Source organism: Mammaliicoccus sciuri (assembly GCF_002901825.1).
GTDB classification, from domain to species: Bacteria; Bacillota; Bacilli; order Staphylococcales; family Staphylococcaceae; genus Mammaliicoccus; species Mammaliicoccus sciuri.
In genome coordinates this window covers 175,355-233,025 of record NZ_PPQD01000030.1, presented here as the reverse complement: position 1 = coordinate 233,025, position 57,671 = coordinate 175,355, and the positions used below count along the sequence as shown (strand labels likewise).

The 57,671-nt window shown below is 31.4% G+C and carries 52 protein-coding genes and 2 pseudogenes (2 of these 54 running past the window's edge); 44 read left to right on the top strand and 10 right to left on the bottom strand.

Annotation, left to right across the window (positions count from 1 at the left end; all coding sequences use genetic code 11):
* The 10 genes from CD035_RS10945 to arsB all read left to right on the top strand — a co-directional run.
* Positions 1–701 carry the 3' portion of a 1-deoxy-D-xylulose-5-phosphate reductoisomerase gene (locus tag CD035_RS10945; protein WP_048542572.1) on the top strand. 430 nt of this gene lie to the left of the window's left edge, so the window shows 701 of its 1,131 coding nt (coding positions 431–1,131); the start codon falls outside the window, past its left edge; the stop codon is at positions 699–701.
* A gap of 2 nt (positions 702–703) precedes the next feature.
* Positions 704–1,990, top strand: coding sequence for an RIP metalloprotease RseP (rseP, locus tag CD035_RS10940; RefSeq protein ID WP_048542575.1), 1,287 nt, complete (start codon positions 704–706; stop codon positions 1,988–1,990).
* Positions 1,991–2,007: 17 nt separating this feature from the next.
* Positions 2,008–3,711, top strand: coding sequence for a proline--tRNA ligase (locus tag CD035_RS10935; RefSeq protein ID WP_048542577.1), 1,704 nt, complete (start codon positions 2,008–2,010; stop codon positions 3,709–3,711).
* A 103-nt stretch (positions 3,712–3,814) separates the two neighbouring features.
* Entirely contained in the window at positions 3,815–8,128 is a 4,314-nt protein-coding gene (locus CD035_RS10930) for a PolC-type DNA polymerase III (protein ID WP_174435715.1), read from the top strand.
* A 121-nt stretch (positions 8,129–8,249) separates the two neighbouring features.
* Entirely contained in the window at positions 8,250–8,717 is a 468-nt protein-coding gene (gene rimP, locus CD035_RS10925; protein WP_048542580.1) for a ribosome maturation factor RimP, read from the top strand.
* Positions 8,718–8,735: 18 nt separating this feature from the next.
* A complete protein-coding gene (gene nusA / locus CD035_RS10920) occupies positions 8,736–9,803 on the top strand; it encodes a transcription termination factor NusA (RefSeq protein WP_037587793.1) in 1,068 nt (355 codons plus the stop codon).
* Between the two features lie 17 nt (positions 9,804–9,820).
* Positions 9,821–10,105 carry an RNase P modulator RnpM gene (gene rnpM / locus CD035_RS10915; protein ID WP_048542581.1) on the top strand — a complete coding sequence of 95 codons (285 nt, stop codon included), beginning with the start codon at positions 9,821–9,823 and terminating at the stop codon, positions 10,103–10,105.
* On the top strand, positions 10,102–10,428 hold the full coding sequence (locus CD035_RS10910; protein ID WP_025905336.1) for a ribosomal L7Ae/L30e/S12e/Gadd45 family protein: 327 nt from the start codon (positions 10,102–10,104) through the stop codon (positions 10,426–10,428). Before rnpM ends, CD035_RS10910 begins: the two co-directional genes overlap by 4 nt.
* 4 nt (positions 10,429–10,432) lie before the next feature.
* The gene (infB, locus tag CD035_RS10905; RefSeq protein WP_048542584.1) at positions 10,433–12,541 is read left to right on the top strand and encodes a translation initiation factor IF-2; all 2,109 of its coding nucleotides are present in this window, start codon (positions 10,433–10,435) and stop codon (positions 12,539–12,541) included.
* Positions 12,542–12,652: 111 nt separating this feature from the next.
* Complete coding sequence (arsB, locus tag CD035_RS10900) at positions 12,653–13,942, top strand: arsenite efflux transporter membrane subunit ArsB (protein ID WP_048542782.1); 1,290 nt, start codon at positions 12,653–12,655, stop codon at positions 13,940–13,942.
* A gap of 25 nt (positions 13,943–13,967) precedes the next feature.
* Here the strand turns inward: arsB and CD035_RS10895 are convergent, their stop codons facing one another.
* Complete coding sequence (locus CD035_RS10895) at positions 13,968–14,516, bottom strand: Ada metal-binding domain-containing protein (protein WP_048542586.1); 549 nt, start codon at positions 14,514–14,516, stop codon at positions 13,968–13,970.
* Positions 14,517–14,648: 132 nt separating this feature from the next.
* Between CD035_RS10895 and CD035_RS10890 the strand changes: the two genes are divergently transcribed.
* From CD035_RS10890 to CD035_RS10760, 27 genes are all read left to right on the top strand, one after another.
* Positions 14,649–15,149: a methylated-DNA--[protein]-cysteine S-methyltransferase gene (locus tag CD035_RS10890; protein ID WP_048542589.1), complete on the top strand. Its 501-nt coding sequence runs from the start codon at positions 14,649–14,651 to the stop codon at positions 15,147–15,149.
* Positions 15,150–15,217: 68 nt separating this feature from the next.
* Entirely contained in the window at positions 15,218–15,781 is a 564-nt protein-coding gene (locus CD035_RS10885; protein WP_048542593.1) for a dihydrofolate reductase family protein, read from the top strand.
* A gap of 12 nt (positions 15,782–15,793) precedes the next feature.
* On the top strand, positions 15,794–16,210 hold the full coding sequence (locus CD035_RS10880; RefSeq protein ID WP_048542595.1) for a GNAT family N-acetyltransferase: 417 nt from the start codon (positions 15,794–15,796) through the stop codon (positions 16,208–16,210).
* 11 nt (positions 16,211–16,221) lie between these two features.
* Positions 16,222–17,073 carry an aminoglycoside 6-adenylyltransferase gene (locus tag CD035_RS10875; protein WP_048542597.1) on the top strand — a complete coding sequence of 284 codons (852 nt, stop codon included), beginning with the start codon at positions 16,222–16,224 and terminating at the stop codon, positions 17,071–17,073.
* A gap of 314 nt (positions 17,074–17,387) precedes the next feature.
* Positions 17,388–17,831 (top strand): hypothetical protein, encoded by a 444-nt coding sequence (locus CD035_RS10870; protein WP_048542598.1) that lies wholly within the window; start codon positions 17,388–17,390, stop codon positions 17,829–17,831.
* Between the two features lie 68 nt (positions 17,832–17,899).
* The gene (locus tag CD035_RS10865) at positions 17,900–18,673 is read left to right on the top strand and encodes a MurR/RpiR family transcriptional regulator (protein ID WP_048542600.1); all 774 of its coding nucleotides are present in this window, start codon (positions 17,900–17,902) and stop codon (positions 18,671–18,673) included.
* Positions 18,674–18,788: 115 nt separating this feature from the next.
* On the top strand, positions 18,789–20,354 hold the full coding sequence (malX, locus tag CD035_RS10860) for a maltose/glucose-specific PTS transporter subunit IIBC (protein WP_048542602.1): 1,566 nt from the start codon (positions 18,789–18,791) through the stop codon (positions 20,352–20,354).
* 20 nt (positions 20,355–20,374) lie between these two features.
* On the top strand, positions 20,375–21,541 hold the full coding sequence (locus CD035_RS10855) for a MalY/PatB family protein (RefSeq protein ID WP_048542604.1): 1,167 nt from the start codon (positions 20,375–20,377) through the stop codon (positions 21,539–21,541).
* A 97-nt stretch (positions 21,542–21,638) separates the two neighbouring features.
* On the top strand, positions 21,639–21,983 hold the full coding sequence (gene rbfA / locus CD035_RS10850) for a 30S ribosome-binding factor RbfA (protein ID WP_048542606.1): 345 nt from the start codon (positions 21,639–21,641) through the stop codon (positions 21,981–21,983).
* Between the two features lie 216 nt (positions 21,984–22,199).
* Positions 22,200–23,111 carry a tRNA pseudouridine(55) synthase TruB gene (truB, locus tag CD035_RS10845; RefSeq protein WP_103354265.1) on the top strand — a complete coding sequence of 304 codons (912 nt, stop codon included), beginning with the start codon at positions 22,200–22,202 and terminating at the stop codon, positions 23,109–23,111.
* 12 nt (positions 23,112–23,123) lie between these two features.
* On the top strand, positions 23,124–24,080 hold the full coding sequence (ribF, locus tag CD035_RS10840; protein WP_025905353.1) for a riboflavin biosynthesis protein RibF: 957 nt from the start codon (positions 23,124–23,126) through the stop codon (positions 24,078–24,080).
* A gap of 102 nt (positions 24,081–24,182) precedes the next feature.
* Positions 24,183–24,452, top strand: coding sequence for a 30S ribosomal protein S15 (gene rpsO, locus CD035_RS10835; protein ID WP_025905354.1), 270 nt, complete (start codon positions 24,183–24,185; stop codon positions 24,450–24,452).
* A 120-nt stretch (positions 24,453–24,572) separates the two neighbouring features.
* Positions 24,573–26,687 (top strand): polyribonucleotide nucleotidyltransferase, encoded by a 2,115-nt coding sequence (gene pnp / locus CD035_RS10830; protein WP_048542610.1) that lies wholly within the window; start codon positions 24,573–24,575, stop codon positions 26,685–26,687.
* A 572-nt stretch (positions 26,688–27,259) separates the two neighbouring features.
* Positions 27,260–28,480, top strand: a complete 1,221-nt coding sequence (locus tag CD035_RS10825) for a M16 family metallopeptidase (protein ID WP_048542612.1) — start codon at positions 27,260–27,262, stop codon at positions 28,478–28,480.
* 143 nt (positions 28,481–28,623) lie between these two features.
* Positions 28,624–30,297 carry a ribonuclease J2 gene (rnjB, locus tag CD035_RS10820; RefSeq protein WP_048542615.1) on the top strand — a complete coding sequence of 558 codons (1,674 nt, stop codon included), beginning with the start codon at positions 28,624–28,626 and terminating at the stop codon, positions 30,295–30,297.
* Between the two features lie 209 nt (positions 30,298–30,506).
* On the top strand, positions 30,507–32,798 hold the full coding sequence (locus CD035_RS10815) for a DNA translocase FtsK (protein ID WP_048542618.1): 2,292 nt from the start codon (positions 30,507–30,509) through the stop codon (positions 32,796–32,798).
* 9 nt (positions 32,799–32,807) lie between these two features.
* Positions 32,808–33,521 carry a GntR family transcriptional regulator gene (locus tag CD035_RS10810; protein ID WP_048542619.1) on the top strand — a complete coding sequence of 238 codons (714 nt, stop codon included), beginning with the start codon at positions 32,808–32,810 and terminating at the stop codon, positions 33,519–33,521.
* Between the two features lie 77 nt (positions 33,522–33,598).
* The gene (gene yfmF, locus CD035_RS10805; RefSeq protein ID WP_048542620.1) at positions 33,599–34,873 is read left to right on the top strand and encodes an EF-P 5-aminopentanol modification-associated protein YfmF; all 1,275 of its coding nucleotides are present in this window, start codon (positions 33,599–33,601) and stop codon (positions 34,871–34,873) included.
* Positions 34,866–36,155 carry an EF-P 5-aminopentanol modification-associated protein YfmH gene (gene yfmH, locus CD035_RS10800; RefSeq protein ID WP_048542622.1) on the top strand — a complete coding sequence of 430 codons (1,290 nt, stop codon included), beginning with the start codon at positions 34,866–34,868 and terminating at the stop codon, positions 36,153–36,155. Before yfmF ends, yfmH begins: the two co-directional genes overlap by 8 nt.
* The gene (ymfI, locus tag CD035_RS10795; protein ID WP_048542624.1) at positions 36,148–36,852 is read left to right on the top strand and encodes an elongation factor P 5-aminopentanone reductase; all 705 of its coding nucleotides are present in this window, start codon (positions 36,148–36,150) and stop codon (positions 36,850–36,852) included. Before yfmH ends, ymfI begins: the two co-directional genes overlap by 8 nt.
* Before the next feature lie 16 nt (positions 36,853–36,868).
* Positions 36,869–37,684: a YmfK family protein gene (locus CD035_RS10790; RefSeq protein ID WP_025905363.1), complete on the top strand. Its 816-nt coding sequence runs from the start codon at positions 36,869–36,871 to the stop codon at positions 37,682–37,684.
* Positions 37,685–37,704: 20 nt separating this feature from the next.
* Entirely contained in the window at positions 37,705–38,100 is a 396-nt protein-coding gene (locus CD035_RS10785) for a helix-turn-helix domain-containing protein (protein WP_048542627.1), read from the top strand.
* Between the two features lie 64 nt (positions 38,101–38,164).
* Positions 38,165–38,746, top strand: coding sequence for a CDP-diacylglycerol--glycerol-3-phosphate 3-phosphatidyltransferase (gene pgsA / locus CD035_RS10780; RefSeq protein WP_037587820.1), 582 nt, complete (start codon positions 38,165–38,167; stop codon positions 38,744–38,746).
* Positions 38,747–38,803: 57 nt separating this feature from the next.
* Positions 38,804–39,952 (top strand): CinA family nicotinamide mononucleotide deamidase-related protein, encoded by a 1,149-nt coding sequence (locus CD035_RS10775; protein ID WP_048542630.1) that lies wholly within the window; start codon positions 38,804–38,806, stop codon positions 39,950–39,952.
* Between the two features lie 210 nt (positions 39,953–40,162).
* Entirely contained in the window at positions 40,163–41,176 is a 1,014-nt protein-coding gene (gene recA / locus CD035_RS10770) for a recombinase RecA (protein WP_048542786.1), read from the top strand.
* Between the two features lie 217 nt (positions 41,177–41,393).
* Entirely contained in the window at positions 41,394–42,953 is a 1,560-nt protein-coding gene (gene rny, locus CD035_RS10765; RefSeq protein ID WP_048542634.1) for a ribonuclease Y, read from the top strand.
* Between the two features lie 175 nt (positions 42,954–43,128).
* Positions 43,129–44,364, top strand: coding sequence for a Fic family protein (locus CD035_RS10760; protein ID WP_048542635.1), 1,236 nt, complete (start codon positions 43,129–43,131; stop codon positions 44,362–44,364).
* 43 nt (positions 44,365–44,407) lie between these two features.
* Here the strand turns inward: CD035_RS10760 and CD035_RS10755 are convergent, their stop codons facing one another.
* Positions 44,408–45,844 (bottom strand): glycosyltransferase family 2 protein, encoded by a 1,437-nt coding sequence (locus CD035_RS10755; protein WP_048542639.1) that lies wholly within the window; start codon positions 45,842–45,844, stop codon positions 44,408–44,410.
* Positions 45,845–46,261: 417 nt separating this feature from the next.
* Between CD035_RS10755 and CD035_RS10750 the strand changes: the two genes are divergently transcribed.
* Positions 46,262–48,571 (top strand): CDP-glycerol glycerophosphotransferase family protein, encoded by a 2,310-nt coding sequence (locus CD035_RS10750; protein WP_048542641.1) that lies wholly within the window; start codon positions 46,262–46,264, stop codon positions 48,569–48,571.
* Between the two features lie 83 nt (positions 48,572–48,654).
* Here CD035_RS10750 and CD035_RS10745 read toward each other — a convergent pair whose 3' ends face one another.
* Genes CD035_RS10745 through CD035_RS10730 form a run of 4 tightly spaced genes read right to left on the bottom strand, consistent with a single transcriptional unit; the run spans position 48,655 to position 51,552 of the window.
* Entirely contained in the window at positions 48,655–49,488 is an 834-nt protein-coding gene (locus tag CD035_RS10745) for an alpha/beta fold hydrolase (RefSeq protein WP_048542644.1), read from the bottom strand.
* A gap of 16 nt (positions 49,489–49,504) precedes the next feature.
* Positions 49,505–50,506 carry an amidohydrolase family protein gene (locus tag CD035_RS10740; protein ID WP_048542645.1) on the bottom strand — a complete coding sequence of 334 codons (1,002 nt, stop codon included), beginning with the start codon at positions 50,504–50,506 and terminating at the stop codon, positions 49,505–49,507.
* A gap of 45 nt (positions 50,507–50,551) precedes the next feature.
* A complete protein-coding gene (locus CD035_RS10735) occupies positions 50,552–51,253 on the bottom strand; it encodes an SDR family NAD(P)-dependent oxidoreductase (RefSeq protein WP_048542647.1) in 702 nt (233 codons plus the stop codon).
* 2 nt (positions 51,254–51,255) lie between these two features.
* Positions 51,256–51,552, bottom strand: coding sequence for a hypothetical protein (locus CD035_RS10730; RefSeq protein WP_103354262.1), 297 nt, complete (start codon positions 51,550–51,552; stop codon positions 51,256–51,258).
* 40 nt (positions 51,553–51,592) lie between these two features.
* Between CD035_RS10730 and CD035_RS10725 the strand changes: the two are divergent.
* Positions 51,593–52,007: pseudogene (locus CD035_RS10725) on the top strand (NmrA family NAD(P)-binding protein); the annotation flags it as partial.
* A 90-nt stretch (positions 52,008–52,097) separates the two neighbouring features.
* On the top strand, positions 52,098–52,583 hold the full coding sequence (locus tag CD035_RS10720) for a GNAT family N-acetyltransferase (protein ID WP_048542650.1): 486 nt from the start codon (positions 52,098–52,100) through the stop codon (positions 52,581–52,583).
* A 56-nt stretch (positions 52,584–52,639) separates the two neighbouring features.
* Here CD035_RS10720 and CD035_RS10715 read toward each other — a convergent pair whose 3' ends face one another.
* Positions 52,640–53,554, bottom strand: a complete 915-nt coding sequence (locus tag CD035_RS10715; protein ID WP_048542652.1) for a DMT family transporter — start codon at positions 53,552–53,554, stop codon at positions 52,640–52,642.
* Positions 53,555–53,660: 106 nt separating this feature from the next.
* Here CD035_RS10715 and CD035_RS10710 point away from each other — a divergent pair, with 106 nt between their 5' ends.
* The 3 genes and pseudogenes from CD035_RS10710 (at position 53,661) to CD035_RS10700 (ending at position 56,102) form a co-directional block, all read left to right on the top strand.
* Entirely contained in the window at positions 53,661–54,539 is an 879-nt protein-coding gene (locus CD035_RS10710; protein ID WP_048542655.1) for an AraC family transcriptional regulator, read from the top strand.
* 75 nt (positions 54,540–54,614) lie between these two features.
* Positions 54,615–55,344, top strand: a pseudogene (locus tag CD035_RS10705) (HAD family hydrolase).
* A 23-nt stretch (positions 55,345–55,367) separates the two neighbouring features.
* Positions 55,368–56,102, top strand: coding sequence for a class I SAM-dependent methyltransferase (locus CD035_RS10700; RefSeq protein ID WP_048542657.1), 735 nt, complete (start codon positions 55,368–55,370; stop codon positions 56,100–56,102).
* A 72-nt stretch (positions 56,103–56,174) separates the two neighbouring features.
* On the opposite strand, the gene CD035_RS10695 is transcribed toward CD035_RS10700, so the two are convergent.
* The 3 genes from CD035_RS10695 to CD035_RS10685 are packed head-to-tail and all read right to left on the bottom strand — an operon-like array spanning position 56,175 to position 57,482.
* Positions 56,175–56,702 carry a GNAT family N-acetyltransferase gene (locus CD035_RS10695; protein ID WP_075577904.1) on the bottom strand — a complete coding sequence of 176 codons (528 nt, stop codon included), beginning with the start codon at positions 56,700–56,702 and terminating at the stop codon, positions 56,175–56,177.
* 56 nt (positions 56,703–56,758) lie between these two features.
* Positions 56,759–57,169 carry a YolD-like family protein gene (locus CD035_RS10690; RefSeq protein ID WP_048542659.1) on the bottom strand — a complete coding sequence of 137 codons (411 nt, stop codon included), beginning with the start codon at positions 57,167–57,169 and terminating at the stop codon, positions 56,759–56,761.
* On the bottom strand, positions 57,156–57,482 hold the full coding sequence (locus CD035_RS10685; RefSeq protein ID WP_048542660.1) for a hypothetical protein: 327 nt from the start codon (positions 57,480–57,482) through the stop codon (positions 57,156–57,158). The genes CD035_RS10690 and CD035_RS10685 overlap by 14 nt, the downstream gene beginning before the upstream one ends.
* A 168-nt stretch (positions 57,483–57,650) precedes the next feature.
* Between CD035_RS10685 and CD035_RS10680 the strand changes: the two genes are divergently transcribed.
* Positions 57,651–57,671, top strand: the start of a protein-coding gene (locus CD035_RS10680; RefSeq protein ID WP_048542661.1) for a Rossmann-fold NAD(P)-binding domain-containing protein. Its footprint extends 483 nt past the window's final position; 21 of the gene's 504 nt are visible here — the first part of the coding sequence; it begins with the start codon at positions 57,651–57,653; its stop codon lies beyond the right edge, outside the window.

Sequence of the window (57,671 nt, the reverse complement as noted above, 5' to 3'; positions counted from 1 at the left end):
ATTCTGAACACTCAGCAATATTTCAATGTTTAAATGGTGAGAAGAAAGAGCAGGTTAATAAATTAATCATAACTGCGAGTGGTGGATCATTTCGTGATTTAACACGAGCAGAATTAAAGTCTGTAACACGTGATGAAGCGCTCAACCATCCTAACTGGTCTATGGGGCAAAAGATTACGATAGATTCTGCAACAATGATGAATAAAGGTTTAGAAGTCATTGAAGCAAAATGGTTATTTGATTTAGATATTGACCAAATTGAAACTGTCTTACATAAAGAGAGTATTATTCATTCTATGGTTGAATTTAAGGATACAAGTGTGATTGCACAATTGGGTACACCAGATATGAGAACACCCATTCAATATGCATTTACATATCCAGAAAGATATACAAGAGATGCAGAAAAATTAAATTTAGCTCAAATTGGACAGTTAAATTTTAAAGAAATGGATTTCGAGCGCTTTAAGTGTATACAGTATGCTTATGAAGCAATTAAAATAGGTGGTACAATGCCCGTTGTTTTGAATGCTGTAAATGAAGTAGCTGTAAATAAGTTCTTGAATAATGAAATAACATTTTTGGAAATTGAAGACATGATTGGGGAAGCAATGCAAAACCATGAAGTTATTGAGCATCCAGATTTAGAAACGATTCTAAAAATTGATGCTACATATAAATCTAAGGATTACGGGGTGTAGGCGTGATTTATACAATATTAGCATTTATTTTTGTATTTGGACTATTAGTGACAGTACATGAATATGGACATATGTTCTTTGCGAAACGTGCAGGTATCATGTGCCCAGAGTTTGCCATAGGTATGGGACCTAAAATTTATTCATATAAGAAAAATGAAACACTTTATACAATTAGACTACTTCCAGTAGGTGGCTATGTCAGAATGGCTGGAGATGGATTAGAACAAAATCCATTAACACCGGGTATGCATATCGCAATTAAATTAAACGATCAAAACGAAATAACACATGTTATTATGGACGATCAACATAAATTCCAACAAATTGAACATATTGAAATTAAAGATAGTGATTTCGAAAATGATATTTTCATAGAAGGTATTACAGCAAGCGATGAAGAAAGACATCATTTTAAATTAGCGAGAGAAGCTTACTTTGTTCAAGGTGGAGATTTAATACAAATTGCACCTAAAGATAGACAATTAATGTCTAAAAAGCCATATCAAAGATTCCTAACTTTATTTGCAGGTCCGTTATTTAATTTTATTCTTGCTTTTGTTATTTTTATTGGGCTTGCTTATTGGAATGGTGTACCAACGAATGAACCAGTATTTGGAGATTTAGAAGATGGTGCACCTGCACAAACTGCAGGTATTAAAAAAGGCGACGAAATTCTATCAGTAGACGGACAAAAAATTCAAAAGTTTACAGATTTACAACCTATTTTTAAAGAGAAGAAAACTGAACCTGTAGAAATCAAAGTTGATCGTGATGGTCAAGAAAAGACTTTCAAAGTAGCAGCTAAAAAAGATAAACTAGAAGTTAGTAAAGGTAAATATGAAACACGATACATTATCGGTGTTGCACAACCGACAGAACACACTGTGTTTGGTCCATTAATTGCGGGTATTGAAAAAACAATAGTGGCAGGTCAATTAATATTCCAAGCAGTTCTTGGCTTGATTACGAGCATATTCACGGGTGGATTCTCCTTTGATATGTTAAATGGACCTGTTGGTATATATAGCAATGTAGATTCTATTGTGAAGCAAGGATTTATTACATTGATGGGATACACAGCGTTATTAAGTGTTAACTTAGGTATTATGAATTTACTACCTATTCCAGCTTTAGATGGCGGAAGATTATTATTTGTTATTTATGAAATGATTTTCAGAAGACCGATTAATAAAAAAGCAGAAATGGTTATGCTTTCAATTGGTGCTGTATTTTTAATATTTGTAATGATCATGGTTACATGGAATGATATTCAAAGGTACTTCATGTAGCTTATAGGAGGAAACTTATGAAACAGTCGAAAATATTTATACCAACATTAAGAGAAGTTCCTGCAGAAGCGGAAGCAATTAGTCATAAACTTTTATTAAAGTCAGGTATGATTAAACAAAATGCAAGAGGTATATATAGTTATTTACCAACTGCAAAGCGAGTACTTAATAAAATTGAGCAAATTGTACGTGAAGAAATGGAAAAAATAGATGGCGTAGAAGTACTTATGCCAGTGTTACAACAAGCTGAACTTTGGAAAGAATCAGGTAGATGGGATGCATACGGTCCAGAGTTAATGAGATTGCACGATCGTAATAAACGTGAATTTAGTTTAGGACCAACACATGAAGAAGTTGTGACTTCTCTTGTAAGAGATGAATTGAAATCTTATAAACGTTTACCAATCACTTTATTCCAAATTCAAACTAAATTTAGAGACGAACAACGTCCAAGATTTGGATTATTACGTGGCCGTGAATTTATTATGAAAGATGCTTATTCTTTCCATGCTAATGAAGATTCATTAGATGATACTTACCAAGATATGTATCATGCTTATCATAATATCTTTACAAGAGTAGGTTTAAACTTTAGACCAGTACTTGCAGACTCTGGTGCTATCGGTGGAGACCACACACATGAGTTTATGGCTTTAGCTGATATTGGTGAAGATACAATTGTTTATAGTGAAACAAGTGACTATGCTGCAAACATTGAAAAAGCTGAAGTAGCATACACACCTAATCATGAACATATACCATTAAAAGATATAGAAAAAGTGGAAACGCCTAATGTTACAACAGCACAAGCATTGGCAGACTTTTTAAATGTGACTTTAGATAAGATCATTAAATCAATGATTCTTAAAGTTGATGATGAATATGTCATGATACTAATTAGAGGACATCATGAAGTAAATGATGTTAAATTAAAATCATATTTCAAAACAGATAATATCGAAATGGCAACTGAGTCTGAAATCGTTAATATTTTAGGTGCTAAACCTGGTAGTCTAGGACCAGTTAACGTAGACCAAATCAAAATTTATGCAGACAATTTCGTTCAAGATATAAATAATTTAGCTGTTGGTGCAAATGAAACAGGTTATCATTTTATTAATGCGAACGTAGATAGAGACTTTAAGATTGAAGCATATGGAGACTTTAGATTTATTCTTGAAGGAGAAGCATTACCAGGTGATTTAGGTACTGCGAAATTCGCTGAAGGTATCGAAGTTGGTCAAGTCTTCAAACTTGGAACGAAATACTCTGAAAGCATGAATGCAACATTCTTAGATGAACAAGGTAAAGCGCAACCACTTATAATGGGTTGTTACGGTATTGGTATCTCTAGAACATTATCAGCAGCAATCGAACAACATCATGATGATAAAGGGATTATTTGGCCAAAAGCTATTGCACCTTATGAAGTACATTTAATTGCGATTAATCCTAAAAAAGAAGAACAACAAGCATTAGCAGATCAACTTTATGGACAATTGCAAAATAAATATGATGTCTTGTATGATGACCGTAAAGAAAGTGCTGGTGTTAAATTTAATGATGCAGATTTAATAGGTTTACCAGTACGCGTAATGGTTGGTAAAAAAGCTTCAGAAGGTATCGTAGAAGTAAAACGTCGTGATAATTCAGAAAGTAAAGAAGTCCATATTGATGAATTAAATGAAGTACTTGCTACTTTTTATGATGCAGTAAAATAGACTGATAAAAACAACTAAATCTGATATAATATAAGATATTTAAAGAGGCTATTTAATGATTAGCCTCTTTTTCATTTTGATGAAGGTGGTCGTATAAGTGTCAATGACAGGGAAAGAGAAATTCCAAACGCTTCTCACGCAAATGAACATGACAGATGAACTTGATAAAGATGTCGTAGAACAAGGTGAACTTACAAGAATTGATGTGTCTCAATCAAAAAGATTGTGGCATTTCTACATTAAGCTGCCATATTATTTATCAAGTGAAATGTATCTTGTTTTTACAAATCAACTGAAAAATACTTTTAGTAGTATTGCACAAGTTGATTGGACAATTGAAGTGACAACTAAAGAACAAATAGATGAACATATACTGAAATATATTCCGCATTGTATTGAGGGTACTGAATTAAGTGATAAAGTAAAACATCAACTTAAACAAAAGCCTATTATATTTGCTGATGATATCGTGAAAGTTCAAGTGAACAATGATATTGAACGTGACTATTTCGATAAGCGTGTCAATGGTTCATTAGTAAAAGCGCTCCAAAAGTGTGGCTTTCAAATAAGTCGTGTTATATTCGAAACGATGGATAATGAAGAACAAATGAGAAGAGAACTTGAATCATTTGAAGCGCACATCCAACAAGAAGATGAAGAAGCAGCACGAATTGCATCAGAAAAAATGGAACGTATGAAGAAAGAAAAAGCAGAATCTAGCGATAGCGAAAATGCTGTATCACGATGTCAAATTGGTAAAGACATTCCTGTAGATTCTATTCGCAAAATAGAAGATATTATCGAAGAAGAATTCAAAGTAGCACTTGAAGGTGTTATTTTTGATATCGAAATGAAAGAACTGAAAAGTGGTAGACATATTGTCACATTAAAAATTACGGACTATACCGATTCACTTATACTTAAGATGTTTACGAGAAAAGGTAAAGATGACCTTGAACATTTTAAAGCTTTAAAAGTAGGTACATGGGTAAGAGCACAAGGTAGAATTGAACAAGATCAATTTATACGTGATTTAGTGATGATGATGACCGATATCCATGAAATTAAGAAGTCTCCTAAACTTGATAAAGCAGATGAAAAAAGAGTTGAATTTCACTTACATACATCTATGAGTCAAATGGATGGCATTACACATATCGGTAAGTATGTTGAACAAGCTGCTAAATGGGGACATAAAGCAATCGCGATAACAGACCATAATGGTGTTCAAGGATATCCAGATGCGCATGCAGCTGCCATGAAAAATGGTATTAAAATGATTTATGGTATGGAAGGTATGCTTGTAGATGATGGTGTGCCGATTGCGTACAAGTCACAAGATATTCCGCTTAAGACAGCAACGTATATTGTATTTGACGTCGAAACAACAGGACTTTCAAGTCAATATGATCAAATTATAGAATTAGCGGCTGTTAAGGTTAAAGATGGCGAAGTAATTGACACCTTTGAACGTTTTTCTGACCCAGGAGAGCGTCTATCAGAAACAATCAAAAATTTAACAGGTATTACAGATGAAATGTTACGTGGACAACCTGATATTGAAACAGTTCTAAAAGATTTCCATGAATGGGTTGGAGACGCAATATATATTGCGCATAACGCATCATTTGATATGGGCTTTATAGATACGGGATTTGAACGTATCGGACTTGGTGCTACGACAAATGGTGTCATCGATACACTTGAATTATCACGTACAGTTAATACTGAATATGGAAAACATGGTTTGAATTTCTTAGCTAAAAAATATGGTGTAGAACTTACGCAACACCATAGAGCGATTTATGATGCGGAAACAACAGCACATATCTTTATTAAGATGTTGAAACAGTTAGAAGAACTCAATGTTCATAATCATAATCAAATAAACGAGAAACTATCAAATGACGAAGCATATAAACGTGCAAGACCTTCTCATGTAACGTTAATCGTACAAAACCAAGTCGGACTGAAAAATTTATTCAAAATTGTAAGTGCCTCATTAGTTGATTACTTTTACCGTACACCACGTATACCACGCTCGTTATTAAACAAATATAGAGAAGGTATTTTAGTAGGCAGTGCATGTGATGAAGGTGAAGTATTTACAACGGTTATGCAAAAAGACCAAGATGAAGTTGAAAAAGTTGCGAAATATTATGACTATATAGAGGTTCAACCAAAAGGGTTATATCAAGATTTAATTGATAGAGAATTGATTAAAGATAATGAAACGATGGAAGAAATATATAGTCGTATATTAAGTGTTGGTGAGAAACTTGATATTCCAGTTATCGCTACAGGAAATGCCCATTATTTATATGAGCATGATGCTGTTGCACGAAAAATATTAATTGCCGCACAACCAGGTAATCCATTGAATAGACAAACATTACCTGAAGCACATTTTAGAACAACAGATGAAATGTTAGACGAATTCCACTTCCTAGGTGAAGAAAAAGCATATGAAATTGTTGTTAAAAATACTAACGAACTAGCAGATAGACTCGAAACAGTGATACCTATTAGGGATGAATTATATACACCTAATATGGAAGGTGCGAATGAAGAAATTCGTGAAATGAGTTATGAGAATGCTAGAAAATTATATGGTGAAGACTTACCACAAATTGTAATTGATAGACTTGAAAAAGAATTGGAAAGTATTATCGGAAATGGTTTTGCGGTTATTTATTTAATCTCGCAAAGGTTAGTTAAGAAATCCTTGAATGATGGTTATTTAGTTGGTTCACGTGGTTCAGTCGGATCTAGTTTTGTTGCGACAATGACTGAAATAACTGAAGTAAATCCATTGCCGCCACATTATATTTGCCCATCTTGTAAAGAAAGTCATTTCTTTGACGATGGTTCAGTCGGATCAGGTTTCGACTTACCAGATAAACAATGTGAAAAATGTCATGTTGATATGATTAAAGAAGGACAAGATATACCGTTTGAAACATTCTTAGGTTTCAAAGGAGATAAAGTACCGGATATTGACTTGAACTTTAGTGGTGAATATCAACCAGTTGCCCATAATTATACGAAAGTACTGTTTGGTGAAGATAAAGTGTTCAGAGCAGGTACAATCGGTACTGTAGCTGAAAAAACAGCTTTCGGTTATGTTAAAGGATATTTAAATGATCAAGGAATTCATAAAAGAGCAGCTGAAGTTGATAGACTTGTTAAAGGTTGTACCGGTGTTAAAAGAACGACTGGGCAACATCCGGGGGGTATCATTGTTGTACCAGATTATATGGATATTTATGATTTTACACCAATCCAATACCCTGCCGATGATCAAAAATCACCATGGAAAACAACGCATTTCGACTTCCATTCTATCCATGATAATATTTTGAAACTGGATATATTAGGACACGATGATCCAACGATGATTAGAATGTTACAAGATTTATCAGGCATTGATCCTAAGACAATTCCAGTAGATGATAAAGAAACAATGAAAATCTTTAGTACACCTGAATCATTAGGTGTTACGGAAGAAGATATTCTTTGTAAGACTGGAACATTTGGCGTACCTGAATTCGGTACAGGTTTCGTTAGACAAATGCTTGAAGATACGAAACCAACTTCTTTCTCTGAGCTTGTTCAAATTTCTGGGTTATCACACGGTACAGACGTTTGGTTAGGAAACGCACAAGAGTTAATCAAAACAGGTACATGTGATTTATCAAATGTTATCGGTTGTCGTGATGATATTATGGTTTACTTAATGTATAACGGTTTAGAACCATCACTTGCCTTTAAAATTATGGAAGCAGTTCGTAAAGGTAAAGGTTTAACAGATGAATTCGAAGAAGCTATGAAAGAAAATAATGTGCCAGATTGGTATTTAGATTCATGTAAAAAAATTAAATACATGTTCCCTAAAGCCCATGCTGCTGCATACGTTCTAATGGCATTAAGAATTGCATACTTTAAAGTTCATCATCCGTTGTTCTATTATGCAAGTTACTTTACAGTACGTGCGACAGACTTTGATTTAAAAACGATGACGAAAGATAAAGAGTCTATTAAAGCAACGGTGAAAGAATATTATAGCCGATTCCATGAATTAGCTAAAAAAGAGAAAGATTTATTAACAGTTTTAGAAATTACAAATGAAATGGCACATAGAGGTTACAAAATCCAGCCAGTAAGCCTAGAAAAAAGTGATTCGTTTGAATTCAAAATTGAAGGTGATTCACTTATTCCACCGTTTATCGCAGTACCTGGACTAGGTGAAAACGTTGCGAAACGTATCGTTGAAGCAAGAGAAGAAGGTCCATTCTTAGCTAAAGAAGACCTTAATAAAAAAGCAGGTGTATCACAAAAAATCATCGAATATCTCGATGAACTTGGATCATTACCAAATATGCCTGATAAAGCTCAGCTGTCAATATTTGATTTATAATGCATGTTCTTGAGCATAGCGCCATTATGTGATATACTGTTATTGCTTAAAATAATACTCTGACGTTTAAAGAGTGGGACCTTTCCCGCTCTTTTCTGTTTGTATTAAGAGGGAGGTCATTATGAGTAAAGTTGCAGCACACGTTGAGGAAATTATTCAACCAATACTTGAAGATTTAAATTATGAACTTGTAGATGTCGAATATGTCAAAGAGGGATCAGACTATTATCTACGTATTGCAATTGATAAAGACGGTGGCGTTGATTTGAACGACTGCACAATTGCCTCTGAAAAGATTAGTGAAGTTATGGACAAAGAAGATCCTATTAAAGAACCTTATTTCATGGATGTATCTTCACCTGGTGCAGAACGCCCATTGAAAAAAGAAAAAGACTATCAAAATGCAATTGAACAACCTGTATTTATTTCGTTATACGAACCTGTTGAAGGAGATAAAGAATGGTTAGGCGTTTTAAAAGAAGTTAATGAAACATCTATAACGCTAGAAGTGAAAATTAAAACAAGAACTAAGAATGTCACGTTGCCACGCAAGAAAATCGCTAAAGCACGTCGATCAGTAATGTTATAATATAAAGGAGGATACATTGTGAAAGGTAATGAATTATTACTTGCAATTGAATACCTTGAAAAGGAAAAAAGAATACCTCGTGAGGTACTTATTGATGCAATAGAAGCGGCTTTAATCACAGCTTACAAAAAGAACTATGACAGTGCCAAAAATGTTAGAATCGAATTGAATCTTGATGAAGGTACTTATAGAGTTATTTCAAGAAAAGACGTTGTTGAAGATGTTGAAGATTATAGAGATCAAGTAGCATTAGATACAGCATTAGTTACAAATCCAGCGTATGAAATTGGAGATGTCTTTGAAGAAGACGTTACACCTAAAGATTTCGGTCGTGTTGGTGCTCAAGCAGCTAAACAAGCAGTTATGCAACGTTTAAGAGATGCTGAAAGAGGCATTCTTTATGATGAGTTTATTGATAAAGAAGATGACATTGTAACAGGTGTTATTGATAGAGTCGATCATCGTTATGTATATGTTAATTTAGGTCGTACTGAAGCTGTACTTTCTGAAGCTGAGAGAAGTCCAAATGAACAATATTTACCAAATGAACGCATTAAAGTATATGTGAATAAAGTTGAACAAACGACTAAAGGTCCTCAAATCTTTGTATCACGTACACATCCTGGTTTATTAAAGCGTTTATTCGAGCAAGAAGTTCCTGAAATTTATGATGGTACTGTAATTGTTAAATCTGTAGCACGTGAAGCTGGTGACCGTTCTAAAATTAGTGTGACTTCAGAAAATGGCGATATCGATGCTGTTGGTGCATGTGTTGGTGCTAAAGGTGTTCGTGTTGAAGCAGTCGTTAATGAATTAGGTGGCGAAAAAATCGACATCGTTGAGTGGGACGAAGATCCAAAAGTATTCGTAAGAAATGCTTTAAGTCCTTCACAAGTTGTAGAAGTTATCGTAGATGAAGAAAATCAATCGACTACTGTTGTCGTACCAGATTACCAATTATCATTAGCAATCGGTAAACGTGGACAAAATGCACGACTTGCTGCAAAATTAACAGGTTGGAAGATTGATATTAAATCAGAAACTGATGCAAGAGAAGCAGGCATTATTTCAACTGAAGAATCATAAAGTGAGGTGCTTTTATCATGAAAAAGAAAAAGATACCAATGCGTAAATGTATACTTTCAAATGAAATGAAACCTAAAAATGATATGATTCGTGTCGTTAAAAATAAAGAAGGCGAAATAACAGCAGATGCGACAGGTAAAGCGCCAGGTCGCGGTGCGTATGTTTCTAAAGATTTAGAAGTTATCGAAATTGCACAGAAACAAGGAAAGTTAGAACGTTATTTTGACAGTAATAAAGAAACGCTTGAACCTGTCTATAAAGAAATTATTCGTTTAATTTACCGTGAGCGTATACCTAAATGAGTATAGAAAAGAAAGATCAAATTTTAAATCTTCTTGGTCTGGCAACAAGAGCTAGAAAGATTAAGACTGGAGAAGAAATTGTCATAAGTGAGTTAAGAAAAGGCAATGTAAAACTTGTCATACTTTCTGAAGATGCTGCAGCAAATGTTACAAAAACAATAAAAAATAAATGTGCAACTTATCATGTAACACTTTTAACTTTTGCTACACGCTATGAATTAGGCTACGCAATTGGAAAAGAAAGCAGAGTGGTGTTGGGCATAACTGACATTGGATTTAGCAAAAAGCTAAAAACGATGATTCATGATTTTCATGAGGAGTGAGTATATGAGTAAAAAGAGAATATATGAGTATGCAAAAGAAATCGATGTAAAGAGTAAAGCAATCATAGACGAATTAAAAAAGAATAACATAGAAGTATCAAATCACATGCAAGCATTAGAGGAGAATGACATTAAAATTTTAGATAAAGCATTTAAAAAGCAGGATTCTGCTAAAAAAGACCAAACAACTACTCACGCAAATACAAATAAATCAAATAATAACAAACAGAATAACAAACAAAACAATAAACCTAATCATCAACAAAAGAATCAAAAAAATCAAAAGAATAAAAATCAAAAGAACAAAAAACAACATAATCAACAACAGCAACAACCTAAACCGGAAGTTAAAGAAACACCATCTTTAATTACGTATGAAGAAGGTATTACAGTTGGTGAATTAGCTGATAAAATCAACAAAGATGCTTCTGAAATTATTAAGAAGTTATTCTTACTTGGTGTTGTAGCTAATATTAACCAAGCATTAGATACTGAAACTGTTGAATTAATTTGTGCAGATTATGATATTGAAGCTGAGTTAGAAGTACATGTAGATGCAACTGACTTAGAAAATTACTTTGAAGTTGATGAAAATGATGCAGACTTAATCGAAAGACCTGCAGTTGTTACAATCATGGGACACGTTGACCATGGTAAAACGACACTTCTAGATTCAATCCGTAATACACGTGTTACAGCTGGTGAAGCAGGCGGTATTACACAACATATTGGTGCATACCAAATTGTTAACAACGACAAGAAAATTACATTCCTTGATACACCAGGACATGCTGCTTTCACAACAATGAGAGCGCGTGGTGCTCAAGTAACAGATATCACAATTTTAGTTGTTGCAGCTGATGATGGTGTAATGCCTCAAACAATTGAAGCAATCAACCATGCTAAAGCAGCAGAAGTACCAATTATTGTTGCGGTAAACAAAGTTGATAAACCAACAGCAAATCCTGATCGCGTTATGCAAGAATTAGGTGAATATGGTCTTTATCCTGAAGACTGGGGTGGAGATACAATCTTCGTTCAACTTTCAGCAATTCAAGGTGACGGAATCGATGATTTATTAGAAATGATTGGTTTAGTTTCTGAAGTAGAAGAACTAAAAGCTAACCCTGACCGTGCTGCGGTAGGTACTGTAATCGAAGCTGAGCTTGATAAATCACGTGGACCTGCAGCTTCTCTATTAGTACAAAACGGTACTTTAGAAGTAGGTGACTCATTAGTAGTAGGTAACACATACGGTAGAGTACGTGCGATGGTTAACGACTTAGGTAAAAGAATTAAAACAGCTGGACCATCAACACCAGTTGAAATTACTGGTTTACATGATGTACCACAAGCTGGTGATCGATTTGTTGTATTCAAAAATGAAAAACAAGCTCGTCAAATCGGTGAAAAACGTCAACAAGAAAATATCTTAAAACAACGTCAAGATAGTAAGAGCGTTTCATTAGATAACTTGTTTGAACAAATGAAACAAGGTGAAATGAAAGATTTAAATATCATCATTAAAGGTGATGTTCAAGGTTCTGTAGAAGCTTTAGCAGCATCATTAATGAAAATAGACGTTGAAGGTGTTAATGTACGTATTATTCATACAGCAGTTGGTGCGATTAATGCATCAGACGTTACATTAGCAGCAGCATCAAACGGTATTATTATCGGATTTAACGTAAGACCAGATGCAGGTGCTAAACGTGCTGCAGAAGAAGAAAATGTTGATATGAGATTACATCGTATTATTTATAAAGTAATCGAAGAAATCGAATCAGCTATGAAAGGTCTATTAGACCCTGAATATGAAGAACAAGTAATTGGTCAAGCTGAAGTACGTCAAACATTTAAAGTATCTAAAGTCGGTACAATCGCTGGTAGTTACGTAACAGACGGTAAGATTACTAGAGATGCAAGTGTACGTATTATTCGTGACGGCATTGTGATCTTTGAAGGTGAATTAGATACACTTAAACGTTTCAAAGATGACGCTAAAGAAGTAGCAGCTGGATATGAATGTGGTATCACAATTGAAAAATTCAATGATATTAAAGAAGGCGACATCTTCGAAGCTTTCAAAATGGTTGAAATTGAAAGAAAATAAAGTGAATACTTTAATATAAATCTTATGAGACTGGGACATTATTTATTGTCTCAGTCTTTTTTATGATATAGCTTATAATTTGGAGATTTTCACGAAAGGAGGAAAACGATGATGACCATACTTGCGATCATTATTTTTGTATTAACACTGACTTTCGTTATATGGCAACCGAAAGGACTAGATATCGGCGTAACTGCTTTTATAGGTGCATTAATTCCCATTATAACTGGTGTTGTACAAATAGAAGATATATTTGAAGTGACCAGCATTGTTTGGAATGCAACATTGACATTCATAGCGATAATTATCATTTCACTTATTCTTGATGAAATAGGATTTTTTGAATGGTCTGCGATTCATATGGTTAAAGCCTCTCATGGAAATGGTTTAAAAATGTTCATTTATATTATGATATTAGGTGCAATTGTTGCGGCATTTTTTGCGAATGATGGTGCGGCTTTGATACTTACGCCTATTGTATTGGCTATGGTACGTCATCTAGGATTTAATAAGAAAATCATTTTTCCTTTTGTGATAGCAAGTGGATTTATAGCAGATACAACTTCGCTCCCATTTACAGTGAGTAATTTAGTTAATATTGTGTCTGCAGACTATTTTAATATTGGCTTTGTTGAATATTTTTTACATATGTTCATACCAAATATATTCTCGTTATTGGCTAGTATTGCCGTATTGTGGTTATTCTTTAAATCGTCAATACCACGTACATTTGATGATCGTCATTTAAAACAACCAAAAGAAATTATTAAAGATTTGAAACTGTTTCATATGTCATGGGTTATACTATCCATATTACTCATCGGATATTTTATCAGTGAGTTTGTACACATACCCGTATCAATTATTGCAGGTATAGTAGCGATTATATTTGTATCGTTTGCTAGAAAATCTCCTGCAGTTCATACTAAAAAAGTGCTCAAAGGTGCACCATGGAATATAGTTGTATTCTCAATTGGTATGTATCTTGTTGTCTTTGGACTAAAAAATGTAGGTATCCTTGCAATTTTAAGTCATATACTAACAGACATTTCTCAACATGGATTATTTGTAAGTATTATGGGGATGGGATTTATAGCGGCATTTCTGTCATCGATTATGAATAACTTACCAACCGTTCTTATTGATGCACTCGCTATCCATCAATCAGATGTTATTGGTCCTCTTAAAGAGGGGATGGTTTATGCAAATGTCATCGGTTCAGATCTCGGTCCAAAAATTACACCCATCGGTTCATTAGCGACATTATTGTGGCTAGATGTATTGTCACAAAAAGGTGTTAAAATACCTTGGGGTACTTACTTTAAAACGGGTATTATCATAACGATACCCGTATTATTCATTACATTAGTAGGATTGTATGTAACATTGTTAATCTTTTAAAAAACAGTTAAGATAGGAAGCTATCTTAACTGTTTTTCCGTTTGCGATATTGTAAAGGCGTCATAAAATAGAATTGCTTAAATACTTTGATATAATGTGATGTTGTTTTATAACCAACTTTTCTACTAATATCTTGAACTGTTAGTGTGTTATCAGCAAGCAGTGTGATACTTTTTTCAATTCTTGTTTCATGTAAATAATGCATAATGGTTTGATATGTAACTTGTTTGAATAGTCTTGATAAATGAAACTTTGAACCGTGACATTGGTTACAAATTTCATCTAATGTTAGATTTAAATGATAATATCGATGGATGAAATTTTTTATTTGTAATACCCATTCTTCATCTTCTAATAATTGACCTGTTGGATTACACTTTTTACAAGGACGATAACCATTTTCTATAGCTTCGTGATAGTCTCGATATATTGAAACATTTTCTTTGTTAGGTAATTTAGCATTACATGAAGGTTTACAAAATATCATTGTAGTCTTAACTGCATATACAAAATCATCATTCGCTAATTTATTGTTTGTTTTAATGTCTTGCCATCTTTTCTCAGTTAAATACATTACCAAATCTATCACCTCAAAAATATCATAACATATAAAAATATCCTTATATTGCTATCTAATTGTGATAACGACTATTTATATTGAGTTTATAAATAAATTCATTTAAACTTTCACCAAAGGAGGGAGACGATGAAAATAATTTATCATGGTATTCTTAAGCATCTTAATAAAAAACTCGATATTTATGCAAGTGATGAAGGTCTCTTATTTGTAGGCTCATTTGATAAAGAAAATGAAATACATCAGTTTATTTCAAATATAGAAATCAAAGAAAATCAAGACAAAGTTAAACCATATATCGACCAATTGAATGAATACTTTAATGGAACAAGAAATTCTTTTGACTTAAAAATAGATATAAATTCCAGCCCATTTAACGAAACCGTGTGGCAAGCATTGACTAAAATACCATATGGAGAAACAACAACTTATTCAGATTTAGCCAATAAAATAAATAAACCAAATGCAGTTAGATCCGTTGCATCAGCAATCGGTAAAAATCCATTAAACATTGTGATACCTTGCCATCGTGTAATAGGCAAAGACGGACAACTAAGAGGCTATAGAGGCGGACTTGAAATAAAGCAATCATTATTAGAGTTAGAATCAAGACACACCCATTTATCATAAATAATGAGGTGTGTTTTCTATTATCATTTCGTGTATGATAATAGAAAGAAATGATTGGGGGTCAATATATGAGTAGTGATGATAATAGTAGGAAAGTCATTTTAGATTTAGCTGTTACATTAGATGGGCTTATCGAAGGTGAAAATGGCGAGATTGACTGGTGTATTATGGATCCTGAAATGAATTTTGATGATTTTTTAAATCAAGTCGATACAATCTTTTATGGAAGAAAAAGTTACGAAGCATGGGGAGATTTTCAACCGAGTTTAGAAGATTCAGAAGACGATAAATTAATGTGGAAAAACATACATGCCAAAGAAAAATATGTCTTTTCAAAGAAATTTAAGTTTGAAGATAAACATGTCAATGTTATTAAAGATAATATTGTAGAACATGTAAATGAAATAAAAAGTAAGCCAGGTAAAGATATATGGTTATATGGTGGATCTAGCTTAATTACGACATTTGTAAATTATGGATTAGTAGATGAATATAGACTATCCATACATCCTATAGTTTTAGGAAAAGGAAAACCACTATTTATAGATATTGAAGATAGACAACAACTTAAACTAGTACATTCAAGAAAATTTAAATCAGGTGTTATACAATTAATTTATCATAATGAGTAGTAGGTGATGTTTATGTACACTTTTGAACGTGAATTTAAAAGCGAAAATATTGATAGTATAAAAGAAGTATATGAATCAGTTGGTTGGTTAGGTCATGATAACGAAAAAATAGAAAAAATATTTCTCAATAGTTCACATGTTGTAATAGTTAAAAATTACGATGAAGTTATTGCATTAGCGAGGGCATTAACAGATGGAGTGTTTAATGCTGCTATATATGATGTAGTTGTAAAGAAAACATATCAACAAAAAGGTATTTCAAGAAAAATGATTGAAATTTTATTAGAAGATTTAAAACAAGTATCATGCATTCATTTAATTTCTACAACCGGTAATGAAGAGTTATATAGAAAGCTTGGATTTAAAAAATTAAAAACTGGAATGGCAATATATAAATCTATAAAATTAGATAGTGAGTATACTGAATAGTAGGTGAAATCATGAAAACAGAACGTGAGGTATTGGAAGAAATTTATAATATTGCTTCGATTGAAGATGATATTAGAGCAGTTTGCATGAATGGGTCTAGGGTTAATAAATTTATTGAACCGGATGAATATCAAGATTTTGATATTGCATTTATCGTAAAGAATTATGAGTCGTTTATTCAACATGTATCATTTATTAAAAATTTTGGAGAGCCTATTATTTCTCAGTGTAATAGAGAGCGTTCTGATAGTGGTATAAAGGATCAATTATTTTATATGGTGTTGTTTGAAAATCACATGCGAGTAGATTTCAGATTTATACCAATTGAATGTATAGAAGCATATAGACATGAAGATTATTTACTGAAGGTATTAATTGATAAGGATAACTATTTTAGTGAACAAATTGAACTAAGTGATAAAAAATATCATATTAAGAAACCTAACCAGAAGCGATTTGATTTTGTTTGTAATGAATTTTGGTGGTTATCAACGTATGTTGTTAAAGGCATTAAAAGAGAAGAAATTTTTTGTGCTATCGATCATTTAAATATGATGCGTGATTTACTTTTGACTATGTATGACTGGAAAGTCGGTAACAAATTTAATTGGCAAATCTCAACGGGAAAAAATCATAAATTATTAAAAAAATACATTTCTAAGTCTGAATGGAATAAATTGTTGGAATCATATCCACATGGTGAAGTTGTAGATATAACAAATTCATTATTAAGTATTACAGAGCAATTTTATATTTTATCAGTTGAAATAGCCAAAGATTTAAATATGGAACTAGAAACTGCGGAAGCAAATAAGGTTATTAAATATAATCATAATCAAATAACTGGATTTACTGACATGTAAATGGGAAGTATACCTTAGCTGGAGATATACTTCCCATTTTTGGAAGATAAGCACTTTTATTGTTGAGTCGAGAATACGGATTCTCTTCAAGTATATAAATATACTTGATATATATAGCATAACTGTTTATTTAGAAAAGTGAAATTTGTGTTATGGATGATGACTTGCTATGTGACAGTTAATGACATTCACTAAAGTACGAATCATTATTTTTGATGTATATTTACACTATAATAAGGGAATAGGTAAGTAAATAGATTGGATGCAGTAAAGTTAAACATGAACTACAAATATGACGTATTGGAGTGGTTCTTATGCAAACAATGATTGTTTATTTTGTCGGCTGCTTTATCGGATTTATTGTACATCGTATATTTCAAACTGAAAGTATGTGGATGAATGTCGCTCAATTTTCAATATTTTTTGCGTTTATGTATACATTTATTGGTAGATTTATGCCTTCTATTCGAAATTCACTTATTAAAATGGTTCCGAGTAATATTCCAAATCCGAAAATGATTGTGTATGTAACGGGATGGTTAGAATTTGTCATTGCGATAAGTGTGTTTATTCCTAAAGTTAATTTTGTATTCAGTGTTATTGGTATTATTTTATGCTTTGTATTGTTCCCTGGCAATATAAAAGCACATGCCAAAAATATATCGTTAGGTAGCAAAGCACCAACAAATATTTATTTAAGAGCATTCTTGCAAATATTATTTATTGTTTCATTTATTATCATATTTAAGCATGCATAAGATGGTATATAGTGAATTAATGATTGATAGTTTATGGACTAAAAGTGAAGATATTAAGAGGGGTTAAAATGGAACAAAATGCACTTGTAGGAAAATTACAAAAAAGAAGAAATGATTTAAGTGAATTAGAGAAGAGGGTATTGGATTTTATTTTGAATGATTATACGTCGATAGCAAATATGAACATAGATGATATTGCTGAAAAGTTGTTTGTGTCGACTGCAACTGTCAGTAGATGTTCTCAAAAATTAGGATATCAAGGCTATAGAGAATTGAAATATGCTTTATTACAAAATCAACCTGATTTAAATAAAGTAAACAATGTGCAAAGTCTTGATGTTGAAATGGATGATTTTATGAATGAAAATTTGGCGAACCTCCAGAATACAATGAATGAAATCAATATCCAAGATATCGAAAAAGCAGTAGCTTTTATACGTGATGCACGTGTAATAGAAATCATAAGCGTGGGAGCAAGTTTAGTAAACGGGATTGATTTAAGTAGAAAGTTAACATTTCTAGGTAAAGTAGCACATGCGAGAACTGATTGGGATGAATTAGAAGCGGTAACGCATAATTTAGATCAGGAAAGTTTAGCAATTTGTGTAAGTTCAAGTGGTGAAACCTCACATATTGTTCGTTATGCACAGCAGTTAAGAGATAACCAAGTACCAATTATTTCTATTGTTAGTAATAGGCATTCTAAGTTGGCACAGTTATCGACCATAACTTTAATCGCTAAGACAAATAGTATCTATATTGGAAATGTAGATTTAAGTTCGAGGCACGCTGCTATGTTTATGATAGATTTTCTATTAATGATGTATGGTAGACAATTATAATGTAACGACATTCATAAGATGAAAGCGCGTCCAAAATGATTATATACTATTGATGCCCCTTTAATACATTTGTATATTTAAATAACATAAATGTATTAAAGGGGTGTTATTGAGTATGAGTAAAAAGAAGAAGCAAAGTAATGTGTGGGATTTTCTTCAAAATATGGGGAAGACATTTATGCTTCCAGTAGCTTTATTAGCTTTTATGGGTTTGATTTTAGGGATAGGGAGTTCATTTACAAGTGAATCAATGATTGATGTCTTTCCATTTTTAGAGAATAACATGATACAGCTAGTATTGAAGTTCTTAGCAACAGTTGGGGGATTTGCATTTACATATTTACCCGTACTATTTGCGATTGCTATACCAATCGGACTTGTTAAACATGAAAAAGGTGTAGCTGCTTTCTCAGGGTTTGTAGGTTATACAGTTATGAATTTAACGATTAATTTCTATTTAACTGAGACACATCAATTAGCAGATACAGATAAATTACAACAAGCTGGACAAAGTATGGTATTAGGTATTCAAACACTGGAAATGGGTGTGCTCGGTGGTATCATTTCTGGTCTTATCGTTTATAAATTACATAATAAATTTAGCTATACACAGTTACCTGACAGCTTTGCGTTCTTCTCAGGGTCAAGGTTTGTACCAATTGTAACGTCTCTCGCATTAGCAGTAGTCGGGTTAATTATTCCAATTATTTGGCCATTCTTCGGTATGATCATTGGAAGTGTTGGGGCACTAATTCAACATTCTGGTGTATTTGGACCATTTTTATTTGGTGCTGGTGAAAGGTTATTATTACCTTTCGGATTACATCATATTTTAGTATCGATGGTTAGATTTACTGAAGTTGGTGGACATTCTATTATTGAAGGTAAAGATGTATTTGGCGCTTTAAATATATTTTATGCGCAATTACAAAATAATTTACCAATATCTCCAAACGTAACTGCATTTTTATCACAAGGTAAAATGCCAACATTTATGTTTGGTTTACCTGCTGCGGCTTTAGCAATTTATCACGCAGCGCCTAAAGAGAATAGGCATAAAATAAAAGGCTTATTAATTTCAGGATTTGTAGCAACATTTGTTACAGGTATTACTGAACCAATTGAATTTTTATTTTTATTCATTAGTCCATTACTTTGGATCTTCCATGTCATTATGACAGGATTAGGATTTATGGTTATGAATATTCTAGGTGTGACAATTGGTAATACAGATGGTGGCGTACTAGACTTTCTAATATTTGGTGTCATGCAAGGTAGTTATACGAAATGGTGGCTCGTCATAATTGTTGGATTAATATGGTTAGTTATCTATTATTTAGTCTTCAAGACAGTTATTTTGAAATTCGACTTAAAAACACCAGGTAGAACAGTTGAAAAGAACGATAATAATGAAAGTAATGCGACACAAAATCGTACAAATCATACAGACGATATGGCTTCTGATATGCTTCAAGCAATTGGCGGTTCCAGTAATATTATAAGCATTGATAACTGTATTACACGTTTAAGATTAGTGCTGGAAGATGCGGAAATTGTTGATGATGAAAAGTTAAAAGAACTCGGTGCATTAGGTGTCGTACATTTAGACAAACAAAATGTACAAATTATCATCGGAACGAGAGTAACAACTGTCCGAAAACAATTAGATGCCATTATTTAAGTTAAGAAGGGATTTTTGTAATGTATAATTTTGATAAGGTGATTGATAGAATAGGGACAAATTGTACTCAGTGGGATTATGTCCAAGACCGTTTTGGGCAAAGTGACTTGTTGCCATTCACGATTTCAGACACAGACTTCGCGCTACCAGATACAATTATGGAACATTTAAATAATCGTATGAAGCATCCTATATTCGGTTATACGAGATGGAATCATACAGACTTTAAATCAACCGTTACGAATTGGTATAAGAAACGTTTTAATACTGAAATTAATGAAGATTGGATTTATTATACACCAACTGTGATATATGCAGTTTCACAGTTAATTCATATGAAATCTAATTTGAATGATGGTGTGATTATTCAAACACCAGCATATGACGCATTTTACAATGTGATTAAAGAGAATCATCGTACAGTTGTGGAGAATCAACTTTTCTACGAAGATGGTTATTATACAATTGACTTTAAACAATTAGAGATGCAATTAGCGAAACCTGAAAATAAAATTTTGTTATTATGTTCTCCTCATAACCCAACAGGTAGAGTATGGACTGAAGATGAACTGACTACAATCATTAAACTATGTCAGGAACATCATGTTTATATCATTTCTGATGAAATTCATATGGATATCGTTCGAAAAGGAAACAACCACATTCCAATACTAGATAAAAGTAAAAATGATATAGCAATTGTGACAAGTGGTAGCAAGACTTTTAATTTTCCGGGTCTACTTTTTGCGTATACTTTAATTCCAAATAAAGAAGATGGGGATATATTTTTAAATTATTTGAAAAAGCAAGACGGTTTATCATCACCAAGCATTATGGGGATGGAATCTACAATAGCAGCCTATGAAAAAGCGAGTGATTGGGTAGATGCTTTAAACGAATATTTAGATGACAATATACATGCAGTTCAATTATTCTTAAAAGAGCACATACCAGAAATTAAAGTTGTCTATCCAGAATCAACATATCTTATATGGTTAGATGTTTCAGATCTAAATATGACGATGGATGAATTGCAACACCGACTTATTAACATAGGCAAAGTTGCGATAATGGATGGACAAACATATGGCGGTAACGGTCAGTACTTTTTAAGGTACAATGTTGGATGCCCAAAGTCTAAAGTATTAGAAGGATTAGAGCGACTAAAGTTAAGTATTGAAACATAATATATTTATATCGAGTGATTATCTTTTTAAGCATTCAAGCATGTGCTATAATGTACTAATGTATATAGAGAGATGAGAATGTTAAGAGGTGAAAGATATGAGTATTCGTTCTGAACGAGTAGGCGAACAAATGAAAAAAGAATTAATGGATATTATCAACAATAAACTTAAAGATCCAAGAGTTGGATTTTTAACAATTACAGATGTAGAACTTCCAGGAGACTTATCACACGCTACAGTTTATTTAACTGTATTAGGTTCTGATAAAGAAAAAGAAGATACATTTAAAGGTTTAGAAAAAGCAAAAGGCTTTATTAAATCAGAATTAGGTAATCGTATGAAATTACGTATTTTACCAGAATTGCATTTTGAATATGATGAATCAATCGATTACGGTAATAAAATTGAACGCATGATTCAAGATTTAAATCGTAATGATTAATCCAAATTTGGAAAGACTAAGACACTATTAGATGTCTTAGTCTTTTTTTGTTGGTAAGGAGATCTAGAAGTAGGTGTAAGGACGCTGTAACTACCATTATTCAGAATTCTGTTTCTAAGCCCCCTCGTATTTTTTATGAAATTGAGTTATTTCTTCTTTTTATGAATATTTTCATGTAAAATTAAAAAGAATAGAAACATTATGGAGGTCGTAAATTTGGATGGCATTCTAGCAATTCATAAGGAAGTTGGTATGACAAGTCATGATGTCGTATTTAAACTTCGTAAAATTTTAAAAACAAAAAAAGTTGGCCATACTGGAACTTTAGATCCTGAGGTAAGTGGTGTACTACCGATTTGTGTAGGGAAAGCGACGCGTGTAAGTGATTATGTGATGGAAAGTGGCAAATCCTACAGAGCTGAAGTAACGATTGGTGTTAGTACAACGACTGAAGACCAAACTGGTGAGATAGTTGATCAGAAGCGTGTTGATCAAAATTTATGGGACAAAGATGAAATGATTGCGACTTTAAAACAATTAGAAGGTGACATTGAACAAATTCCACCTATGTATTCTGCTGTTAAAGTTAATGGTAAGAAATTATATGAATATGCTAGACAAAATATTGAAGTTGAACGTCCTGTCAGAAGAGTACATATTAACAGTATTGATTTAATTTCTGATATTATTTATGAGAATGATACTTGTAAATTTGAAATTGAAGTTGAATGTGGCAAAGGGACATATATTAGAACGTTAGCAACTCAAATTGGTGCGTTACTTAATTATCCTGCTCATATGTCTCATTTAATTAGGTTGAAAAGTGGCGGTTTCTCTTTAGAACAGACTATTAAATTAGATGACTTAAGAGAAATAGTTGAGCAAGATAAGTTACAAGATGTGATTCTTCCATTAGAATATGGATTGAATGGTTTAACGAAAGTTACCGTACATGATAAAGATATCGTAACGCGTATTCAAAACGGACAAAAAATAGAAAAATCTTTAATAGATGAAAGTAAACATGATGGCGAATTTGTTGTTTGGTATGAAGACAAAGCAATTGCTATTATGGATACTTACGATAAAAATGAAACACTTTATAAACCGAAAAAAGTTTTTCTTTAAAGGAGTATATTGATGGAAGTTATAGAAATTACACACCCAATTAAATCTAAACAATTTGTAAATGAAAATATTGCTTTAGCTATCGGTTTTTTTGATGGCATACATTTAGGTCATCAACAAGTTCTTAAAAAAATGATTAAAGTAGCTAAAGATAAACATTTAAAAAAAGCTGTTATGACATTTGATCCTCACCCTTCAGTTGTCTTAAATCCTGAAAAGAAAAGAACAACGTATTTAACACCTATTGCTGATAAAATTGAAGCAATTGAAAAGTTAGGCGTAGATTACTGTTTCGTCGTTAACTTTTCATCAACATTTGCAGATGTGTCTGCAGATGATTTTATTGACCAATATTTTATTCAAAATCATGTGAAAGCTGTTATTGCAGGTTATGATTTTAGTTTTGGTAAATATGGAAAAGGTAATATGGCTTCATTACAAGAGAATGATTATCCATTTGATGTATTTGTCGTATCTAAGCAAACATTACATGAGGATGAAAAAATCTCAACTACGAATATTAGAACATCACTTGAACTAGGAGAAATAGAAGCTTGTAATTTAGCTTTAGGACGTCCATATGTTATTAAAGGTATGGTTGTTCAAGGTGAAAAAAGAGGGCGTACAATTGGTTTTCCTACAGCTAATGTTGAACCTAGTGATGACTATGTATTACCGAGAAAAGGTGTTTATGCTGTAACATTACTCATTAAATCAAGAGATAAGTCATATAAAGGTGTGTGTAACGTTGGTGTGAAACCAACATTCCATGATCCGTCTGTTTCTCAAATAAGTATTGAAGTTAACATCTTTGATTTTGAAGAGAGTATATATGGTGAACGTGTAGAAGTATATTGGCACCATTTTATTAGACCAGAACAAAAATTTGATGGCATTGATGCACTTGTTAATCAAATTAAGCAAGATAAAGAAGAAGCAAAAGCGTTATTATCACTTGAAAGAACATAAAGAGTTATGTATAATGATTTGAGTGCCTAATCCTTGGCTTATCGACACTCCGACGATCAGCTCAGGTTTACGGTGAATACAATTATAGGAGGGAAATTGACAATGGCAATTTCACAAGAAAGAAAAAACGAACTAATCGAACAATACCGCGTACATGAAACTGATACTGGTTCTCCAGAAGTACAAATTGCAGTTTTAACAGCAGAAATCACTGCTTTAAACGAACATTTACGTACTCACAAGAAAGACCATCATTCACGTCGTGGATTATTAAAAATGGTTGGTCGTCGTAAACATTTATTAACATATTTACGTGAAAATGATGTTCAACGTTACCGTGATTTAATTAAATCATTAGGATTACGTCGCTAATCGTAATTTCAATCGAAGGAAATCAATCAGATTTCTTTCGATTTTTTTATAAATAAATATAAAAAATATGTGTATAATGGTATGATATAAGAGATTAAGTGTATGAGAGGAGATTCATAAATGTCTCAAGAGAAGAAAGTCTTTAAGACAGAATGGGCAGGAAGTCCATTAATAATTGAAACGGGCCAATTAGCAAAACAAGCTAATGGTGCAGTATTAGTAAGATATGGGGATACAGTTGTATTATCAACAGCAACTGCATCAAAAGAACCTAGAAATGTAGACTTTTTCCCATTAATGGTTAACTATGAAGAAAAAATGTATGCAGCAGGAAAAATTCCTGGTGGCTTTAATAAACGTGAAGGTAGACCTGGTGAAGATGCTACTTTAACAAGTAGATTAATTGATAGACCAATTCGTCCATTATTCCCTAAAGGATACAGACATGATGTTCAAGTTATTTCTATCGTAATGAGTGTTGATCCAAACTGTTCACCAGAAATGGCAGCAATGATTGGTTCTTCAATGGCATTATCTGTATCAGATATTCCATTTGAAAGACCAATTGCAGGTGTGAACGTAGGTTTAGTAGATGGTGAATTTGTCATCAATCCTAATGTTGAACAAAGAGAAGTTTCTTTATTAGATTTACAAGTAGCGGGTCATAAAGATGCGATTAACATGGTTGAAGCGGGTGCTAAAGAAGTAACAGAAGAAACAATGTTAAATGCTATTTTATTTGGTCATAAAGAAATTCAAAGATTAGTTGAATTCCAAGAAGCTATTATTGAAGATGTTCAACCTGAAAAAGCTGAATTTATACCGGTTGAAATTGAAGCTTCATTTGAAGAAACAGTTCGTGCTAAAGCAGAAGCTTTAGATATTATTTCAGCAATCAGAACTGAAGAAAAACAACAAAGAGATATTAATATTTCTGCAGTTAAAGAAGAAGTTCTAAATGACTTTACAAACGAAGAAGATCCAGATAATGAAGAAGTACTTAAAGATGTAAGTAAAGTATTAGATGCACTTGTAAAAGAAGAAGTGCGTCGCTTAATTACTGAAGATAAAGTAAGACCAGATGGACGTAATCCTGAAGAAATCAGACCATTATCTTCTGAAGTTGGATTATTACCAAGAGCTCATGGTTCAGGTTTATTTACACGTGGACAAACACAAGCATTTTCAGTTGCGACTTTAGGTGCATTGGGTGAACATCAAATCATTGATGGCTTAGGTACAGAAGAACAAAAACGTTATATGCATCACTATAATTTCCCTAACTTCTCAGTTGGTGAAACAGGTCCAGTGAGAGCGCCAGGACGTCGTGAAATTGGTCACGGTGCATTAGGTGAACGTGCTTTACTACAAGTTATTCCAGATGAAAAAGAATTCCCTTATACAATAAGAGTTGTTTCAGAAGTACTTGAATCAAATGGTTCATCATCACAAGCTTCAATTTGTGGTTCAACTTTAGCTTTAATGGATGCAGGTGTGCCAATTAAAGCACCAGTTGCAGGTATTGCAATGGGCTTGATTACTAAAGATGATAACTACACAATTTTATCTGATATTCAAGGTATGGAAGATGCACTTGGTGATATGGACTTTAAAGTTGCAGGTACAGAAAAAGGTATCACTGCTATTCAAATGGACATTAAAATCGATGGTTTAAGTGAACAAATCTTAAAAGAAGCACTTGAGCAAGCAAGAATTGGTAGATTATATATCTTGAATCATATGCTTGAAACTTTAAGAGAACCTAGAGAAGAACTTAGCCAATATGCACCTAAAATTGAAATTATGCATATTAAACCAGATAAAATTAGAGATGTTATTGGACCTGGTGGTAAGAAAATCAATGAAATCATTGATGAAACAGGTGTTAAATTAGATATCGAACAAGACGGTACAGTATTTATTGGATCTAAAGATAAAGAAATGATCGACCGTGCTAGACAAATTATTGAAGATATTACAAGAGAAGCTGAAGTCGGTGCAATTTATATGGCAACAGTTAAACGTATCGAAAAATTCGGTGCATTTGTTGAAATCTTCCCAGGTAAAGATGCACTTGTTCATATTTCTCAATTCTCTAACGAGAGAGTTAACAAAGTTGAAGATGTAGCTAAAATTGGTGACCAATTCTTAGTAAAAGTAACTGAAATTGACCGTCAAGGACGCGTAAACGCATCACGCAAAGTATTGTTAAACGAAGAAAAAGAACAAAAATAATAAATGAAATGATTCAGATAGGGACATTGACAATCATTAAAATCTGAAATTTATAGTGTCAACAAAGTCATAGATTTTGTTGGCATTTTTTATGAGTAAGTAGAATAAGAAGTTAAATGATACTTGTCAGTTGATGTATGAATAGGAGTGCCATTATTAGCAGTTCTGGCTAAAGGTGCAGATACTGATACCATTAATAGCAGTTCTGGCTAAAGGTGCAAATACTGATACCGTTAATAGCAGTTCTGGCTGAAAGTGCAAATACTGATACCGTTATTAGCAGTTCTGGCTAAAGGTGCAAATACTGATACCGTTATTAGCAGTTCTGACTAAAAGTGCAAATACTGCGATCGTACATGTACATAATACTTCTCAATACTTATAACACGAAAGGTTTTAATTTAATGATTGCTTCATATAAAACATTTTTATAACCGATATGCCTGAGGGAATCGTACAAGTCGAAGACTACAGGCTGAGACTGTACCATAGGCAAGAGAGGTTATGAAAGTATGTATGTCTACTAATAGAGGGACATTGACGTGTCCCTATTTATTTTGAGGTGAATAAATATGGCTGATTTACAACGACTGAATAATGGAACGACTGTGATTTTTGAAGAAATTCCAAACAGTGAAACAATTAGTGTAGGTGTTTATGTCAATACTGGTACGGGTGATGAAGGTGATTATCCTGAAGGTATTGCTCATTTTATGGAACATATGTTATTTAAAGGTAGTGAACACTATACAAGACAGCAATTATCAAATGAATTTGATAAAATTGGTGGCTATAACAATGCATATACGACAAAAATGTACACTTGTTATTTCTGTAAAACATTAAAAAGATTTGAACATAAAGCAATTGATTTACTTATAGATATGGTTAAAAATCCACTATTTCTTGAAGAAGAAATTGTTCGTGAGAAAAAAGTCATTTTAGAAGAAATTAAAATGATTGAAGATACACCAGAAGAATGGTTAATGGATAAATTAGAACATGAAATTTATAAAGACCAACCATTAGGACGAATGATCCTTGGTACGCCTGATAGTGTCAATCAAATTGATAGAGATACATTAGTTGATTTCCATAAAAAGTATTATCAAAGTAATCGCTTAATTGTTTCAGTTGCGGGTGCCTATAGTGAATCTATGAAAGAAACATTGCTTAAGCAATTATCTGATGGGGTAGAAATACCGCTTAATCAACAAGAACAAAGCATGAATTTTATTGAGAAGAAAGAAACTTATTATAAAAACGAGCTAGAGCAAACGCATTTTATGAGAAGTTATGATGCACCAAGTTATAATGATGAACACTATTATGCAACGAATATATTGAACACGATTTTAGGCGAAACAATGAGCTCTAAATTGTTCCAAGTTCTAAGAGAAGAACATGGATTATGTTATAATGTTTACTCAGATTTCCAAAGTTTTCACAATGATGGTTTACTGACAATTTATGTAGCAACTGATAAAGAAAATGTTGATGCATCAAGTAAACTTATTACTGAAGTGCTCGAGTCATTATTAAATGACGGTATCACACAGAATGAACTAGATGATGCTAAAAGTCATATAATCACAAGCTTTTTAATGGCATCTGAATCTAACCAAAATAAAATGACGAGAAATGCACGTTCAATCATGTTTTATAATGAATTAGTTACGAATGAGCAGTTCGAGCACGAAATCAATCAAATCCAGTTAAATGATATTAAATTAGCTACGAAAAGATTATTGGATGCACCTTATTCTGAGTTTATTTTGACAGAGAAATCATAAAGTTATGACCTGATATAAAAATTATTGTCTTCCTTAATTTAAAATATGTATAAGACTGTTGTATGTGCTTGTATAATCGATTATATAAATGGTATGATTAAATAAATATATTATGGACGGGACTACATTTAGGAGGAACAATTTTGAGTTTAATAAAAAAGAAAAATGATAAAATTCGTATCATACCACTCGGTGGTGTAGGAGAAATTGCAAAAAACATGTATATCGTTGAAGTGGACGAAGAAATGTTCATGTTAGACGCTGGTTTAATGTTTCCAGAAGACGAAATGTTAGGTGTAGACGTTGTTATACCAGACATACAATATGTTATTGAGAATAAAGATAAACTTAAAGGTATCTTTTTATCACACGGACATGAAGATTCTATCGGTGCTGTAAGTTATATACTCGAAAAACTTGATGCACCAGTATACGGATCAAGATTGACGATTGCATTAGTTAAAGATCACATGAAAGCAAGAAAAATCAATAAAAAAGTACGTTATTATACAGTAAATAAAGATTCAGTCATGAGATTTAAAAACGTTAACGTGACATTTTTTAATACAACGCATTCAATACCAGATAGTTTAGGTGTATGTATCCATACATCATATGGTTCAATCGTTTATACTGGAGAATTTAAATTCGACCAAAGTTTACAAGGTGCCTATGCACCAGATATCGCTAAGATGACTGAAATTGGTCAAAATGGTGTATTTGCTTTGATTAGTGATTCAACAGAAGCAGAAAAACCTGGTTACAACGTTCCAGAAAATGTAATCGAAAGTCACATGGTCGATGAATTTGCAAAAGCAAATGGACGCATTATCGTTTCGTGTTATGCATCTAACTTTATTCGTATTCAACAAGTGCTGAATGCGGCTAGTAAATTAAACCGTAAAGTTTCATTCTTAGGACGTTCTTTAGAAAGTTCTTTCAATGTTGCACGTAAATTAGGTTACTTTAATATTCCAGAAAATCTTTTAGTACCCGTGCATGACATTAGTAAATATCCTAAAAATGAATTAATTATTATTGCTACAGGTATGCAAGGTGAACCAATTGAAGCATTAGGTCAAATGGCTCAACAAAGACATCCTATTTTAAATATTTTAGAAGGCGATAATGTTTATATTTCTACAACAGCTTCTGCTAATATGGAAGTGATTATTGGTCAGACTTTAAATGAATTAGTTAAAGCTGGCGCACACATTATGCCTAATAACAAAAAAACACATGCATCTAGTCATGGTTGTATGGAAGAACTTAAAATGATGCTTAATTTAATGAAACCTGAATACTTTATTCCAGTACAAGGTGAATTTAAAATGCAAATCGCACATGCGAAATTAGCAGCTGAAACAGGCGTAGACCCTGAGAAAATTTTCTTACTAGAAAAAGGTGACGTTGTTAATTTTGATGGCGAAAAAATGATTGCTAATGAAAAAGTTACAGCTGGTAACGTATTAATTGACGGTATCGGTGTTGGAGACGTAGGTAATATTGTTTTGAGAGACAGACACTTATTAGCTGAAGATGGTATATTTATAGCTGTTGTAACTTTAGATCCTAAAAATAGAAAAATCGTTGGTGGACCTGAAATTCAATCACGTGGATTCGTTTATGTTAGAGAAAGTGAAGAGTTATTAAACGACGCTTCAGAAAAAGTCCGTGAAATTGTTGAAGAAGGTTTACTTCAAAAGAAAATTGAATGGTCTGAAATGAAACAAAATATGCGTGATAAACTCGGTAAGTATCTATATGAACAAACGAAACGTCGCCCGATGATTATTCCAATTATTTCAGAAATCTAATGAATTGTTTTATGGATGATTTTTAACAGTCAAGAGATGAGATTAAATTCTATATCAATACAATGGGTTTTTCCATCTCGGCAAAGATGAACAAATAATGTGTCATACACGCTATTTGTTCATTAACTGCCTACATACTATATGAGGCTGAGACATCTATTTATGTCCCAGCCTCTTTTTGCATTATAGATAAGGAGGCTATTTCAAAAATGGTACAAAAGAAGAAGCCAGCAACACGTAAAAGAAAAACAACACGTGGCAAGAAAAAGCAAAAAGATAATACATTAAAATATGTCATACAGATGATTGTGTTGTTTTTACTCGTGTTAGGTATTTTTCAATTAGGATTTATAGGTTTAATGATTGATAGCTTCTTTCATTTCTTATTTGGATTCTCAAAATATTTCACCTATATACTGATAGCGATTATTTCACTATTAATAACAGTGAACGGCAAATTAAAATTCACAAGAAGAGTAAACGGATTGCTCGTCTTTCAAGTAGCATTGCTATTCATTATGCAGTTAGTATTATATTTCAAAGATCCATCGTTTAATACGTTTAAGACAACCTTGAGTGAAACATATTCAAGTTTAGAACGAAATGCATTTTACTTTAACGGTGGTGGTTATATTGGTTATTATGCATTTAATGTCATAAGCAAGCTTATTTCCGTCTTTGGATATAGTTTATTAACGATACTCGTTTTACTATCTAGTGTTATTTTAATCATGAAGAAAAGACATCGTGATATTACTAAATCAGCATTTGATATGGCGCAAAGTAAAACTAAATCAAAAATGACAAATCTTGAACAAAAAAGAGAAGAAAAAGCGAAAGCTAAACAACTAGAAAAAGAAAAGCGTCAAAAAGAGCAGCCTAAAGACGTTTCACATTTAGAAGAAGTTGAACCAGTTCAAGAAATTTCTAAAATTGACAAACAACAAACTAATGAAGAAATTCCAATCTTTGAATCGCAAGAAAAGTTAGCATCCAAAAGAACACAACAACCTAAACAACCCGTTCAACAAGATCATGATAATCATGAATCTGAAATGAATGAATCAACTATAGATGAGACTGAGAATTTAAATTATAAATTACCACCGATTACAATTTTAAATGATCCACCTAAATCTCAATCAGTGTCTAAAAAGACAGTTCAAGAAAAAGGAAAACTACTTGAAGCTACATTAAGAAACTTTAATGTCGATGCGAAAGTGACTCAAATTAGGATTGGACCAGCTGTTACTCAATACGAAGTACAGCCAGCTCAAGGTGTGAAAGTAAACAAAATCGTTAATTTAAGTAATGATATTGCACTGAATTTAGCAGCAAAAGATATTAGAATTGAAGCGCCTATTCCAGGTAAGTCGGCAGTTGGAATTGAAGTGCCTAATGAACATATTTCAATGGTAACGCTGAAAGAAGTACTGAATGAGGCAAAACCAACATCAAATAAACTTGAAGTTGCATTAGGAAGAGATATTTCAGGTGAACCAATTACAGCAGAATTAAACAAATTACCTCACTTACTCGTAGCAGGTGCTACAGGGAGTGGTAAATCTGTTTGTATTAATGGTATTATCACAAGTATATTAATGAATGCTAAACCACATGAAGTAAAATTAATGCTTATTGACCCTAAGATGGTTGAATTAAATGTGTATAACGGGATACCACATTTGTTAACACCTGTTGTTACAAATCCTCAAAAGGCAAATCAAGCATTACAAAAAATTGTATCCGAAATGGAAAAAAGATATGACTTGTTCCAACACGTTGGTGCAAGAAATATTGAAGGATATAATCAATTTATTGAACGTACAAATCAAGAAATGGAAGAAAAACAAGCGCAATTACCTTATATTGTCGTCATTGTTGATGAACTTGCTGACTTAATGATGGTTGCTGGTAAAGATGTTGAATCATCCATTATGAGAATCGCACAACTTGCACGTGCAGCAGGTATACACTTAATTATTGCGACACAAAGACCATCCGTTGATGTTATAACAGGTAGTATTAAAGCTAATATACCTTCTAGAATTGCGTTTGCAGTAAGCTCTGCAACTGATTCTAGAACAATTTTAGATAGTGGTGGTGCTGAAAAATTACTAGGTAGAGGTGATATGCTATTCTTATCTAGAGACTCTTCAAAACCAACAAGAATACAAGGTGCATTTCTTTCTGATGGTGAAGTTGAATCAGTTGTTCAACATGTTGTTGGAGAACAAACAGCGAACTATGTTAAAGAGATGGAACCTGACGAACCGACAGAAGCAAATGAAATGGAAAGTGAAGATGCTTTATACAAAGAAGCATATTTATTTGTTGTAGAAGAACAAAAAGCAAGTGCGAGTTTATTACAAAGAAGATTTAGAATAGGTTATAATAGGGCATCTAGGTTAATGGATGATTTGGAAAGTAATGGTGTTATTGGTCCTCAATCAGGTAGTAAACCTAGACAAGTATTGGTTGATATTTATCAAGACGAATAGGGGGATATTATGTCTACAAATGCAAGTACAAATTTCGTTAAAAATTGGATATTAGAAAAAATTCAAACAGCTGAACTTAAACCGGGAGATGCTATTCCGAATGAGTTTGAAATTAAAAAGTTGTTAAATATAAATTATGATGAAATCGAAAAAGCCATACATGAACTTGTCACGGAACAAATTTTATCTCAAAAAACAGGCGACGTAACAGTGGTGAAACCTACACAACCATATTATTATCCATTAGACGAATTAGTAAGTATTACAAAAATGATTGAAAAAAATGGTGAAGTTGCTGGAACAGAATTTATTAGTTTAGATGAAGAAGTTGCAACTTTAAAAGATATAGAAGTATTAAACTTAGAAAAAGATGCATCTATTTCGGTAATAGAAAGAGTACGTACAGCAAATGGTGAACCAGTCGTGTATTGTCTAGATAAAATTGCTACTGATTTATTTGCATGCAGTGACTATAGATCCAATTCATCTATTTTATCCGCAATTGAAAGTAAAGTAGAATTTAAAATTACACATGCTAATACATCTATAGAATCCATTAGTTATGAGCCGTATATTAGTGAAATATTGAACTCTGAGCCAGACGATGCAATGATGTTATTAACACAAGTTCATTATAACGAACATGGCACACCTGTACTTTATTCACTAAATTATTTTAAAAGCAGTCTTGTAAAGTTTCGAATTACAAGAAATAGGATATAATAAATATATTGAGAGAAACAAAGTAACAATTGTTGCTTTGTTTCTCTATATACATACATATAAGAGAGGTATCTATTATGATAACAACAGAACATATACAATTATCTTCAAATGACGTTTATGTGATACCAACTGAAAAATTTAAAACAACGACTATCGTTTTTAAATTTGTAGCACCTTTAAACAGTGAGACGATTACATCTAGGTCAATTTTAAGTAAATTAATTACACGTGTTACAAAACAATACCAAACTGATAAAGAAATGAATAATTTGCTTGCGGACTTATATGGTGCGCATTTATTTAGCTATGTCAATAAACAAGCTAATAATCATATCATGACAATTGGTATTGAAATCGTAAATGAAAAATATTTAAATAGTGAGCTTCCACTATTCGAACAAGCCGTTAAATTATTGCATGAAGTGATTTTTAATCCACTGATTGAAAATGGTAAATTTAACGAAAAATACACGAAGCAAGAAAAATCTTTATTACATAAAAAATTAACTGCAATTGAAGACAACAAATCTCAACGTGCATTTATTCAATTTATGAATCATATGTTTGAAGATGAGCCATATAAATATTTAGCATCTGGTCGACTAGAAGACATTGATAACGTAACACCTGAATCTTTAGTCAATACATACCATGATTTGTTACACGAGAATGCGATATCTACATATATTATTGGAAATGTTGAATTAGATGAAGTTAAATCATTGTGTCATGAATATTTTAATTTTGATCATAATAGTCAATTAGAAATCGAAACGACATTATTAAAAGATATTAAAGAAGTAAAAGAAATAGTAGATTATACAAAGATTGATCAAGCAAAATTAAATATGGGATATAGGTTCCCAATAACATTCCATTCTAAAGAATATTATTCGTTCTTAGTGTTAAATATGTTGCTAGGTGGAGATGCTTCTTCAATTTTATTTAGTGAAGTACGTGAAAAACAAAGTTTAGCCTATTCAATACATTCTCAAATCGATGCAAGAAATGGATTCTTATATATAGTTGGTGGCATCTCTAAAGATAAAGTACATGTCGCTAAAGAAACAATTTTAAATATTTTTAAAGATATTCAACAAGGTGAAATTGAAACAGAGAGACTGACGTTAGCGAAGAAAGTCTTAATTTCACACGCACGAGAAATGTTTGATAAACAACGACAAATGATTGACTTATTGCATACACATGCGAGATATCAATCCGTTTATAACTATGATGATTGGATTAAAGAAATTGAATCTATCACAATTGAAGATATTAAAAAGACCGCACAACTTGGACAATTAGATACAATATATATACTGACTGAAGGTGATAACAATGCGTAATCAATATTATAAACAGATTGATGAAACTGTATTCGAAGATACTTTAGAAAATGGTTTAAAAGTAGTTGTCATTCCAAAAGCAGGGTTTTCAAAGACTTTTGTGACATACACAACACATTTCGGTTCTCTTGATCATACATTTAAGCCACATGGCAAAGATGATTTTGTGACTGTTCCGGACGGGGTAGCACATTTCTTAGAACATAAATTGTTCGAAAAAGAAGATGGCGATGTCTTTACAAGTTTTGCTGAAAATGATGCACAAGTTAATGCATTTACGACATTTGATAGAACAAGTTATTTATTTAGTGCGACTGGAAATGTGCACGATAATATTATTCGTTTATTAAAAATGATTGAAAGTCCGTATTTTACTGAGAAAACAGTAGAAAAAGAAAAAGGTATAATCGCTGAAGAAATTAAGATGTACCAAGAACAGCCTAATTATAAATTAATGTTCCAAACTTTAGGTGCACTCTATCATAATCATCCTGTACAAGTGGATATAGCAGGTTCTGTTGAAAGTATTTATGATATTACAGCTGAAGATTTATATTTATCATATGAAACGTTTTACCATCCAGCAAATATGGTGTTAATCATTGTTGGAGACGTCGATCCTGAAGAGACTATACAATTAGTTCGCGAACATGAAGACAAAAGAAATATGCACGAAATGCCACCTATTACGAGAAAAGTAATAGACGAACCGACATCTGTCCATACACCGTATGTCGAAACGAAAATGGACATTGTTCAAGAAAAATCAATGTTGGCATATAAGTTCAAGCCTAATACTATTTCTGATAAAGTACGCGTAAAAAATGATATGGAAATGATGATTGCTTTAGATTTAATATTCGGTGAACAAACTGAATTTTATCAATCAAATTTAGAAAAAGAAGTGATTGATGATACGTTTGGTTATCAATTTGCTAACGAAATGACATATAGTTATTTAATTCTAGCTGTGACAACTGATTATCATAATGAATTTAAAGAATCGGTTAAAGCAGAACTTAAAAAATATATAGAAAATGGTTTTGTTTTAGAAGAGTTAGAGAGAGTGAGAAAACAAACTTTAGGCGAAATTGTATCAAGCTTAAATTCTCCAGAATATATTGCAAATCAATATACTAAATTCTATTTTGAAGGTGTAGAACTATTTGAACTTGTAAACATTTTAGAATCTATAACAGTAGAAAGTGTACAAGAAACATTGGCTTCATTAATAGACTTCGAACATGTTGTAGAAAGTCGTTTGGTGAAACAAAATGGCTAGAACATTTATTGTTGGTGGTAGTGGTGACATTGGATTATCAATTGTTGATGAATGTTTATCACTAGGGCATGAAGTGATACTGCATTATAATCGATCTAATATTAATGAACTCAAACAAAGATATGCCGGACAACCTGTTACTTTTCTACAATTCGATTTAACAAACAAAGATAATTTACAATTCTTAACATCAATCGGACATATTGATCAATTAATATATGCAGCTGGGCAATCGTCATTTGGTGCGATTCAAGATTTTACAGATGATGAAATTGATGTTCAATATAACTTGAATGTATATGCGCTCATAAAAATTGTTCAATTATTTGTTGATGATATTAGAAAGAGTGAAAATGGCAGAATAATCGTTATATCATCTATTTGGGGAGAGACTGGTGCAAGTTACGAAACAATCTATTCAACAATGAAAGCTGCTCAACTTGGTTTTGTTAAATCTTTAGCAAAAGAACTTGCTTTAACATCTATTACAGTAAATGCTATATGTCCAGGTGTCGTTCATGGTAAAATGACAGATGAACTTGATGAAATTACACAAACACAATTAAAAGATGAAATACCACAAGGTCGGTTTGTTCAAACTAAAGAAGTTGCGGCAACGGTGGGATATTTATTAAATCCGTTATCTCAAAGTGTGACCGGTCAAGTCCTACGTGTAAACGGAGGATGGTATATTTAATATTGGGGTGGATATTATGGAAGAAGTCATTAAAAAAGAATGGTACTTAGAATACGATATACAAGTAAATAGAGCAGGTTTATTAGGGGATATCTCTAGTTTGCTTGGTATTTTAGGTATTAATATCATTACGATAAATGGTGTCGATCAAGGTCGAAGAGGGTTACTCATTAAGACAGATGATATGAATAAAGTTAAACGCTTTGAAAATATTGTTAAAGAAATTGATGATATTACCATTAAAAAGTTACGTACACCAGGCTTAAGAGATCGATTAGCGGTAAGACACGGTAGATATATTAAACGAGATGTTGATGACAAAAAGACCTTTAGATTCGAAAGAAAAGATTTAGGTTTATTAGTTGATTTTATGGCAGAACTTTTTAAAGAGAACCGTCATAAACTGATTGGTGTGAGAGGTATGCCAAGAGTAGGTAAAACAGAATCTGTTGTTGCCGCTAGTGTGTGTGCCCATAAAAAATGGTTGTTTATTAGTTCGACGCTTATTAAGCAAACAGTAAGAAGCTCTTTATTAAAAGGTGAATATAGTGATGAAAATGTTTATATTATTGATGGTGCTGTAACATCTAAGCAAACTGATGAAAAGCATAAACAACTCGTTAGAGAAGTTATGAGTTTACCAACAATTAAAGTAGTAGAACATCCTGATCTATTTGTACAACGCTCTGAATATAGCCTTGAAGATTTTGATTATATTATTGAACTAAGAGAAACAGAAGACCAAGAAATTACATATGAGCAATTAAATAAAAATGATTTATTTACAAATGACAATATGGCATTTGGAGATGGATTTGGATTTTTTGAATAAATTGTTTGAGGTGAATATATTTGAAATATATTGGAGAAACGTTAAGAAGTAAAAGAGAACAATTAGGGATGACTTTAGTTGAACTTGAAGAAAAAACAAAGATACAAAGACCATTTTTAATGATGATTGAAAAGAATGAATTTGAAAATCTACCAAATCCCGATTATACAAGAGGTTTCATAACGAAATATGCTTCTGCAATCAATATGAGTGCACCAGAATTAATTGATAAACATCAAAGTGAGTTGCCTAAAACAGCACCTTCTGCTAAAGAAGCTTTTAGACAGCTTACGCAAGAAAAAAGAAGTCAAACTGAAATATCAGAGAATAAAATGGTAGCTAAACTCATAACACAAATGATTACATTCTTTGGTGTATGCTTAATCGGTTGGATATTATTAATAATTATCATTTAATTATATATAGTATTGATTTATAATAGTATTATTATGCAGTTGTAAGAAAAGAAGGAGAACGAATATGAATATTCCTAATCAATTAACAGTATTACGTGTTATTTTAATACCTGTATTTGTTTTATTTTTACTTGTAGATTTTAATATGGGTGACATGCATTTCTTATTTGGACAAGAAATGAGAATAGAACAATTTATAGCTGGTATTATATTTATTTTAGCTTCTGTTACAGATTGGTTTGATGGCTATTTAGCGAGAAAATGGGAACTTGTTACAAACATGGGGAAATTTTTAGACCCTCTAGCTGATAAATTATTAGTAGCGAGTGCATTAATTGCATTAGTAGAACTTGATAAAGTATCATCAGTTATTGCTATTATCATCATTGCTAGAGAATTTGCTGTAACAGGACTAAGATTACTTCAAATTGAACAAGGCTTTGTAAGTGCAGCTGGTCAATTAGGTAAAATTAAAACGGCTGTAACGATGGTCGCAATTGTATTTATCCTATTACAAGAACCATTCTCTACTTTATGGCAAATTAATCTTGGGCAATGGCTCATGTATATTGCTACTTTCTTTACAATTCTATCTGGTATAGAGTATTTTTATCATGGTAGAGATGTATTTAAAGGATCAAAATAATAACAACATTTAACCTACAACATTTCGTTTGTAGGTTTTTCTGTAGGAGGCAAAAATATGAAAGTTAGTATTTTAAGCGTAGGTACTGAAATTTTATTAGGACAAATTGCTAACACAAATGCACAGTTTATATCAAAAGTACTCAATGAACTCGGTGCAAGTGTTATGAGACACGTTGCTGTAGGCGATAATCCTGGAAGGTTAGAACGTACTTTTAAAGAAGAATTAGCGCATCATGACGTTGTAATTTTAACAGGTGGCTTAGGACCAACGAAAGATGATTTAACAAAACAAACTGTTGGTAAAGTATTAGGTAAATCACTAGAAACAAATAAACAAGCTATGGATCAGATTGAACAATATTTCAAAAATGAAAACCGTACGATGACGCCTAATAATAGACAACAAGCACTTGTTATTGAAGGTAGTGAAGTACTGAAGAATGACTTTGGTATGGCACCAGGCATGTATTTAGAAGTGGATGATAAAAAAGTCGTATTATTACCTGGTCCCCCGAAAGAACTTCAACCAATGGTCAATCAATATCTTGTACCATTTTTCTTAAATGAAGAACGTGTCATCTTTTCTGAGTCATTGAAATTTATGGGTATTGGTGAATCTAGCTTGGAAACAGAGCTGATTGACTTAATAGATAATCAATCCAATCCTACAATTGCACCACTTGCTGGTCAACATGAAGTATCACTCCGCATTACGGCTAATGCGAATACTAAACAACAAGCGATAGATTTAATCCAGCCTGTTAAAACAGAAATATTAAATAGAATAGGCGAATTTTATTATGGTAGCGATGATTTAACAGTTGAAGATGCTGTATTTAATGAATTAGATCAACCATTTGTTATATATGATGAAATTACAGATGGTGTATTAAATGCTCGACTTAAACTATCTAAAGATAGCGAACAATATTTAAAATCATATATTTTACAAAATTCATGGACAGATGAAATGTTGAATATTAGTCAAGATGAATCAGTTGAACAAATTGCTAACAAGTTAAAATCAACATTTAACGTAGAAAGTGTTATTGTTTTAAAACAAGATCATAAAGAATCAACAGTATATATTTCACATATGCAAAAAAACGAAAAATTTATTTCGTCATTAAGTCAATCATATGCTGGAAGACGTGATAGAATAAGCAATATAGCACTTATAAAGTTTTTGAACCAATTAAGATAACTTGCGATAATTTATAAAATCGGTACTTATGTTCGCTTAATTTTAAAAAATGCGTACAAAACACGAACAAATATTCGCTTTATACTTGCATTTTAGAACAAAAGCATTTATAGTAATAATAGCTAATTAAACAAGTAAATTCATTTTATATATATAGGAGGTTATCGCGTGAACGAACGTCAAAAAGCACTCGATACAGTAATTAAGAATATGGAAAAATCCTTTGGTAAAGGGGCAGTAATGAAGCTAGGGGATAATACAAGCAGAGAAGTATCAGCAGTTTCTAGTGGTTCAATCACACTTGATAAAGCATTAGGTGTTGGTGGTTACCCTAAAGGACGTATCATTGAAATATATGGTCCAGAAAGTTCTGGTAAAACAACAGTAGCTTTACACGCTATCGCTGAAGCGCAAAGACAAGGTGGCGTAGCTGCTTTTATTGATGCTGAGCACGCACTAGATCCTGTTTATGCTAAAAACTTAGGCGTAGATATTGATAACCTATATTTATCACAACCTGACCACGGTGAACAAGGTTTAGAGATTGCAGAAGCATTTGTTCGTAGTGGTGCAGTTGATATTGTTATTGTCGACTCAGTAGCTGCATTAACACCTAAAGCTGAAATTGAAGGTGAAATGGGAGATACACACGTTGGTTTACAAGCAAGATTAATGAGTCAAGCTTTACGTAAATTATCAGGTGCTATTTCTAAATCAAATACAACAGCTATCTTTATCAACCAAATTCGTGAAAAAGTTGGCGTTATGTTCGGTAATCCTGAAGTAACACCAGGTGGACGTGCGTTGAAGTTCTATAGTTCTGTTCGTTTAGAAGTACGTCGTGCTGAACAATTGAAACAAGGTCAAGAAGTAGTTGGTAACCGAACTAAAATTAAAGTTGTTAAAAACAAAGTTGCGCCTCCATTCAGAGTAGCTGAAGTTGATATTATGTACGGTGAAGGTATTTCACGTGAAGGTGAATTAATCGACTTAGCAGTTGAATTTGATATTGTAGATAAATCAGGTGCTTGGTATTCATATAACGGAGAACGTATGGGTCAAGGTAAAGAAAACGTTAAGACTTACTTAAAAGAAAATCCAGCTATTATTGAAGAAATTGATGGAATCTTAAGAGATCAATTAGGCTTTAACGGTAAGAAGAAAGAAGAAGCTAAAAAAGAAGATAAACCTAATGAACCTGAACAAGAAACTTTACTAGACTAAATAGTATTTTGTCATTAAATTAAACATTCTATAGATTACGTTTCATTGTGTAATCTATAGAATGTTTTTTTATAAAAATAGAATTAAAAATTAAAGTCCATGTCCTTGACACTTGTACAAATTTAAACGTACAATTGAGTTGTATGATTCCATAGTTTCATTTAATCATATTTTTGTATATATAAGACGTAGAACCTAGATAGAAGGAGGTGTTTATGTGGACTTATTAACCCTCTTACTCATTTTGCTAGGAGTTATTCTAGGTGTTGTTGTAGGATACTTTTTCGCACATAATAGCTTAACGAAAAAGCAAGATCAAGCTCGTCAGTCTGCTCACTATATTATAAGTGAAGCTAACAAAGAAGCTGAGAGTCTTAAGAAAGAAAAGTTGATTGAAGCAAAAGAAGAAAATCAACAAATTAGAGATCATCTTGATAGTGAAATTAGAGAGAGAAGAAGTGACCTACAAAAGCAAGAAGCAAGATTACTTCAAAAAGAAGAAAATTTAGAGCGCAAATCTGATCTTTTAGACAAAAAAGATGAAATTCTAGAAAACAAAGAAGCTAAAATTGAAGAGCGACAACAACAGGTAGATGCAAAAGAGAGTAATGTTCAAGAAATAATAATGAAACATGAACAAGAACTAGAACGCATCTCCGGACTCACACGTGAAGAAGCTCGTAAAGAGCAATTCTCACAAGTAGAAGAAGAACTGTCACATGATATTGCTGTACTTGTAAAAGAAAAAGAAAGAGAACTAAAAACAAATGTCGATAAAAAAGCTAAAGAACTGTTGTCTATTACTGTACAAAGGTTAGCAGCAGATCATACTTCAGAATCGACTGTATCCGTTGTGAATTTACCAAATGATGAGATGAAAGGGCGTATTATCGGTCGTGAAGGTCGTAATATTCGTACTTTAGAAACATTAACAGGTGTAGATTTAATTATAGACGATACACCAGAAGCGGTTATATTATCTGGATTTGATCCAATTCGAAGAGAAATCGCTAAGACAGCCTTAACTAATTTAGTATCTGATGGACGTATACATCCAGGTAGAATTGAAGATATGGTTGAAAAAGCGAGAAGAGAAGTGGATGACCTAATGAGAGAATCAGGTGAACAAGCGACATTTGAATTAGGTATTCATAACTTACACCCAGAATTGGTTAAAATTTTAGGACGTATGAAATATCGTACAAGTTATGGCCAAAGTGTACTGAAACACTCAGTAGAAGTTGCGCAACTTTCAGGAATGTTAGCAGCTGAACTAGGTGAAGATGTTACTTTAGCAAAACGTGCAGGTTTATTACATGATATTGGTAAAGCTATTGATCACGAAGTTGAAGGTAGCCATGTTGAAATAGGGGTAGAACTTGCAAAGAAATATCATGAACATGATACAGTCATAAATGCAATACACTCACATCATGGGGATGTAGAACCAACATCAGTTATTTCTATATTGGTAGCAGCAGCAGATGCGTTAAGTGCTGCAAGACCTGGAGCTAGACGAGAAACTTTAGAAAATTATGTGAAACGTTTAGAAAGATTAGAAGAAATATCAGAAGGTTATCAAGGTGTTGAAAAAGCATTCGCAATACAAGCAGGTAGAGAAATTAGAGTAATTGTTTCTCCTGAAGATATTGACGACTTGAAAGCACATAGAATAGCTAGAGATATTAAAGATCAAATAGAAGGCGAATTACAATATCCAGGGCATATTAAGGTGACAGTTGTCCGGGAAATGAGAGCTACTGAATACGCTAAGTAGAATAGTTCTCAAATTTTAAAACCCTAACCGAAAGCGGTTAGGGTTTTTTATTGTTATCAAAATGACTTTTGTATTATAGCTATTGAACTAATTCTATGATTTTAGCTATTTTGAGTATATAATGAATATATCTAATGAACATATTGGGCATATATGTTAAATAGGAGTGAAGTTAATGAAGTATAAATCACTTAAAACGATTTTTCATATGTTTGGAACAGATGTTATGCAAGAAGAATATGATATGAGAATCAGACATTATTCAAGTTACTTATTAGATATAAACATTAGTCCCATGCAAGATGAAAAACAATTACTCGATATACAATATCCATTATTTTATTCGATAAATAAAAGTCTGTTTAAGCAGTATGAAAGAATTCTATTAAATTCATCTAAAATCAAACAATTATCTGCTAATCTCCCAAGAATAGCAACACATGCATATATTAATAAGTTATTAATTAACGAATTACAAAGTACGAACGAAACTGAAAATATTAAAAGTACTAAAAAAGAAATAGCTGAAGCATTAAATAATACAAGTAAGAAAGATAAAAGGTTTACTGGATTAGTCACTCAGTATTTAATGATGGAATTTGGAGAACTTGATCTAAATTCTATTGTGGATTTTAGAAAAATATACGATGAAATTGTATCTGATGAAATCAAAAAGGATGAATATCCGGATGGTAAAATGTTTAGAGCTAGTAGTATAGGTGTATTTGATCATTCTAAAAATAAATGGGTTCATAGAAATGAATATAGTGAATCGAAAGTAATAGAATTATTAACAAAGCTTATTGATTATATAAAAAGTCATGAATCACCTGAACTTATTAAAATTTTAGCAAGTCATTATATTTTTGAATATATACATCCATTTTATGATGGGAATGGGCGTATTGGTAGATATATAATAGCTAGAAAATTAAACGATTTATTAGACCCATATACAGCACTTTCATTTTCGTATTCTGTAAATAATAACAAGTCTAAATATTATAAAGCTTTTGTTGATACTTCGAATTATTTCAATAAAGGCGAATTAACTAATTTTATTGATGATATGTTGAGTATTTTAATAGAAGGACAAGAAAATATAATCGACAATTTTGAAGAGAATATTAATATTATCAATAAAATACAACTAGCATTACACAACAAACATTATGATAAGTATGAATATAAAATATTATATATTTTGCTACAAGATAAAGTATTTGGCAGTAAATATTCAAGAATTACTTTGAAAGAACTACAAAAAGCTTCAGGTTATTCAAGAGGAAAGATTAATAATGTTATTTCTAGCCATGAAGAAAAATTAATAAAAATTAAAAGTAAACCTGTTATATATGAAATTAGTGATCAATTTATGTATAGTTTATTATCTGAGAATATAAGTAAGTAAAAAAATCCCTTATGATTGATGTTTCAATTAGTCATAAGGGATTTTATTTATGTTGCTCTACAATATGATTACTTGTATTTAAACCAACTTCAGGGACTTGTATTGCAGGTTGGTTATCGTGTTCATATGTTCCTGGTGTTTGGTAAGCTTCTTCACTTGTTTCTATACTAACTTTAGAGTGGGGTGTTCTAATCCAAGTTTGTTGATTTGGCCATGTAAATAAACCGAATAATTGTACGATAAAATCAGTTATCATAAACCATTGTAAAGATAGTACAATTTTGATTGGATTAATATTTCTAAGTTTTGCATATACACTATACATCGGTAAAATGATGAAACTATAAATAATAAGTAATGCATTTAGCCCTGTAATATAGAACATATAATCATTCAATAAATGCAATGCGCCTAATATATTCAGAGCTACTAAAGTTGATACCAACATGTGATGATGGGTTAATAGTATAATATTAATGATGAGCACTATAAATATTAAGAGTATATGAAATGCTTTACCCATACTCATTAAGAAAAATATTTTGTCTAAGTATTTAATATTTAAAGTCATAATAAATTTCTTAGTTAGAGGTAAAATTTGTTTGAAAGCAACGTACCAATGTCCTTTTATCCATCTATGTCTTTGTATCATACTCACTTTTGTTTCTTCTGGTTTTTCATCATAAATAGACGCATGGTCGTTCCATAATATACGTCCGCCATCATTGATAATCTCAATTTCCATTTCTAAATCTTCTGTAAGTGAATCAAATTTGAATCCGCCTTTATCAATTAGCCAATCTGTTTTCACAAAAAACCCTGTACCACCAATTGAATTAGGTAAGTTTAATTTATATTTTGCTAATTGCATAAACCGATTGTTTGTCCAAAATACAACTGAGTAGGCTAAACTCATAAATTTAGAGTAGTTTTTACTATCAAGATAAGTTTGAATAGCTGTTGGTCTACCTTTAGTAATAAATTGTGAATTGACTTCTTTTAAAATATTTTTACTAACAAAATTATCAGCATCTAAAACCATAATCATGTCATATTGACGTTTAACATTTTCAAAACCTAATTTTCTAAGTGCGTATTGAATACTTGCTGGTTTACCAACACCTTCTCGTTCAAATTCATTTTTAATAGTATCTACAACAAGTACATTTTCATTCAAAGCAATTTGTGTTGTAAGATCAGTAGAGTTATCACTAACGATGCATATATCATATAAATTTTTATCGTAATTAATTTGTTTAAGATTTCTAATCGTTTCCCGAATCACACTTTCTTCATTATGAGCTGCAACTAAAATTAAAAACTTTGTTCTATCTTGTTTAATGAGATAATCTCTTTTTATGTTTTTAAATCCAAAAAATGAAACAATCATATTATATGAATATACAATTGTGAAATAAAATGATAGAAGCATTAATCCTGTAAATATAATAACTAATAAACCTTGCCCTCTACAAAGCACTGGTATAATCACTATTAAAGCTAAAAAGCATAACTAAAATACATAATTTAATTTTTTCATAATTTGTCTCCTTAAAATAATAACTTTAGTAGTATATATTTGGAGATATGAACTGGGCAAGATAAATAAATTAATAAATTGTGGTTTATTGAATATATGCTCACATTAAAATTTTATGAATATTATAAAGTCACTTAATGATGAATAAATAAACATGTATTTATTGTTAATACAAGAGGGTGAGTTTGAAAAATGAATTTATATTAGTTGTGTCTAAAATGTGACAAATTTAAAAAGTAAACTTTTAGAAGTAGGTATTAATTCTTAAGTCATAAAGTTAAAATTGTATGTATGTTAATATAATGATTAAGTTGAAATTATAATTTGTACAAATCAAAACAATGGGGAAGATATGTAATGAATATAAAAAAGGTTTTTAATGAAGTTTGTTTAATAGAAAAAAATACAAATGATTTTTTAAAAATTAAAATGTTTGATAGCAAGGAATTTTTCTATATCACTTCAAAATATTTAGATTTGCGTGAACATGCCATTAAGAAGACTAATTTTGAAGATAATATTTTAATGATATTAGAAATCGATCAAAAGGCTTTGTATGTTCATATTAAGAATGGCATGATTTATATTTCACCTTATTTAAATGGTAACACGGAAAAAAGTTTAGATATTAGCATTGAATCATATTATGACAAATTCAAAATTCAAAAGACAAAATATGCTTATGAAGTATTAGATGAGAATAATAATAAATATGAATTAAATGAATCAATTTTTTTTAAGGGGTATTCAAAAATCGATTCATTAGAAAGAATTCGTTCTAATGAACCTTATATTTATTTAAAGATTAGATATCATCACATTGTGAGTTTATTAGAATATACGATTGCTAGAAAGGAATTTGCGATAAAAACGTCATATGTTCAGATGATAGATTTGGAAGGGCGCTCAGGTTTTAATTTGATATCTAACAACACCTTTGAACTTTCTAATTTATCAAATGAAGTCATAAAGATAAGCGAACTTATTAAAGAAAAACATTTAAAAATAAAATCAAAAACTGCTTTGCAAAATTTTAATCCTGTTATTGTTAAATTAAATAATAGACTATTTACTATTTCGTACAATAGTCCAGATTTAATAAATATAGAACAAGATCTTGTTGAACAACCGACTTTCAATGTTTCACATATTAATTCGAGTAATACAAGGCATGGAATTAAATTTAGAGGACATATAGATTATAAGTATCATTTTAATATTCTTTTTAATAACGTAGTGACAAGTGACGGACTTATCTTAGCCAAAATTCAATGGGAAGATAACGGGGATTTTGAATTTGAAGTTTCCAAATATAAACTAAAGGAATTAAAAGAAGTTCATAATAATTTATACTTTGCTTATAACGAAATCATGATACATTCGCTTATTGTAGATAAACCAGATGATTTAAAGAATACAGTATTATGTACAAAAAATCATAAAAAAACATCATATATTTCGAGAATAAGTGCAGTTGATAAAGCAGTTATTACGGCAATACCTAAATTACCTATTTATAATCAATTCAATCAATTTAAAATTCGCTTATCGAAAATGATTGCTGATTCTGTTTTGAAATTTAAAAAGAAAAATGTAAATTTGTATTTTGAAAAAGATGCCTCAAGTGCTTCTGAATCAGGATTTGTGACATTTGAAGCTATTAAAAAATTAGATCATTTAAATTCAGTGAATAAATTTGTTATCGATAATAAATCTAGTAGTTATGAAATTTTACGAAATAAATATAAACATGATATTTTAAAACGTTTCTCATTCAAACATTATTATTATGTGTTTATGGCTGATCATTTTATTTCAAGTGAACTTAGCAATCATGTTATAGCAACCAAAACTTTTGATAATTTACTTTCTAATAAAATAAAAAAGACACCATTGTACTTTTTACAACATGGTATTATGTTTGCCAAACCTGTAGAAAATCCACAAGGTAGGAGTTTTTATAAAGAAAATCAAAATAATAATTTAGTAAAGAGTGTTATTAGTTCTGAACTAGAAGCTTTAGAATTTTATAAAATGGGATATGATAAAGAGGATCTTATGAAAACAGGATTGCCTAAATTAGATCATGCATATCTTAATAAAAATGCAAACAAAATAGCATTTATGCCAACTTGGAGATATTGGGAAGAAATGTATGTTGTAAATAATGAGGTAGAAAAAACTTCATACTATCAGTCAATTATTGAAGTAATCGATGCATTTGAAAAAGCAAGTTTACTCGATAGATTATTGATCGTACCTCATAATAAATTTGCTCAGTACTTTAAAGAAAACTTTAAAAAGTACGCTCATATTATTGATACTAATCCAACAGAAGCATTAAAAAATTCTATTATTTTTATTACTGATTATTCGTCGATTATATATGATGCTATTTATAGAGGTGCATATCCAATATTTTATTGGAAAGAAAAAGATTACTTAATCAAAAATTATAAAGCAACGCCACCCCTAAATGAATCAAATGCACCAGGACCAATTGCATACAATGAAGAGGAATTAATTGACGTTATAAACAAAGCAATTGATGGAAATTATATTCTAAATGAAGAACATAATCATAAGTATGAAGAAATTAACGAATTTAAAGATAATCAAAATACTAAAAGAGTTATTGAAAAGTTGATTGAAGATAAAGTTTTATAAAATTAAACATTGGTTATTAAAAACATCGCATGCCATTCGTTAATGAGTGACATGCGATGTTTTGTGATATTATATATTAATTTTTATAACCACATTTTTGTTAAAGTGTCTGCAAATCCTTCTGGTTTTTGAACATAACCTAAGTGTCCACCAGGTATGTCGACGATTTTTATACCTGTTTGTTCTTCTATATAGAAGTTTACGTCTTGTGGGAATGAACCTACTGAATCTGTACCGTTTAATAATGTGATAATATCTTTATGTTTTGATAAATCTTCTAATGTAATATCAGAATGTGTATATTGTCTGATTTCATAATTTGCCCAGAAAATCATACGTTCGTATTGTGCTTTTTGTGCTTCGTCGTCTTCTGAAACTGGTTTAGACATGTCTTTAGCATCAATTGCTGAGATGTTTAATGTTTCTCCAAATGTTTGCATGCCTTTTTGTAATCCTTCAGATGCAATTTGTTCTACGATTTGATCATTTTTTTCTTTCCAATATTGACTATCTGGAAGGAAAGTATTGATTGGTGGTTCATGGAATGCAATTTGTTTAACAACTTCTGGATAATCTTTTAATACGTGCATTGTAACGATTGAACCTGAACTTGAACCTAAAATATATACTGGCTCATCACTTAAATGTTTCGCAAGTTCTGCGACGTCTTGTGCGTCTCGTTTAACACGATAGTCATCGTCTGGATTTTGTGCACGTTCTGGAAGTGACTCTGTTAATTCACTTTGTCCATAATCTCTTCTATCAACAGCTACAACTGTAAATAAATCTTTTAATTGTTCAGCTAAAGGTAAGAATATATCGCCAGTACCATTAGCACCTGGGACAAGTATTAAGACAGGTCCTTCTCCAACTTTATAGTAATTTAAATTTGCGCCTTGTAATTTTAATTTATTCATTATATTTCCTCCATTTTTAAAGTTTTAATAATTTTTGTGCATTTTTAAAACTAATCTTTTCTTTTTCTTCAGTTGTTAAATCTAATTCATCTAAGAATGTACCTAATTCTTCAGGTTGTATATAAGGATAATCTGCAGAATATAATATATGATCAACACCAACAGCATTTTTAACCATTTCAAATTGAGGTTTAGTTAACATACCACTTGGTGTAATAAAGAAATTATTTTTGAAGTAGTGACTTGGTTTATGTTTTAAGTTTGGTGCATAAATTGTTTCATCCATTCTTTCATAGAAGAATGGTGTCAATTCTCCCCAGTGTCCGATAATCATTTTTAAGTTTGGATATTTGTCCATAATACCACTTAAAATAATACGCATTGCATGGACACCGACATCAACATGCCAACCATAACCAAAACAAGCAAATGATCCAGCAGTAGCGTCTGAATATTGATCACTTTGATAATAAGCTTGATATGCTTCGTCACTTATTGGTGCTGGATGTAAATAAATAGGTACATCTAAAGCTTCTGCAGTTTCAAAGATAGTATGGAATTCAGGACTATCTAAGAACTTACCATTTGGACGACCAAAGATGAGCGCACCTTTAAAGTTGAGTTCATTCACACATCTTTTAAATTCTTCAGTAGCTGCTTGTGGCTCGTTAATAGGTAATGTAGCAAATCCTAGAAAACGATCAGGATATTGATCAATATATTTTTTTAAAGTGTCATTTGTATAACGACATAATTCGATTGCTTTATCACCAGAAAGTAGGGAAGGTGAACCATTACCATAAGACAACACTTGCATTTGAACATTTTGTTCATCCATAAATTTAATGCGTTGTTCATGTTGATTAATTTCATCTTCATTCGTAAAGCCAGTTTGGTGTTCAAGTGCTTCTAACATTGCTTTTAATGGCACACCGTTTTCTGATGGTTGAATAATTTGACTCATTTGTTCTTGAACTTCTTTTAATACAAAATGTTCTTCGGAATTAATACTTTTCATTGTTAGAACTCCTTTTAAAATTGATTGAAATATAATTTGTTTATCTTACCAAGGCATTGTTCCATTAGAATCTATAAATGTACCTGTAGGACCGTTTTGATCAATTGTTGCAAGTTCAATGATTGCTTTAGCGCCTTCAGAAACAGGTTTTGATTGGTTACTTGCATCTCCAACTAAATCTGTATTTGTTGAACCTGGGTCTGCTGCATTTATTTGAATATGTGGTAATCCTTTTGCATATTGTACCGTTAACATTGTGACAGCAGATTTTGAGGAGCAATAAGCGAGTGAGTTAACTTTGGATTCCATCGTTTCTTCATTTGTAACCATTCCAAATGAACCTAAACCACTGCTAACATTCACAATGACAGGTTGCTCAGATTTCTCTAATAATGGAATGAACTGATTTGTCACACGTACAATACCAAATACATTTGTTTGATAAACATTTTCCATATCTTCAGGTTTAATATCTCTAACTTTAGTAAAACCACCAGAGATACCTGCATTATTAATGAGAATATCTAAATGTCCTTCTTGATTAAGAATTGTTTCTGCAGCAGGTTTAACTGATTGATCGTCTGTTACATCTAATTGAACGTAATCAACACCAATATCCTCTGCTGCTTTTTTACCACGTGATTCAGCGCGAGAACCTATATATACTTTATAACCTTGATCTTTCAATACACGCGCTGTTTCAAATCCTAACCCTTTGTTTCCACCTGTAATAAGTACATTTCTCATTGTTAATCGTCTCCTTGATAATTGTTATAAAATAATTGGACAAGTGCATTACGAAGTTCTTCATTAGACATTTCCCTATTTTCTGTTAAAAATTCATAATTTTTAGTCGTAAGTGCATTTAATAGGATATCTACTTTGAATGTAATGAAGTATTCGTTTTCTTCATAATTAAATAGGTTTGAATAATAATCATGTAACAACTGATAGAATTCAGTTTGTTTGAAATCTTTTTTACTTGTGCTATTTTCAACACATTTCAGTAATGCTTGATGTTCTTTAAGCGTTAAATATGGAAGCACCAAATGGATTAATGAGAAATAGATAATGGATTTTATTCATTCATTTTTCATGGATAATTTTCTGCGCATTGCCAAAGTAGAAGCGGATAATATATATTCCAGAATTTATTTCACCTGATATAAAATTTGCGATGATTCCTTCTGATGATATCGCAAAAATAACAGCTCAAATATTTAAAAATGTAGATGAATACAATCATCAATCTATTGAAATTGCTTCTGATGAATTAACTTTAAATGAAGTTGTAGATACATTTACATCTGTGACTGGCATAAAAACTGAAATAAAAGGTCAATTTTCTAGTCAAACTGCTGAAAAAAGTTGGCTAGAAGAAAAAGGATACGTTGTAGAATTTGAACAAATGGATCATATAAATCCAAATAGATTACGTTTGAATAAATGGATATCAAAAAAATCAAATAATAATATTATGTTAACGAACTCATGTTGTTAAATAATTGTACAGTCGTGTCAGTTATATTCACATAAATTTGTGTCATTGTATTCCTTATGTATACTAAATATAAATGAGGAGGATGGAAAGTTGATTAGATTAGCTAAAGAAGAAGATTTAAAAGAAATCTTATATATTTATAATGATGCAATTAAGAATACAACAGCTGTATACACATATGATGAAACAACATTAGAAGAACGTCATAAATGGTTTAATACTAAAGTGGAAAATAACCAACCTGTTATTGTGTATGAAGTGGATGGCCAAGTTGCTGGTTTTGCAACATACGGATCTTTCAGAGATTGGCCAGCATATCAATATACAATTGAACATTCTATTTATGTAAATCCAGATTTCAGGAGACAAGGTATTGCTTCAAAATTATTATTAGAAATTATTGATTTAGCAAAGAAAAATGGCTATAAAACGATTGTTGCAGGAATTGATGGTGATAATCAAGGTAGTATTGATTTACATAAAAAATTAGGATTTAAATATAGTGGTAAAATTGAAAAAGTAGGATATAAATTTGATAAGTGGTTAGATTTAGATTTTTATCAAATATTCTTATAAATGATATACAACCATACTGAGACATTAAATATTGTTTCAGTATGGTTTTTTAATTTTTAAACTTCAGAAGTATTTCCCTTTTTTAATGATATTGTGAGTATTAATACTAATATTAACAATATCCCTAATATTTGAAATGGTAAAAATGCGACATTTAACCAAATAGCACTGCTTAATATTGCGATTACAGGTTCAATTGTTCCGAAAAATGCGGTTTCTTTAGCACTTAAATAATTCAAACTAGAAATAAAGAAAAAGAATGCGATTGTTGTACCTGCAATAATGCCAAATAAGAGATAAAAAAAAGTTTGGCCATTTAATAGTTGAATATCAATATCCCAAATAGGCGCTTTAAAATTGATAAATATGCCAGATATGAGCATTGACCAACCAACGACGAGAACTGACGGATATTTTTTTAATAAATTACCAACATAAATCGTATAAAAAGCTAATGATAAACCAGATATAGTGCCCCAAATAATACTGCTTTTAGCAACCATTAAGTTGTGAATACTCCCATTTGTTAATAATAAAAAAGAACCGGTGATTGTTAGAATAATAGCTATTAAATCAAATGCTTTAAAAGTGTCTTTCTTTCTTAACACATACCAAATGATGATATAGACTGGTGCTATATATTGTAAAAGTGTTGCTACTGCTGCATTACCATAATTGATGGATGCCATGTATGAGTATTGAACGAGAAACATGCCAAAAATTGAAAATAGTAACAACTGAATGATACTTTCCTTATCTTTAAATATACTAAACAAGCTATGTTGTTTATGCGTTAATTTAAACAAGCATAATAGTAATACGCCACTTATAAGCAGTCTTGCTGTTACATACCAATTCATATCAATATGTTGATGTTGAAATAAATAATCAGAAACTGTACCACCTAGTCCCCAAAAGCTTGCACCAACTATTGCTAAACTTATACCTTTAATGCGATTATACTTGTCCATATGTTTCACCTTCATTTTATAATTATATATTGATTATAGTGATTTAAAACATGATATAATACATAAATATTGTGTAATAATATCAAAATATTGAGGTGATTGCTGATTGTATACTGAAATTATTGTTGAAGAAACAAGAGAAGAATTAATTCAATATCCTTATAAAAATTGGCATCACATTATTTTACATACCGTTCTAAACAAAACGTTATATGGATACATCCCCATTCATTGGCACAGTGCTTTGCAATATGTTTATGTCATTAATGGTGAACTTAAAGTTGGAATAGGTGAAGAATTGATTTATGTTCCAAAAGGGCACGGGTTATTTATAAATTCTCAAGTTGTTCATGAAATAAATGAAAGTGTGTCTGATACAGAATATTTTTGTTGGAATATTGATCTCGCTGATATGTATAAACAGATAGAGATGGAATATTTAACGCAAGTATTAGAATTAGCAAATAAAATACCTTATATTTACTTGTCTCCAAATCTATCCAAACATCAAATGCTAATTAATATCATTAAGGATGCAGGTGAAAAATTTATTAAAAAAGAACAACATTTTAAATTAGATATTTCAATTTACTATTATGAGTCATTGAAACATTTGATAAATATCATGTCGCAAATTGAAACAGATGCACATTACTATTTCGATCAACGTATCAAAACATTGATTAACTATATACAAGTTCATTATCAGTCTAAAATAACGTTGAATGATTTAAGTGACAATATCCATATGAGTAAATCTGAGACTGTTCGACTGTTTAGTAAATATGTTCATCAAACGCCATTTCAATATATCTTAAACTATAGATTAGAAAAAAGTGTGAGTTTATTAAATAAACATACAGATAAGTCGATTACAGATATTTCATACGCATGTGGCTTTTCAACAACGAGTTATTTTATACAAAAGTTTAAAGAAAGTTATGGCCAAACACCAAAACAATTTCTTAAACAAATAAAAAAGTAAACGCTTCCTATTGAAAAAACTATAATTATAACGATACAATATGATTAAACTGTTATAAAGTAAAGGGATAATTAGATGGATATAAAATTAGTCGTCACAGATATGGATGGTACTTTTTTAGATGAAAATAGCGAGTTTGATAGAGAAGCGTTTGGCATATTAAAAGAAAATTTAGATTCACACAATATTAGATTTGTGTTCTGTACGGGGAAACAATGTGAAAGAGTTGAAAATATTGTAGGTGATTTAACGAAAGATACATTTATCATTGGAGATAGTGCAACACGTATAAAATATAACGGTGAATTTCTTTACACAGCAACGATACAAAATGAACTAGGATTAAATATTATTGATGCTTTAACAAAAATAGATCCAGAGCAAACAATTATTGCATGTACGGAAGATGTAGCATATGTTCTAGATACTGTTTCTGAAGAAGAAAGAAAATTTGTACACGGTTCATGACGCTTCAGGTAAATGTAAACAAACAGCACAACAAATTGATTACTTTAATAACGAAGTGTATATTATTGCATCTGAAGATTACTGGATTGATATTACGAAGTTAGGTGTGAATAAAGGAACGACTATTCATAAAATACAAAGCATATTAAACATTGATCCTGCTGAAACAATTGCTTTTGGAGACGGACTTAATGATATAGATTTATACAAATCAGCTAAATATAAAGTAGCAATGGATAACGCATATCCAGAATTGAAAAAAGAGGCAAACCTCATCGCGATCAATCATAACGATAGTGGCGTTATTAAAACATTAAATTTATTGCTTTCATTCTGATATTATGAGTATGAGGTGATAAGATGAAACCGGAGAATCAATATGATGATCAAGCATTTTTTGATCAATATGTTAAAATGGCGAGAAGTCAGCACGGCTTGGAAGGTGCAGGAGAATGGGAAACATTACAAAGCAATTTACCTGACTTTAAAAATAAAAAAGTATTGGATTTAGGTTGTGGTTATGGTTGGCATTGTAAATATGCTGTTCAGCAAGGCGCTAAAGAAGTGGTAGGCATCGATGCTTCTAAAAAAATGATAGAGAAGGCAGAAGCGGTCAATCATGATTCTAAAATAACCTACTTGGTTGATCTCATTGATGAGTATTCTATGGAACCTAATACTTATGACGTAATATTAAGTTCATTAGTGATTCATTATATAGAAGATATTGGGTCACTGTTTAAAAAAGTATCAAAAGCATTAACACATAATGGCGAATTTATATTTTTAGTAGAGCATCCTATATTTACGGCACATGGTTCTCAAGACTGGATTTATAAAGATGGAGAAATTGAGCATTTTCCTGTTGATCATTATTTTGTTGAAGGGGAAAGAAATACACATTTCTTAGGTAGCGAAATAAAAAAATATCATCATACATTAACTTCATATTTTGCAGCGCTTAAAAATAATCAATTTATGATTGAAAATATTGTTGAGCCAATACCACCTCAACATATGATGAATATAGATGGTATGAAAGATGAATTAAGAAGACCTATGATGATCATATTTAAAGCGAAGAAGATAAACTAAATGTAATATAGTAATAATAAGAGTGGGATAGAAATCTAATTTATTTAAAAAGATTTCTGTCCCGCTTTTTAGTCATGCATCAAAATCCAAATAATAATAAATATCAAATTTACCTTTTTGTTGTGTGAATTGATATGATTTGGTATTTAATCCTCCAATTTCAAAGCCATATTTTAAATAAAAGCGATTAGCATTTAAATTATTGTCTTGAGCAATTGTATAAATCCCTTTCATTCCTTCATCTTTTGCTAATTCTATCGCTGCATTTAACAATGTTGATGCAACATTTTGACCGCGGTAAGAAGAAGAGACTTTTAAATCACTTAAATACAAATATTTATTCCAATACTTTTCAAAAATACCTAAACCAATACATTTGTTATCATCAAACGCACCTATTGCAAAACCTTTCTGATCAATTGAATCAAGCTGATAATCTTCATCAGGAAAAATCATCGTATCAGAATCCGTTAATACTTCATGATATTGCCATACATCAGCAGTTCTCGTAACGACAAGTTTACCGAACAGTTCAAATGCTTCATTAGGTAATTTAAGTGCATGCTCATTATTTTTAGTAATACGTTCAATCGTTATCATAAATTATGCCACCCCCATTTACACATCATAGCATAAGCGAAGAAAATGGTTTTAGACTATTCAATACTAACAATACAATCCATGCTTAATCGTACTTTCTTATCCTCTACAATGACTTCTAACTTTTTATGTTCACTATCAAATTCATGAATTTCACATGCTATTTCTTTAAAATAACCATCTTCCCAATATTTAATAAGTGCTTGTGGATTATAAAATATTTTCTCTGCTAATACGTTATTCAAATCATTTAATGCAGTTTCTTCTAATATAGGTTTCTCTACTTTTGTTTGATCGGCTATAAACTGTTTAATCATTTCATATTGCTCGGGCATTGTTGCAAATGGTGCCCATTTAATCATGCCTCTTCCTTTAGGAATATTACGTTGTAGATAATGATTAGGAATTTTGCGATAATCTGTCTCATATTTATAAGGTTCTGGTAAGTCAGGATTAATGATTTTCATATACAAGCTCCTTATTCATTTTATTTAAGCAATGAATCGCGTTATTCAAAGAAACGATCATCGTATTTCGTTGTGTTGAAGATGTATAAACATCACGATAAATGACGCGTAAAATCTTTAAATATCCCGTAAATAAAATGAACTTCTCAGTTCGATAATCAAATGATTGAAGGTAGCGTTCAACTTTGTTTATTTCTTTATAAATGGCTTCACCATTTAAAAATATCGCCGTATCATTAGTTGGTTCAACGCTATCTAACATGTAAATGTAAGTTTCAAATTTATGAATCATTAAGTTAATATACTTATTCATCACAAACACCTCCCGTAGAATCTTTTCTTATATTATACGAACAAGTGTTCGTTTTTGTAAAGTGAAATGTGAGAGATAAATTTGACTAGATAAATGAAAATCTATTGAAAGCTTGTGTTATATTAAGCATACTTAAGAAAAATTCTTAAAATAAAGTAGGTGAATAAAGTGACAATTGTGATTGTTGGT

Coding starts and splice junctions, on each gene's coding strand:
- CD035_RS10750 (WP_048542641.1), top strand. CDS start 46,262: ATGAATATAAAAAAGGTTTTTAATGAAGTTTGTTTAATAGAAAAAAAT.
- rimP (WP_048542580.1), top strand. CDS start 8,250: ATGAGTAAAGTTGCAGCACACGTTGAGGAAATTATTCAACCAATACTT.
- CD035_RS10895 (WP_048542586.1), bottom strand. CDS start 14,516: ATGTATTTAACTGAGAAAAGATGGCAAGACATTAAAACAAACAATAAA.
- malX (WP_048542602.1), top strand. CDS start 18,789: ATGAGTAAAAAGAAGAAGCAAAGTAATGTGTGGGATTTTCTTCAAAAT.
- pgsA (WP_037587820.1), top strand. CDS start 38,165: ATGAATATTCCTAATCAATTAACAGTATTACGTGTTATTTTAATACCT.
- infB (WP_048542584.1), top strand. CDS start 10,433: ATGAGTAAAAAGAGAATATATGAGTATGCAAAAGAAATCGATGTAAAG.
- CD035_RS10775 (WP_048542630.1), top strand. CDS start 38,804: ATGAAAGTTAGTATTTTAAGCGTAGGTACTGAAATTTTATTAGGACAA.
- ribF (WP_025905353.1), top strand. CDS start 23,124: ATGGAAGTTATAGAAATTACACACCCAATTAAATCTAAACAATTTGTA.
- CD035_RS10790 (WP_025905363.1), top strand. CDS start 36,869: ATGGAAGAAGTCATTAAAAAAGAATGGTACTTAGAATACGATATACAA.
- CD035_RS10910 (WP_025905336.1), top strand. CDS start 10,102: ATGAGTATAGAAAAGAAAGATCAAATTTTAAATCTTCTTGGTCTGGCA.
- CD035_RS10825 (WP_048542612.1), top strand. CDS start 27,260: ATGGCTGATTTACAACGACTGAATAATGGAACGACTGTGATTTTTGAA.
- yfmF (WP_048542620.1), top strand. CDS start 33,599: ATGATAACAACAGAACATATACAATTATCTTCAAATGACGTTTATGTG.
- CD035_RS10715 (WP_048542652.1), bottom strand. CDS start 53,554: ATGGACAAGTATAATCGCATTAAAGGTATAAGTTTAGCAATAGTTGGT.
- CD035_RS10865 (WP_048542600.1), top strand. CDS start 17,900: ATGGAACAAAATGCACTTGTAGGAAAATTACAAAAAAGAAGAAATGAT.
- CD035_RS10700 (WP_048542657.1), top strand. CDS start 55,368: ATGAAACCGGAGAATCAATATGATGATCAAGCATTTTTTGATCAATAT.
- pnp (WP_048542610.1), top strand. CDS start 24,573: ATGTCTCAAGAGAAGAAAGTCTTTAAGACAGAATGGGCAGGAAGTCCA.
- CD035_RS10875 (WP_048542597.1), top strand. CDS start 16,222: ATGAAAACAGAACGTGAGGTATTGGAAGAAATTTATAATATTGCTTCG.
- rnpM (WP_048542581.1), top strand. CDS start 9,821: ATGAAAAAGAAAAAGATACCAATGCGTAAATGTATACTTTCAAATGAA.
- arsB (WP_048542782.1), top strand. CDS start 12,653: ATGACCATACTTGCGATCATTATTTTTGTATTAACACTGACTTTCGTT.
- CD035_RS10880 (WP_048542595.1), top strand. CDS start 15,794: ATGTACACTTTTGAACGTGAATTTAAAAGCGAAAATATTGATAGTATA.
- rpsO (WP_025905354.1), top strand. CDS start 24,183: ATGGCAATTTCACAAGAAAGAAAAAACGAACTAATCGAACAATACCGC.
- CD035_RS10745 (WP_048542644.1), bottom strand. CDS start 49,488: ATGAATAAATTAAAATTACAAGGCGCAAATTTAAATTACTATAAAGTT.
- recA (WP_048542786.1), top strand. CDS start 40,163: ATGGAAAAATCCTTTGGTAAAGGGGCAGTAATGAAGCTAGGGGATAAT.
- CD035_RS10810 (WP_048542619.1), top strand. CDS start 32,808: ATGTCTACAAATGCAAGTACAAATTTCGTTAAAAATTGGATATTAGAA.
- CD035_RS10855 (WP_048542604.1), top strand. CDS start 20,375: ATGTATAATTTTGATAAGGTGATTGATAGAATAGGGACAAATTGTACT.
- CD035_RS10890 (WP_048542589.1), top strand. CDS start 14,649: ATGAAAATAATTTATCATGGTATTCTTAAGCATCTTAATAAAAAACTC.
- CD035_RS10740 (WP_048542645.1), bottom strand. CDS start 50,506: ATGAAAAGTATTAATTCCGAAGAACATTTTGTATTAAAAGAAGTTCAA.
- CD035_RS10735 (WP_048542647.1), bottom strand. CDS start 51,253: ATGAGAAATGTACTTATTACAGGTGGAAACAAAGGGTTAGGATTTGAA.
- CD035_RS10760 (WP_048542635.1), top strand. CDS start 43,129: ATGAAGTATAAATCACTTAAAACGATTTTTCATATGTTTGGAACAGAT.
- rbfA (WP_048542606.1), top strand. CDS start 21,639: ATGAGTATTCGTTCTGAACGAGTAGGCGAACAAATGAAAAAAGAATTA.
- CD035_RS10870 (WP_048542598.1), top strand. CDS start 17,388: ATGCAAACAATGATTGTTTATTTTGTCGGCTGCTTTATCGGATTTATT.
- ymfI (WP_048542624.1), top strand. CDS start 36,148: ATGGCTAGAACATTTATTGTTGGTGGTAGTGGTGACATTGGATTATCA.
- CD035_RS10885 (WP_048542593.1), top strand. CDS start 15,218: ATGAGTAGTGATGATAATAGTAGGAAAGTCATTTTAGATTTAGCTGTT.
- CD035_RS10690 (WP_048542659.1), bottom strand. CDS start 57,169: ATGAAAATCATTAATCCTGACTTACCAGAACCTTATAAATATGAGACA.
- CD035_RS10930 (WP_174435715.1), top strand. CDS start 3,815: ATGACAGGGAAAGAGAAATTCCAAACGCTTCTCACGCAAATGAACATG.
- CD035_RS10685 (WP_048542660.1), bottom strand. CDS start 57,482: ATGAATAAGTATATTAACTTAATGATTCATAAATTTGAAACTTACATT.
- CD035_RS10695 (WP_075577904.1), bottom strand. CDS start 56,702: ATGATAACGATTGAACGTATTACTAAAAATAATGAGCATGCACTTAAA.
- CD035_RS10935 (WP_048542577.1), top strand. CDS start 2,008: ATGAAACAGTCGAAAATATTTATACCAACATTAAGAGAAGTTCCTGCA.
- CD035_RS10815 (WP_048542618.1), top strand. CDS start 30,507: ATGGTACAAAAGAAGAAGCCAGCAACACGTAAAAGAAAAACAACACGT.
- yfmH (WP_048542622.1), top strand. CDS start 34,866: ATGCGTAATCAATATTATAAACAGATTGATGAAACTGTATTCGAAGAT.